The organism is Rhizobium sp. PP-CC-3G-465, from assembly GCF_004343445.1.
In the GTDB taxonomy this organism is placed as follows: domain Bacteria; phylum Pseudomonadota; class Alphaproteobacteria; order Rhizobiales; family Rhizobiaceae; genus Ferranicluibacter; species Ferranicluibacter rubi.
The window spans coordinates 2423351-2479227 of sequence record NZ_SLYH01000001.1; the positions used below are offsets into that span (position 1 = coordinate 2423351).

At 64.3% G+C, this 55877-nt stretch carries 58 protein-coding genes (2 of these 58 running past the window's edge); 30 read left to right on the forward strand and 28 right to left on the reverse strand.

Annotation, left to right across the window (positions count from 1 at the left end; genetic code table 11):
- Nucleotides 1–167: the 5' portion of a GlsB/YeaQ/YmgE family stress response membrane protein gene (locus C8J33_RS11515; RefSeq protein ID WP_062471330.1), read on the reverse strand. It extends 88 nt beyond the left edge of the window; 167 of the gene's 255 nt are visible here — the first part of the coding sequence; the start codon lies at nt 165–167; the stop codon falls past the left edge of the window.
- A 188-nt stretch (nt 168–355) separates the two neighbouring features.
- Here C8J33_RS11515 and mbfA point away from each other — a divergent pair, with 188 nt between their 5' ends.
- Nucleotides 356–1339, forward strand: a complete 984-nt coding sequence (gene mbfA / locus C8J33_RS11520) for an iron exporter MbfA (RefSeq protein WP_132664276.1) — start codon at nt 356–358, stop codon at nt 1337–1339.
- A 13-nt stretch (nt 1340–1352) separates the two neighbouring features.
- On the opposite strand, the gene C8J33_RS11525 is transcribed toward mbfA, so the two are convergent.
- Together C8J33_RS11525 and C8J33_RS11530 are read right to left on the reverse strand one after the other, a co-directional pair.
- Complete coding sequence (locus C8J33_RS11525) at nt 1353–1745, reverse strand: VOC family protein (RefSeq protein ID WP_110800422.1); 393 nt, start codon at nt 1743–1745, stop codon at nt 1353–1355.
- Nucleotides 1742–2362 carry a transglutaminase-like cysteine peptidase gene (locus C8J33_RS11530; protein WP_110800423.1) on the reverse strand — a complete coding sequence of 207 codons (621 nt, stop codon included), beginning with the start codon at nt 2360–2362 and terminating at the stop codon, nt 1742–1744. Before C8J33_RS11530 ends, C8J33_RS11525 begins: the two co-directional genes overlap by 4 nt.
- Nucleotides 2363–2827: 465 nt before the next feature.
- Between C8J33_RS11530 and C8J33_RS11535 the strand changes: the two genes are divergently transcribed.
- The 5 genes from C8J33_RS11535 to C8J33_RS11555 all read left to right on the forward strand — a co-directional run bounded on the left by C8J33_RS11535 (nt 2828) and on the right by C8J33_RS11555 (nt 8223).
- Nucleotides 2828–4177 (forward strand): extracellular solute-binding protein, encoded by a 1350-nt coding sequence (locus C8J33_RS11535; protein WP_132664277.1) that lies wholly within the window; start codon nt 2828–2830, stop codon nt 4175–4177.
- A 78-nt stretch (nt 4178–4255) separates the two neighbouring features.
- Nucleotides 4256–5146, forward strand: coding sequence for a carbohydrate ABC transporter permease (locus tag C8J33_RS11540; protein ID WP_110800425.1), 891 nt, complete (start codon nt 4256–4258; stop codon nt 5144–5146).
- A gap of 7 nt (nt 5147–5153) precedes the next feature.
- The gene (locus C8J33_RS11545; RefSeq protein ID WP_110800426.1) at nt 5154–6041 is read left to right on the forward strand and encodes an ABC transporter permease subunit; all 888 of its coding nucleotides are present in this window, start codon (nt 5154–5156) and stop codon (nt 6039–6041) included.
- Nucleotides 6042–6088: 47 nt separating this feature from the next.
- Nucleotides 6089–7210 (forward strand): sn-glycerol-3-phosphate import ATP-binding protein UgpC, encoded by a 1122-nt coding sequence (locus tag C8J33_RS11550; RefSeq protein ID WP_132664278.1) that lies wholly within the window; start codon nt 6089–6091, stop codon nt 7208–7210.
- Between the two features lie 74 nt (nt 7211–7284).
- Nucleotides 7285–8223, forward strand: coding sequence for a sugar phosphate isomerase/epimerase family protein (locus C8J33_RS11555; RefSeq protein WP_132664279.1), 939 nt, complete (start codon nt 7285–7287; stop codon nt 8221–8223).
- Between the two features lie 25 nt (nt 8224–8248).
- On the opposite strand, the gene C8J33_RS11560 is transcribed toward C8J33_RS11555, so the two are convergent.
- Nucleotides 8249–9049 carry an alpha/beta hydrolase gene (locus C8J33_RS11560; RefSeq protein WP_132664280.1) on the reverse strand — a complete coding sequence of 267 codons (801 nt, stop codon included), beginning with the start codon at nt 9047–9049 and terminating at the stop codon, nt 8249–8251.
- A gap of 234 nt (nt 9050–9283) precedes the next feature.
- On the opposite strand from C8J33_RS11560, the gene infC reads away from it, so the two are divergent.
- Nucleotides 9284–9820, forward strand: coding sequence for a translation initiation factor IF-3 (gene infC / locus C8J33_RS11565; protein WP_110727553.1), 537 nt, complete (start codon nt 9284–9286; stop codon nt 9818–9820).
- A gap of 103 nt (nt 9821–9923) precedes the next feature.
- On the opposite strand, the gene C8J33_RS11570 is transcribed toward infC, so the two are convergent.
- On the reverse strand, nt 9924–11441 hold the full coding sequence (locus tag C8J33_RS11570; RefSeq protein ID WP_165929777.1) for a glycosyltransferase family 39 protein: 1518 nt from the start codon (nt 11439–11441) through the stop codon (nt 9924–9926).
- 1 nt (nt 11442) lies between these two features.
- Entirely contained in the window at nt 11443–12444 is a 1002-nt protein-coding gene (locus C8J33_RS11575) for a glycosyltransferase family 2 protein (protein ID WP_132664282.1), read from the reverse strand.
- 145 nt (nt 12445–12589) lie between these two features.
- On the opposite strand from C8J33_RS11575, the gene C8J33_RS11580 reads away from it, so the two are divergent.
- The 7 genes from C8J33_RS11580 to pheT all read left to right on the forward strand — a co-directional run bounded on the left by C8J33_RS11580 (nt 12590) and on the right by pheT (nt 18586).
- The gene (locus tag C8J33_RS11580) at nt 12590–13513 is read left to right on the forward strand and encodes a lysylphosphatidylglycerol synthase domain-containing protein (protein ID WP_132664283.1); all 924 of its coding nucleotides are present in this window, start codon (nt 12590–12592) and stop codon (nt 13511–13513) included.
- 146 nt (nt 13514–13659) lie between these two features.
- Nucleotides 13660–13863 (forward strand): 50S ribosomal protein L35, encoded by a 204-nt coding sequence (gene rpmI, locus C8J33_RS11585; protein WP_029620731.1) that lies wholly within the window; start codon nt 13660–13662, stop codon nt 13861–13863.
- 37 nt (nt 13864–13900) lie between these two features.
- The gene (rplT, locus tag C8J33_RS11590; protein ID WP_062595423.1) at nt 13901–14305 is read left to right on the forward strand and encodes a 50S ribosomal protein L20; all 405 of its coding nucleotides are present in this window, start codon (nt 13901–13903) and stop codon (nt 14303–14305) included.
- Between the two features lie 103 nt (nt 14306–14408).
- On the forward strand, nt 14409–15494 hold the full coding sequence (gene pheS / locus C8J33_RS11595; protein WP_132664284.1) for a phenylalanine--tRNA ligase subunit alpha: 1086 nt from the start codon (nt 14409–14411) through the stop codon (nt 15492–15494).
- Between the two features lie 37 nt (nt 15495–15531).
- Complete coding sequence (locus tag C8J33_RS11600) at nt 15532–15822, forward strand: BrnT family toxin (RefSeq protein WP_132664285.1); 291 nt, start codon at nt 15532–15534, stop codon at nt 15820–15822.
- Nucleotides 15764–16117, forward strand: a complete 354-nt coding sequence (locus C8J33_RS27515) for a BrnA antitoxin family protein (protein ID WP_132664286.1) — start codon at nt 15764–15766, stop codon at nt 16115–16117. Before C8J33_RS11600 ends, C8J33_RS27515 begins: the two co-directional genes overlap by 59 nt.
- Nucleotides 16118–16153: 36 nt before the next feature.
- Nucleotides 16154–18586 carry a phenylalanine--tRNA ligase subunit beta gene (gene pheT / locus C8J33_RS11610; protein WP_132664287.1) on the forward strand — a complete coding sequence of 811 codons (2433 nt, stop codon included), beginning with the start codon at nt 16154–16156 and terminating at the stop codon, nt 18584–18586.
- 72 nt (nt 18587–18658) lie between these two features.
- Here the strand turns inward: pheT and C8J33_RS11615 are convergent, their stop codons facing one another.
- The 4 genes from C8J33_RS11615 to C8J33_RS11630 all read right to left on the reverse strand — a co-directional run bounded on the left by C8J33_RS11615 (nt 18659) and on the right by C8J33_RS11630 (nt 21909).
- Nucleotides 18659–19696, reverse strand: a complete 1038-nt coding sequence (locus C8J33_RS11615; RefSeq protein ID WP_132664288.1) for a CobW family GTP-binding protein — start codon at nt 19694–19696, stop codon at nt 18659–18661.
- Nucleotides 19693–19989 carry a hypothetical protein gene (locus C8J33_RS11620; protein WP_132664289.1) on the reverse strand — a complete coding sequence of 99 codons (297 nt, stop codon included), beginning with the start codon at nt 19987–19989 and terminating at the stop codon, nt 19693–19695. The genes C8J33_RS11615 and C8J33_RS11620 overlap by 4 nt, the downstream gene beginning before the upstream one ends.
- A gap of 1 nt (nt 19990) precedes the next feature.
- Nucleotides 19991–20890, reverse strand: a complete 900-nt coding sequence (locus C8J33_RS11625; protein ID WP_132445558.1) for a polysaccharide deacetylase family protein — start codon at nt 20888–20890, stop codon at nt 19991–19993.
- 68 nt (nt 20891–20958) lie between these two features.
- Nucleotides 20959–21909 carry an aldo/keto reductase gene (locus C8J33_RS11630; protein ID WP_132664290.1) on the reverse strand — a complete coding sequence of 317 codons (951 nt, stop codon included), beginning with the start codon at nt 21907–21909 and terminating at the stop codon, nt 20959–20961.
- A 228-nt stretch (nt 21910–22137) separates the two neighbouring features.
- On the opposite strand from C8J33_RS11630, the gene C8J33_RS11635 reads away from it, so the two are divergent.
- Nucleotides 22138–23124, forward strand: a complete 987-nt coding sequence (locus C8J33_RS11635) for a Gfo/Idh/MocA family protein (RefSeq protein ID WP_132664291.1) — start codon at nt 22138–22140, stop codon at nt 23122–23124.
- A 64-nt stretch (nt 23125–23188) separates the two neighbouring features.
- Here C8J33_RS11635 and C8J33_RS11640 read toward each other — a convergent pair whose 3' ends face one another.
- Nucleotides 23189–23452: a spike base protein, RCAP_Rcc01079 family gene (locus tag C8J33_RS11640; protein ID WP_132664292.1), complete on the reverse strand. Its 264-nt coding sequence runs from the start codon at nt 23450–23452 to the stop codon at nt 23189–23191.
- 160 nt (nt 23453–23612) lie between these two features.
- Between C8J33_RS11640 and xseA the strand changes: the two genes are divergently transcribed.
- The 4 genes from xseA (at nt 23613) to C8J33_RS11660 (ending at nt 27204) form a co-directional block, all read left to right on the forward strand.
- Nucleotides 23613–25181: an exodeoxyribonuclease VII large subunit gene (gene xseA / locus C8J33_RS11645; protein ID WP_132664293.1), complete on the forward strand. Its 1569-nt coding sequence runs from the start codon at nt 23613–23615 to the stop codon at nt 25179–25181.
- Nucleotides 25182–25252: 71 nt separating this feature from the next.
- The gene (locus tag C8J33_RS11650) at nt 25253–25888 is read left to right on the forward strand and encodes an NAD(P)H-dependent oxidoreductase (RefSeq protein ID WP_132664294.1); all 636 of its coding nucleotides are present in this window, start codon (nt 25253–25255) and stop codon (nt 25886–25888) included.
- 51 nt (nt 25889–25939) lie between these two features.
- Nucleotides 25940–26290 carry a MarR family transcriptional regulator gene (locus C8J33_RS11655; protein WP_110733183.1) on the forward strand — a complete coding sequence of 117 codons (351 nt, stop codon included), beginning with the start codon at nt 25940–25942 and terminating at the stop codon, nt 26288–26290.
- Nucleotides 26291–26337: 47 nt separating this feature from the next.
- A complete protein-coding gene (locus C8J33_RS11660; RefSeq protein WP_132664295.1) occupies nt 26338–27204 on the forward strand; it encodes a C40 family peptidase in 867 nt (288 codons plus the stop codon).
- Between the two features lie 12 nt (nt 27205–27216).
- Here C8J33_RS11660 and C8J33_RS11665 read toward each other — a convergent pair whose 3' ends face one another.
- The 7 genes from C8J33_RS11665 to C8J33_RS11695 form a co-directional block, all read right to left on the reverse strand.
- Nucleotides 27217–28179: a 2-hydroxyacid dehydrogenase gene (locus C8J33_RS11665; RefSeq protein ID WP_132664296.1), complete on the reverse strand. Its 963-nt coding sequence runs from the start codon at nt 28177–28179 to the stop codon at nt 27217–27219.
- Between the two features lie 33 nt (nt 28180–28212).
- A complete protein-coding gene (locus C8J33_RS11670) occupies nt 28213–29841 on the reverse strand; it encodes an ABC transporter ATP-binding protein (protein WP_132664297.1) in 1629 nt (542 codons plus the stop codon).
- Nucleotides 29838–30332: a type II toxin-antitoxin system VapC family toxin gene (locus tag C8J33_RS11675; RefSeq protein ID WP_132664298.1), complete on the reverse strand. Its 495-nt coding sequence runs from the start codon at nt 30330–30332 to the stop codon at nt 29838–29840. Before C8J33_RS11675 ends, C8J33_RS11670 begins: the two co-directional genes overlap by 4 nt.
- On the reverse strand, nt 30329–30619 hold the full coding sequence (locus C8J33_RS11680; protein WP_132664299.1) for a hypothetical protein: 291 nt from the start codon (nt 30617–30619) through the stop codon (nt 30329–30331). The genes C8J33_RS11675 and C8J33_RS11680 overlap by 4 nt, the downstream gene beginning before the upstream one ends.
- Before the next feature lie 70 nt (nt 30620–30689).
- Nucleotides 30690–31832, reverse strand: coding sequence for an ABC transporter permease (locus tag C8J33_RS11685; protein WP_132664300.1), 1143 nt, complete (start codon nt 31830–31832; stop codon nt 30690–30692).
- Nucleotides 31832–32923, reverse strand: coding sequence for a microcin C ABC transporter permease YejB (locus C8J33_RS11690; protein WP_132445522.1), 1092 nt, complete (start codon nt 32921–32923; stop codon nt 31832–31834). The genes C8J33_RS11685 and C8J33_RS11690 overlap by 1 nt, the downstream gene beginning before the upstream one ends.
- Before the next feature lie 172 nt (nt 32924–33095).
- Entirely contained in the window at nt 33096–35003 is a 1908-nt protein-coding gene (locus C8J33_RS11695; protein ID WP_132664301.1) for an extracellular solute-binding protein, read from the reverse strand.
- A gap of 207 nt (nt 35004–35210) precedes the next feature.
- On the opposite strand from C8J33_RS11695, the gene mepA reads away from it, so the two are divergent.
- From mepA to C8J33_RS11725, 6 genes are all read left to right on the forward strand, one after another.
- Nucleotides 35211–36293: a penicillin-insensitive murein endopeptidase gene (gene mepA / locus C8J33_RS11700; protein WP_132664302.1), complete on the forward strand. Its 1083-nt coding sequence runs from the start codon at nt 35211–35213 to the stop codon at nt 36291–36293.
- A 74-nt stretch (nt 36294–36367) separates the two neighbouring features.
- Complete coding sequence (locus C8J33_RS11705) at nt 36368–36748, forward strand: methylglyoxal synthase (RefSeq protein ID WP_110800635.1); 381 nt, start codon at nt 36368–36370, stop codon at nt 36746–36748.
- A 221-nt stretch (nt 36749–36969) separates the two neighbouring features.
- On the forward strand, nt 36970–37995 hold the full coding sequence (locus C8J33_RS11710) for a glucokinase (protein ID WP_132664303.1): 1026 nt from the start codon (nt 36970–36972) through the stop codon (nt 37993–37995).
- Nucleotides 37996–38095: 100 nt separating this feature from the next.
- Nucleotides 38096–39937, forward strand: coding sequence for an ABC transporter ATP-binding protein (locus tag C8J33_RS11715; protein ID WP_132664304.1), 1842 nt, complete (start codon nt 38096–38098; stop codon nt 39935–39937).
- Nucleotides 39938–39961: 24 nt separating this feature from the next.
- A complete protein-coding gene (gene dapB, locus C8J33_RS11720) occupies nt 39962–40783 on the forward strand; it encodes a 4-hydroxy-tetrahydrodipicolinate reductase (RefSeq protein ID WP_132664305.1) in 822 nt (273 codons plus the stop codon).
- A 64-nt stretch (nt 40784–40847) separates the two neighbouring features.
- Entirely contained in the window at nt 40848–41483 is a 636-nt protein-coding gene (locus C8J33_RS11725; RefSeq protein WP_092931408.1) for a 2,3-bisphosphoglycerate-dependent phosphoglycerate mutase, read from the forward strand.
- A gap of 31 nt (nt 41484–41514) precedes the next feature.
- Here the strand turns inward: C8J33_RS11725 and C8J33_RS11730 are convergent, their stop codons facing one another.
- Both C8J33_RS11730 and C8J33_RS11735 read right to left on the reverse strand, forming a co-directional pair.
- The gene (locus C8J33_RS11730; protein WP_132664306.1) at nt 41515–42387 is read right to left on the reverse strand and encodes a methylated-DNA--[protein]-cysteine S-methyltransferase; all 873 of its coding nucleotides are present in this window, start codon (nt 42385–42387) and stop codon (nt 41515–41517) included.
- A gap of 97 nt (nt 42388–42484) precedes the next feature.
- Nucleotides 42485–42985, reverse strand: a complete 501-nt coding sequence (locus C8J33_RS11735) for a DUF2244 domain-containing protein (RefSeq protein WP_132664307.1) — start codon at nt 42983–42985, stop codon at nt 42485–42487.
- Between the two features lie 85 nt (nt 42986–43070).
- On the opposite strand from C8J33_RS11735, the gene nth reads away from it, so the two are divergent.
- Nucleotides 43071–43787 (forward strand): endonuclease III, encoded by a 717-nt coding sequence (nth, locus tag C8J33_RS11740; RefSeq protein WP_422038113.1) that lies wholly within the window; start codon nt 43071–43073, stop codon nt 43785–43787.
- Between the two features lie 3 nt (nt 43788–43790).
- Here nth and C8J33_RS11745 read toward each other — a convergent pair whose 3' ends face one another.
- Nucleotides 43791–45002, reverse strand: coding sequence for an MFS transporter (locus C8J33_RS11745; RefSeq protein WP_132664309.1), 1212 nt, complete (start codon nt 45000–45002; stop codon nt 43791–43793).
- Between the two features lie 249 nt (nt 45003–45251).
- Between C8J33_RS11745 and C8J33_RS11750 the strand changes: the two genes are divergently transcribed.
- Nucleotides 45252–46244 carry an adenosine kinase gene (locus C8J33_RS11750; RefSeq protein WP_110727594.1) on the forward strand — a complete coding sequence of 331 codons (993 nt, stop codon included), beginning with the start codon at nt 45252–45254 and terminating at the stop codon, nt 46242–46244.
- 124 nt (nt 46245–46368) lie between these two features.
- On the opposite strand, the gene C8J33_RS11755 is transcribed toward C8J33_RS11750, so the two are convergent.
- Complete coding sequence (locus tag C8J33_RS11755) at nt 46369–46881, reverse strand: SH3 domain-containing protein (RefSeq protein WP_245507159.1); 513 nt, start codon at nt 46879–46881, stop codon at nt 46369–46371.
- Nucleotides 46882–47226: 345 nt separating this feature from the next.
- On the opposite strand from C8J33_RS11755, the gene C8J33_RS11760 reads away from it, so the two are divergent.
- From C8J33_RS11760 to C8J33_RS11770, 3 genes are all read left to right on the forward strand, one after another.
- Nucleotides 47227–48231 (forward strand): 2-hydroxyacid dehydrogenase, encoded by a 1005-nt coding sequence (locus tag C8J33_RS11760; protein ID WP_132664311.1) that lies wholly within the window; start codon nt 47227–47229, stop codon nt 48229–48231.
- 128 nt (nt 48232–48359) lie between these two features.
- Nucleotides 48360–48620, forward strand: a complete 261-nt coding sequence (locus C8J33_RS11765) for a CopG family ribbon-helix-helix protein (protein ID WP_110800461.1) — start codon at nt 48360–48362, stop codon at nt 48618–48620.
- Entirely contained in the window at nt 48617–48952 is a 336-nt protein-coding gene (locus C8J33_RS11770; RefSeq protein WP_132664312.1) for a type II toxin-antitoxin system RelE/ParE family toxin, read from the forward strand. Before C8J33_RS11765 ends, C8J33_RS11770 begins: the two co-directional genes overlap by 4 nt.
- Before the next feature lie 100 nt (nt 48953–49052).
- On the opposite strand, the gene moeB is transcribed toward C8J33_RS11770, so the two are convergent.
- From moeB to C8J33_RS11800, 6 genes are all read right to left on the reverse strand, one after another.
- Nucleotides 49053–49817 carry a molybdopterin-synthase adenylyltransferase MoeB gene (moeB, locus tag C8J33_RS11775; protein ID WP_132664313.1) on the reverse strand — a complete coding sequence of 255 codons (765 nt, stop codon included), beginning with the start codon at nt 49815–49817 and terminating at the stop codon, nt 49053–49055.
- Between the two features lie 10 nt (nt 49818–49827).
- The gene (gene recF, locus C8J33_RS11780; RefSeq protein WP_110733200.1) at nt 49828–50952 is read right to left on the reverse strand and encodes a DNA replication/repair protein RecF; all 1125 of its coding nucleotides are present in this window, start codon (nt 50950–50952) and stop codon (nt 49828–49830) included.
- A gap of 88 nt (nt 50953–51040) precedes the next feature.
- On the reverse strand, nt 51041–51775 hold the full coding sequence (locus C8J33_RS11785) for a glutathione S-transferase (RefSeq protein ID WP_132664314.1): 735 nt from the start codon (nt 51773–51775) through the stop codon (nt 51041–51043).
- A gap of 148 nt (nt 51776–51923) precedes the next feature.
- Nucleotides 51924–53057, reverse strand: a complete 1134-nt coding sequence (dnaJ, locus tag C8J33_RS11790; protein ID WP_132664315.1) for a molecular chaperone DnaJ — start codon at nt 53055–53057, stop codon at nt 51924–51926.
- Between the two features lie 282 nt (nt 53058–53339).
- Nucleotides 53340–55259 (reverse strand): molecular chaperone DnaK, encoded by a 1920-nt coding sequence (dnaK, locus tag C8J33_RS11795; RefSeq protein WP_110727603.1) that lies wholly within the window; start codon nt 55257–55259, stop codon nt 53340–53342.
- Nucleotides 55260–55491: 232 nt separating this feature from the next.
- A protein-coding gene (locus C8J33_RS11800) for a transglycosylase domain-containing protein (RefSeq protein ID WP_132664316.1) crosses the window boundary here: on the reverse strand, nt 55492–55877 show its end. Its footprint extends 1888 nt past the window's final position; only the last 386 of its 2274 coding nucleotides appear in the window; its start codon lies off the right edge, out of view — the gene reads right to left on this strand; the stop codon is at nt 55492–55494.

Consider the following 55877-nt stretch of genomic DNA (forward strand, 5'->3'; position numbering starts at 1 on the left):
GATACGCCGATAGCGGCCAGGATCGCGTTGAGGACAACGGCACCGATGATGCCGAGGATGATGTTCATGAACACGCCCATATTGGACTTCATGAACTGTTCTGCGAGCCAGCCGGCAAAACCGCCGATGATGATGGCTGCGAGCCAGCCTACGCCGTTTACGTCCATTGTTATTCTCCGTGGGTTCAATGATTTCGAATTGCCCAAGTGAACGTGATGCGTGCGGTTTTGTTCCCTGCCAAGTCCCGCACCGTAAGCTTTGGTTCTGCGCGATCTCTTGGAACGCGTTTGCACATTCGCGCTTGATCTTGTCGGCAAACGGTCTAGTTTAGAATTATTCTAATTCAGGACCGATCATGCTGACGAGCTTCTTCTCCCGTTCCCGCCGCGCCTTCGACAGTTTGAGCGAGCAGGAAATCCTAGCGCTTGCGATCTCTTCCGAAGAGGACGATGCGCGGATCTATCTTGCCTATGCCGATCACCTGCGCGCCGCCTATCCTGCTTCCGCCAAGGTGTTCGAGGACATGGCGACGGTCGAGCATACGCACCGCAACATGCTGATCGACATGCACCGCCGGCGGTTCGGCGAGCGGATCCCGCTCATTCGCCGCGAGCATGTCAGCGGCTTCATCCGACAGAAGCCCGATTGGCTGCAGCGCAGCCTGACGCTCGACCGGATGCGGCGCGAAGCCGAGGCGATGGAACGGCAGGCGCAGAACTTCTATCATGAGGCGGCCAAGCGCGTCGGCGATGCCGAGACGCGAAAACTGCTCGGCGATCTCGCACTGGCCGAAGAGGGTCACGAGGACATCGCCCGCATGCTCGGCGCGCGGCACGCACCCGACGACGTCAAGGCCTCGGAGGACGACACGGCACGACGGCAGTTCGTGCTCACCTATGTCCAGCCTGGGCTCGCGGGCCTGATGGACGGATCCGTCTCGACGCTCGCCCCGATCTTTGCCGCGGCCTTCGCGACGCAGGATACCTGGCAGACCTTCCTCGTCGGCCTCTCGGCTTCCGTCGGCGCCGGCATCTCCATGGGCTTCACGGAAGCGGCGCATGACGACGGCAAGATCTCGGGACGCGGTTCGCCGCTGAAGCGCGGCCTTGCCTGCGGCATCATGACCGCCGTCGGCGGCCTCGGCCACGCTCTGCCCTACCTGATCCCGGATTTCTGGACCGCAACCACACTCGCCGTCGCCGTCGTCTTCATCGAACTCTGGGCCATCGCCTTCATCCAGAACCGCTTCATGGAAACGCCGTTTTTACGCGCGGCTTTCCAGGTCGTGCTGGGCGGCGGGCTGGTTCTGGGAGCGGGTATTCTGATCGGAAACAGTTGAGAACAGGCGTTCTTCAGTCCTTGCAGACGGCTTCGATGCGGTGACCATCGAGGTCGATCACAAATGCCGCGTAGTAGGTTGGTCCATAATGCGCGCGGATGCCGGGGGCGCCGTTATCTTTGCCGCCAAGCGCAAGGGCGGCAGCATAAAACCGATCGACGGCCGCAGGGGTCCCGGCATGAAATGCTAGGTGGAAGCCGGAGCCCGGCGCGCAGTCCTTTCCCGGTCGCAGCTTCAGACAAAGCTTGTCGCCACCGCCTGGAAGGCCGTAGCCGATAGCTTGGTCTTCGCTACCCTGCTCCAGATCCTCCCAGACCCGGGCATAGCCAAGCGGCGTCAGGCACCCGTCATAAAACCGTCCCGCGCTCTCGATGTCAGACACGCCGAGCGACAGGTGATGGATCATCGCCCGACCGAACCCACGACGATTTCGGCACCGTTTTCGATGGTGACCCAACGGCCCGTGTTGAACGAGGCCTGGCGCTTGAGGAAGCGGTAGGGGGTCTTGGTCCAGAGCTTCACGTCGTCGTCGAGATTGTCGAGGACGAAATCGCCCTGGGCGGTGCGCACGGTCAGGACCGCGTGGCCTTCGCCGTCCGGCTTGCGCACGACGGTGATCAGCACGTCGGCCGGCGAGAAGCCCTTTTCCATGAGACGCTTGCGCTTGAGAAGAACGTAATCCTCGCAGTCGCCGGCGGTTTCCGGATAGGCCCAGACCTCGTCCCGGCCGTAAAGCTCGAGATCGGTCATCGGCGTGATCTCGTGGTTGGTGTCGGCGTTGACGGCGCGGATGACGGACCAGCCATAGGCGGTCACGCGGGGTGCGGGCGTCGAGCGGGTGCGGATGTCGCATTCGGCGGCATGCGTCTTGCAGAATTCGTAGTGGCCGATGGGCTGGGACGTGATGGCGCCTGTCTGCATGGACAGTGCGGTCGCCGAGAGCGCCGGTACGGCGGCACCTGCCGATACGAGAAGGCTCGCGAGCGCGAAGACCATTCCCTTGAGCCCCGTCATCTGTGCCATGCACATCCCCTGTGGCGCAGGAAAGCCTTCGCCGCAAAGCATGCGACGTCCGGTCCCCGCTCGAAAAATGACAACAACGCCGGTTTCGCGTCTTGAAGGCTGCGCGCACCGCTCTAATCGTTAACAGAAAGTTAACAGCCTCCTTCCCCCTGCGTCAATCTGAAGATTTGGGGATCGATTCATATGGTTAAAATTGGAGACAATTCGGCATCACCTCCTCCATGCCGTTGAAATAACGCCTCTTTTTGAGGGATTAAGTTCCCATTGGGAAATGGTTAACACTACCTTCCCGCGGTTTTTCGGGCATTTGCCGGTTTCGAGTGCGCTGCACTGCGTCATTTTCGACCGTCATGATTCCGTAAACAAACCGACGCCTGACTGTCATGCCCGGCTGCTAGCAGCGGCGAGGATTTATCCGAGGCCTCGAGCCCGGATAGGCCTTCACGTCCCTGCAAGAGGCACAAAATGAAAATTTCCGTTCTGACATCCGTCCTGGCGGGCCTTCTGGCCGCCACCACCCTCACCGCCACGACCACACCGGCCCATGCGGAAAAGACCAAGTTCGAATTCTGGTACGGCTTGTCGGGCGATCTCGGCGAGCGCGTGCAGGAAGCCTGCTCGAAGTTCAACCAGTCGCAGGGCGACTTCGAGATCGTCTGCACCTCGCAGAACGGCTACGACACCACGCTGCAGAACACGATCGCGGCCTATCGCGCCAAGAAGCAGCCGGCCATCACGCAGATCTACGATGCCGGCACGCTGGACCTGATGCTGTCCAAGGCCTTCATTCCGGCCAAGACGCTGATGGCCGACAACGGCTACACGATCGACTGGAACAACTATTTCGGCGGCATCGCCAATTATTACGCGACCGCTGCCGGCGAGCTGAACTCCTTCCCGTTCAACTCCTCCACCGCGATGTTCTATTATAATGCCGACGCCTTCGCCAAAGCCGGCATCGATTTCAAGCCGGACACCTGGGAGCAGGTCGAAGAGGCCGCGCGCAAGCTGAAGGCTGCCGGCTACGAATGCCCGATGGGCATGAGCTTCGACACCTGGGCGACGATGGAGCAGTTCTCGGCCATCCACAACCTGCCGATCGCGACGCAGGCCAATGGCTACAAGGGTCTCGATGCCGAAGTCGTCTTCAACAAGACCAAGTTCGTCGATCAGGTGAAGTTTCTGAAGAAGCTGGCCGACGAGAAGCTGGTGGTGATCAAGACCAAGCAGCTCGGCATGGACGTCGTCCCGGCCTTCACCTCGCAGACCTGCCAGATGATCCAGACGTCGATCGCCGACCACGGCACGATCGGCAAGACCCTGCCGGAAGGCGTCAAGTGGGACGTCGCCATGCTTCCGGTCTGGAAGGGCACCGAGCGGCAGAACTCGCTCGTCGGCGGCGCTTCGCTCTGGGTCATGGCCGGCCTTCCCGATGCCCAGTACAAGGGTGCCGCAGCCTTCCTCAACTATCTCGGCACGCCGGAGATGGCGCAGTGGTGGTCGACGGTCACGGGCTACATCCCCGTCACCAAGACCGGCTTCGACGCCATGAAGGCCAACGGCTTCTACGACAAGGCGCCCTACAAGGGTCGTGAATTGTCGATCGCCAGCCTCACCTACACGCCGACCTCGGAGAACACCCGCGGCATCCGCCTCGGCGGCTTCACGCAGATCCGCAAGGAAGTCGGTACCGCGCTCGAAGCGATCTTCATGCAGAACGCCGACGTGCAGGCCTCGCTCGACCAGGCTGCCGAGCGCAGCAACACCATCCTGCGCCGCTTCGAAAAGACCTATGCCGGCCAGACGCTGAACTAAGCGCTCCCCACCGTCATCGAGCCTGCCGCGTCCTGCGGCAGGCTTTCCTGCCGTCTGCTTACTTTCAGGTTCCCCATCATGGACAAACGCGCCGTCTTTCGAAGCTGGTGGCTTCCGACCGCCTTCGCCCTGCCGCAGCTCGCGCTGATCGCGCTGTTCTTCTATTGGCCCGCCGTCGCCGTCGTCCGCTGGGCCTTCACGCTGGAGCCGCCCTTCGGCGGGTCTGCCGAATTCGTCGGCCTTGCCAATTTCCGCGACGTGTTCGCCGATCCGCTCTATTGGAACTCGGTCGTCGTCAGCCTCACCTTCGCGCTGGCCGGCACGCTCAGCACCATCTTCATCGGCCTCGTGCTGGCGCTGGCCGTGGACCGGCAGCTGCCTGGCTCGGGCGCGGTGCGCTTTCTCTACATCCTGCCTTACGCGATTGCCGGTCCGGCCGCGGGCATGGCCTTCCGCTTCATCCTGTCGCCCGAACGCGGGCTGATGGCCTCGGTGAATTCCGCCTTTCCCGATTTCTGGAATCCCGCGAAATACGGGAGCCACGCGCTGATCCTCGTTATCGTCGTGTTCGCCTGGAAATGGGCCGGCTACACCTTCATCTTCCTGCTCGCCGGCCTGCAGTCCGTGCCGAAGTCGCTGACCGAAGCGGCCGCGATGGATGGCTCCGGGCCGGTCCGCCGGGCGATCGACATCCAGATCCCGATGCTGGCGCCCACCCTGTTCTTCCTCACCGTCATCATGATGACCGAAGGCTTCGTCGGTGCCGACACCTACGGCATCGTTGCCCGCACGACGGATGGCGGCCCCAACCACGGCACCGACGTCATGGTCTACCGCATCGTCGAGGAAGCCTTCCGCGGCCTCAACTATTCCGGCGCCTCGGCCCAGAGCATCGTGCTCATCGGCCTCATCATGATCTTCACCTTCATCCAGTTCCGCTTCGTCGAGCGGCGCGTGCATTACAAGTGAGACGACCGTGATCCAGCGCACACCCTATGCCGACGCCTTCACCTACGTGCTGATGGCGCTTGGCTTTCTCCTTCTCCTCGGTCCCTTCGCCGTCATCGTCGCCGGCGCCAGCCAGACCGTGCAGCAGGTCAATGCCGTTCCCTTCAACTTCCTGCCGCAGAACCAGCTGATCGTGAATATTACGGCAGCCTGGCAGCGGGCGGATCTCGGCACGGCCATGCTGAACAGCTTCATCATGGCAAGCATCGTCACGTTCGGCAAAGTCGCGCTGTCGGCGCTCACCGCGTTCTCGATCGTGTTCTTCCGCACCCCGCTCAAGCACTTCTTCTTCTGGATCGTGTTCATCACGCTGATGCTTCCCCTCGAAGTGCGCGTGGTCCCGACCTATGCGGTCGCCGCGGACCTGTTCGAGCCGATCCGTCTTCTGATCGCCTGGGTCACCGGCATCACGGTGTCGATCGAATGGAACCTGCTGAACTCCTATGCCGGGCTGACGCTGCCGCTGGTCGCAACAGCCACCGGCACCTTCCTCTACCGCCAGTTCTTCATGACCCTGCCCGACGAACTTGCCGAGGCTGCCCGCATGGACGGGTCGGGGCCGGTTCGCTTCTTCATCGACATGCTCATCCCCCTCTCGCGCACCAACATGCTGGCGCTGACCACCATCATGTTCGTCTACGGCTGGAACCAGTATCTCTGGCCGCTGCTGATGATCACCGATCCCGCCTACAAGACCACCATGATGTCGCTCGTCGCGTTGCTGCCGGCCGAGAACGGCACGCCGGACTGGAACGTCACGCTGGCCGGCTCGCTCATCATCATGCTGCCGCCGCTCCTCGTCGTCGCGGTCCTTCAGCGCTGGTTCGTGCGCGGCCTCGTCTCCAGCGAAAAATGACATTTCGGCGCTGAAAAGCAGCCACTCCAAACAGAAAGGCTTCACCCATGGCTGACATCACCATCCGGGCCGTCCGCAAATCCTACGGCAAGACCGCAACGCTGCACGGCATCGATCTTGCCTTTGCCTCCGGCGAATTCGTCGTCATCCTCGGCCCCTCCGGCTGCGGCAAGTCCACGCTGCTGCGCATGATCGCGGGGCTGGAGGACATCACCGGCGGCGAGATCGAGATCAACGGCCGGGTCGTCAACAAGCTCGAACCCCGCGAGCGCGGCTGCGCCATGGTGTTCCAGAACTACGCGCTCTATCCGCACATGACGGTGGCCGACAATATCGGCTATGCGCTGAAAGTGGCGGGCGTGCCCAAGGCCGAACGCCGCGCGCGCATTGCCGAGACCGCCAAGATCGTCGGGCTAGGCGACTATCTGGAGCGCAAGCCGGCGGCCCTTTCGGGCGGCCAGCGCCAGCGCGTCGCCATGGCCCGCGCGATCATCCGCGAACCCGGGGTCTTCCTGTTCGACGAGCCGCTGTCGAACCTCGACGCCACCCTGCGCGTCACCATGCGGGCCGAAATCCGCAAGCTGCATCAGCGCCTGTCGGCCACCTCCGTCTTCGTCACGCACGACCAGGTGGAGGCGATGACGCTGGCCGACAAGCTCGTCGTCATGAACAAGGGGCATGTGGAGCAGGTCGGCCAGCCGCTCGACATCTATCACCGCCCGGCCAGCACCTTCGTCGCCTCGTTCATCGGCGCGCCGCCGATGAACCTCATGGACGCCCGCATCGACGCATCCGCCACGGTCGCCCGCCATGAGCATCTGGCGATCCCGATCTCCTCCGCCATGGCCGCGGCCCTTGCCGGTCGCGACGTGACGCTCGGCATCCGCCCGGAAGAATGCCGCGTGGTGCCGGCGGGCGAGGGCCTACCGGCGCGGGTCGATTTCGTCGAAGAGCTCGGCTCGGGACGGATCGTCCATGCCGCCTTCGGCAGCCGCATCTTTGCAGCCGCCATCCCGCTTGATATCCGTGTTGCGTCCGGCGACCTGATCGGACTGGCCCTGCCGCCCGCCCAGCTGCACGTCTTCGACCGGGAAACCGGACGTCGCCTCGACGTGACGCATTCGATAGGGCGATACGAGCCTGTCCGCCAGGCTGCGGAAGCCGTTTGACCGATACACATCATCGCGGCGGGTGTCGTCGCGATGGCAGACCGATTTCAACAGACAATGAGGACGATTGATCCATGAGCGACATCATTTCCGCCGTTGGCTTCTGCAACCGCACCGGCAAGGGCGACCTGTCGGTGCTCGACGCCTCGCTGCGCGAGATCGCCGAGACCGGCGCCAATGCCTGCGAGATCGGCATCTATGGCGAGGAGATCATCGCCGGCGGCCGGATCATCGAGGATCGTACCCGGCGGGTCGTCGATATCGTGCGGCCCTACGGCTTCCAGAAACTCTCTTTGCACGGGCAGATCATCTCCAACTTCATGGACCGCCAGCATCTGCACCTGCAGAAAAAGGTGGTTCGGGCGATGCTTGAGCTCTGCGACCGGCTCGGCGCCGGCATTCTCGTGCATCATTCCGGTGCCGCCCTTCTCGGGCCGGATGAGAACGGCGCGGATCTCGACCGGATGGAGCGCGATGCACTGGCCGAAATGGGCGAGATCGCCCGCGGCTACGGCGTGCGCATCGTGCTGGAAAACATCTTCACCACGGAAAGCGGACAATACCGCCAGACGCCGAGCCAGGTGGCCGAGACGGTGCGGGCGATCGGCTCCGACAATGTCGTGGCGCTGATCGACTTCTCGCATGCCTATATCGAATCGACCTTCAAGGGGCTCGATTTCCGCGACGAGCTGCGCGCCATGGCGCCGGTCACCGGACATCTGCACGTCCATGACAGCTTCGGCCTGCCCTCGACGAAGAAGACCTTCTACCATCCGGCGGAAGCCACCGCGCTCGGCATCGGCGACCTGCATCTGCCGATCGGCTGGGGCGATATCGCCTGGGAGGAGATCTTCTCCGAGCTGACCTTCCTGCCCGACACGACGCTGATCATGGAAATCGACTCCGGCCGCTTCCTCGACCAGCAGCCGGCCTGCCTGCAGAAGGCCCGCACGCTTGCGACGCTCGTCAACGACCGCGCAGCGGCCACGGCACGCGAAGCCCTGAGGGCCTGAATGTCGGGGCGGGCCTAGCCCGCCGTCAAGCCGTCGTCAGCCCGTCGATCGCCGCGAGGATCCGCTCGATGTCCTCGGGTCGAGACAGGCGGTGATCGCCGTCGCCGATGAGCGTCATGACGACGTCGTCGGCCGGCAGGTGTTCCATCAGCTTCAGGGCATGGGCAAAGGGCACATCCGGGTCCGCCATGCCCTGGAGAATATGGATCGGGCATCCCGTCTCGATCATGCCGGAGAGAACCACGTTCGCACGCCCGTCCTCGATGAGGGCCGAGGTGAAGACGTTGGCGTCGGGGCCGTAGGGCGTCGGCTCCTCGAAATAGCCGCGCTCGGCAAGCGAGGCCCGCTCGGTGTCCGTCAGGTTCGGCTCGATCAGGTCGACCGTGAAATCCGGTGCCGGTGCGATCAGCACGAGGCCCTGGATGCGCTGCCCATCGCCCCGGGCCCGCAGGGTCTGGACGGCCCGTAGCGCGATCCAGGCGCCCATGGACGAGCCGATGAGGATCATCGGGCCGCGGACGGCGTGGTCGATCACGGCGAGGCTCTCCTCCAGCCAGCGCGAGATGGTGCCATCGCGGAATGCGCCGCCGGACGCGCCGTGGCCGGAGTAATCCAGCCGCAGGCAGGCACAGCCGGTTTCGCGTGCATGACGCTCGATCTCCACCGCCTTGGTGCCGCTCATGTCGGAGCGGTAACCGCCGAGCCAGACGAGGGTCGGCTTCGTCTCTTCCGTGGCGGGTTGGAGGATGTAGGCGATGCGCCGTTCAGCGCCGTCCCTTCCGACATCGAGGGTCTCCGGCTGGACAAGCTGGGGGGTAAGCGACATATCCGTTCCTTCCAAGACGACGTATTCGGGCCAAGGCGACGTATTCGGGCGAAAAGGCGGCCGAAATTCTTCTAAAACAGATTTTGCGGGCGCATGACAGGTGGTGATTTTCTTTCCGACCTGTGGTAGAGACGTCGCCTCAAACGATCCAGACAATCCCGCGGCCAGCGCCGCCTTCGGATCCTGCCTCGTCTAACATCAAAACGTCGTCAACAACTCGAGGAGAGTACGACCATTCGCAGACCTTTCAAAAATGATGCCCCGGTCAAGGACGGCCCCCGTTCCAACAAGGAGATCCGCGTTCCCCGGATCCAGCTGATTGATGCCGAGGGCGGCAACCAGGGCATCGTGCCGACCGACCAGGCACTCCGCATGGCAGAGGAATCCGGCCTCGATCTCGTCGAGATCTCGCCGAACGCCGAACCGCCGGTGTGCAAGATCCTCGATCTTGGCAAGATGAAGTACGCGACCCAGAAGAAAGCCGCCGAAGCCCGCAAGAAGCAGAAGATCATCGAGATCAAGGAGATCAAGATGCGTCCGAACATCGACACCCACGACTACGAGGTGAAGATGCGCGCGATGAACCGCTTCTTCGAGGAAGGCGACAAGGTCAAGGTGACGCTGAAGTTCCGCGGCCGTGAAATGGCGCACCAGGAACTCGGCATGAAGCTTCTGCTTCAGGTCAAGGAAGACACCACGACCATCGCCAAGGTGGAAGCCGAGCCCAAGCTCGAAGGCCGCCAGATGATGATGGTGCTCGCCCCGAGATAACCTCCGGGCGGGACGCGCTGCCGGGAAACGCCCGACCAGCATTCAAAAGCCGTCCGCGACGCTGTCCCGGACGGCTTTTTCATGGGGTTTTCCAGGGGTGCCTTCACCGTGCCGGCGGATACACCCACGCATAGCGGACATGATAGAGATCCCCGGGTCTTCCATAGTGATAGGGCAGCGCGATGTCGTGTGCCTCGATCGGATTGGCGGAGGCGCCGGTGGCAGCGCGGATATAGGCGTCGTGCCAGCCCTGCAACAGCGGCTCCAGCGGCGCATCCGCTTGCCCCTTGTCGCGCCACACCATCAACAAGGGATGCTCGGCATCGAAGGTCACCGGCTGCTGGAAGGCCTCATAGCCCGGGATCATCACGGGAATACCCGGCGCGTTCAGGCGAAGGTTGCCGGCCATCTGCAGTTCGGTGGTTGCGATCAGCGTCGGGCGGTGACGACCGGTCGCCAGGATCGCCTCGATCGCCGGCTGGTAGGGAACGTTGATCTTCTTGTAGTCGCCGGTCAGCCGTGCCGCGGGCACGCGCGCAAAGAGCACCAGGGGAACGACGATCATGACGAGAAGGGCGATCCGCCCGAAATGCCTCGGTGCCGACCCGAGGGGCTGATCCAGAAGGTCGATCTTCAGCGCGAGATAGACCGGCAGCAGGAAGAAGAACGGTGTCAGCCACCGATCCTTGATGTGGGAAGCCCCGCCGATCAGGACGAGCAGCACAAGCGCTGCCACGAGAATCAGAAGCATACGGCCGATCAGCCGCGACCAGGAGCTTTGGGTGCGCCACGCGGCGCGCAACTGCCGGCCGAACACGGCAGCAAACACACCGATCGTAACGACCGAGAACGCGATCAGCGCCTGCGCGAGCGAGATCAGGCCATCGCCGATCTGGTCCAGGCGGCCGTCATCACCGTCCTGCATCAACTTGCCGAGCGTCCGATCCGTCGCCGTCCGGAGATGCTCGATGAACCACAAGCCGTGCGGCGTCACGATCGCGACGGCGATAACGGCCGTCAGAACCAGCCGCATGTCGAAAAGGCGCCGCCGGAAGACGGGATCGAGCAGGACGGCGACGAGAGCCGCGACGGGAAGCAGGACGAAATTGTACTTGGCGATGACGCCGAGCCCGATCGCGAGCCCCGTCAGCGCATAATGGCCGGCCGTCGGCTGCTGCAGGGTGGCGACCAGCGCGTAGACGAAGAGACAGGCGGCAAAGAGCACGGCCACCGTATGCGTCAGGTCGCGTTGCGCCTCGAAGACGATCTGCGGCACGGTGAGGAGCCCGAGCACGGCGATGACGACGAGAACGGGATTGCGGATGATCCGCGCCGCCGTCATGCCCACCAGCCCGTAGCAGGCAAACAGCATCGCATTCTTGAGAAGCGACAGCGCCAGCACGGTATCGCCCAGGAGCTGGACGACGCCATATTGCAGCCAGTTGTAGAACGGCGGCTGGCTGTCATAGCCGACGGCCAGCCACTGCGCGAGAAACAGCTGCTGGCCCTCGTCGAGCTCCAGCGAAGATGGCAGAGCGAGCCGGAGCGCGATGTTGACGAGGAAATAGAGGGCCAGCAGCCCGGTGAGCCACCCGCGACGACGCGACAGTGCTTCGATCACGTCAGTCGTCCCGGCCGTGAACACGGCGCACGATATAGTTGGTTTCCCCGACCTGCATGCGCGCCAGCATCTCCGCCACGATGCCTGTGGTGATCATCTGCACCGCCGCGATGAAGAGCATGACGGCGATGATGAACATCGGTCGTGTGCCGATATCCTGCCCCAGCACGAACTTCGTCCATGCGAGATAGACGAACATCAGGCTGCAGACGGCGCCGAAAACGAGGCCGATGGAGCCGAAGAACTGGGCCGGGCGCTGGCGAAAGCGCATGAAGAAGAGCACCGACAGGAGATCGAGAAAGACGCGGAAGGTGCGCGAGATCCCGTATTTGGATTCGCCGAACTGGCGGGGATAGTGGTTCACCACCATCTCGCCGATGCGCGATGTCGGCACGACGGTCGCGATCCAGGCGGGAATGAAGCGATGCATGCCGCCGAGAATGCGGATCTGCCGGAGAATGTCCGTGCGATAGAGCTTCAGGCCGCAGCCGTAATCATGGATGTGCACGCCGGTGATCTTGCGGATGAGCCGGTTTGCAAACCAGGACGGGATCAGCCGCAGGACGAGCCCATCCTGCCGCGCCTTGCGCCAGCCACAGAGAAGATCGAGACCGCGCTCTTCCAGAACAGTGACCATGCGCGGGATATCGTAAGGGTCGTTCTGAAGGTCGCCGTCGAGCGTGACGAGCAGGCGCCCCCGCGCCACGTCGATGCCCGCCTGCAGGCCCGCCGCCTTGCCGAAATTGCGCTGGAACTCGACGATCCTGAGATCGAGCCCGGGCCGGGCAAATTCCTTGTGCAGATTGACCAGCGTCCCGTCTGTCGAGCCGTCATCGACGATAATCAGCTCCCAGGGCTTGCCGAAATCCCGCATCGCATCGCAGATCTTGTCGAAAAGCGGCGGAATGCTCTCCTCTTCGTTGCAGACCGGAATGAGGATCGAAAGCTCGACCTCGCCTGCGGTCTTGGCACCGCTCTCAGTTACTGACGTGGATTCCCGCACGTGGCGCTCCGGATATATCTGGTTTTCCCCGTGCTTCCGTTATAGCAGGCGCCCGCGGGGAGCAATCCACAGCGCGCGGCGGCATGTTGCCGCAAGAACGGCCTTGGGGGACGAGAGCGTGCAAACGTCAGAAAAATACAACCGAATGCTGATGATCACTCTTGGCGTCGTCGGTCTCTATGCCGCCTTTCTCCAGTGGTTTCTGGGATGGGGCGAGATCCTCTCGCGGTGGCGGACGGTGGGGTCTGGAACGGGCACCGTGGCGCTAGCGCTGCTCGTCGCGACCTATTTCATTCGCACCCACCGCATGCAGGACTATTTTCGCCACGAGACCCATGGCCGCTTTCTCGCGCTTTTCCGGGTGACGCAGATCCACAATCTCCTCAACATCATGATGCCGCTGCGCACCGGCGAGACCAGCTTTCCCCTGTTGATGCGCTCGGAATTCGGCGTGCCGCTGGCGCGCGGTGCCTCGGCGCTCTTCGTCCTGCGCCTGCTCGATCTTCATGCCCTCCTTGCCGCCGGCGGAATGGGACTGGTCGCGACGGCCGAGCGACCCGTCGTCGCGGGGACGCTATGGGCGCTCTTTCTCGTTCTGCCCCTTCTCCTGTTTCCGTTGCGCAAAGGCCTCGCCCGGCGCGCGAAACGGCATCTTCCGGCAAAACTTTCACGGGTAATCGACGAGATCGATGCCGGCATCCCCGCCGATCTCGGCGCTTTCGGCCGCGCCTGGTTCCTCACCGTCTTCAACTGGGGCATCAAGGTGGCCGTGCTCGCCTGGGTTCTCGCGCTGATGGGCGTCTGGCCGCTTTCGGCAAGCGTCGGGGGTGCGCTGGGCGGCGAGATCTCCTCGGTTTTGCCCGTCCACGCGCCCGCAGGGGTGGGCACCTATCCGGCGGGCATTGCGGCCGGTGCCGCCGCGCTCGGCGCATCGCGGACGCCGGATGCGCTGGAGACGCTCGCCAGCGCCAGCGTCAACACGCATCTGCTGATCGTCATCTCCGCCCTCGTCGGCACCGGGCTCTCGCTGATCCTGCCGTTTCTGGCGGGCGGACGCCCCCGCGGATGAGAATCCCATGGCCGGACTGTTGCTCTTTGCCCGTCCTGCGGTTATAAGCCGCCGTCCGAACGGTCCGGCAGGGCATGCCGTGGCCGTTCTTTTACGCTCGAGGCGACCTCGTCAGTCACCTCACATAATCAGAATGGAGTAGCAAAATGCCCAAGATGAAGACGAAGTCCTCTGCCAAGAAGCGGTTCAAGATCACCGCGACCGGCAAGGTTGTAGCAGCTGCCGCCGGCAAGCGCCACGGCATGATCAAGCGGTCCAACAAGTTCATTCGCGACGCCCGCGGCACGATGGTTCTGGCCGAGCCCGATGGCAAGAAGGTCATCAAGAACTACCTGCCCAACGGTCTCTGAGACGTCTGGCACTATTGGATTTTAAGGAGATCATACCATGGCACGTGTAAAGCGCGGCGTAGCCGCTCACGCAAAGCATAAAAAAGTCCTCAAGGCAGCCAAGGGTTTCTACGGCCGCCGCAAGAACACGATCCGCGCAGCCAAGGCTGCCGTCGATCGTTCCAAGCAGTTCGCTTACCGCGACCGCAAGGTCAACAAGCGCAATTTCCGCGCGCTCTGGATCCAGCGTATCAACGCTGCCGTCCGCGAGCATGGCCTGACCTACGGCCGCTTCATCGACGGCCTGAACAAGGCCGGCATCGAAGTCGACCGCAAGGTTCTGTCGGACATGGCCATCCATGAAGCCGCTGCCTTCGGCGCGCTCATCGAAGCCTCGAAGAACGCCCTGTCCTACCTCAAGGACGCCGGCACGAAGAACGAGTTTGAAAGCGCGGTCAAGTAAGCCAGCGCTTCCCTGACGACTGAAGACTTTGGGAAACCCGCGCTGGCAGGCTAGCGCGGGTTTTTCCGTTTTTGAACCGTCCCATCGACAAGGCAGAAGACGAATGAGCGACCTCGACACTTTGCAAAGCACTCTTCTCGGCGAGATCGCCTCTGCCGACAGCGAGGCCGCGATCGAGGCGGTGCGCCTTTCCGCGCTTGGCAAGAAGGGGTCTATTTCCGAGCTGCTGAAGACGCTGGGCACGATGACGCCGGAAGAGCGCCAGACGCGCGGCGCGGCCATCAACGCGCTGAAGGGCGTGATTGGCGAGGCCATTTCGGCCCGCAAGGCGGACCTCAAGGATGCCGCCATCGCCGAGCGTCTCGCGCGCGAAACCGTCGACGTGACCCTGCCCGTGCGCGCCTCCCCCGCCGAGCGCGGCCGCATTCACCCGATCAGCCAGATCACCGACGAGATCACCGCGATCTTCGCCGATATGGGCTTCTCGATCGCCGAAGGTCCGGACATCGAGACGGACTATTACAATTTCACCGCCCTGAATTTCCCAGAAGGCCATCCTGCCCGCGAAATGCACGACACGTTCTTCTTCCCGCCGGACGAAAGCGGTGCGCGCAAGGTGCTGCGCACGCATACCTCGCCCGTGCAGGTGCGCACCATGGAGGCGCAAAAGCCGCCGATCCGGATCATCATTCCCGGCAAGACCTACCGGCAGGATTCCGACGCGACCCATTCCCCGATGTTCCACCAGGTCGAAGGCCTCGTGGTCGACACCAAGGCGAACGTCGCCAACCTGCGCTGGGTTCTGGAAGAGTTCTGCAAGGCCTTCTTCGAGGTCGACAGCGTCACCATGCGCTTCCGCCCCTCGTTCTTCCCCTTCACCGAGCCAAGCTTCGAAGTCGATATCCAGTGCGACCGCTCGTCGGGCCCGATCGTCAAGTTCGGCGAGGGCACCGACTGGATGGAGATCCTCGGCTGCGGCATGGTGCACCCGAACGTGCTGCGCGCCGGCGGTCTCGATCCCGATGTCTACCAGGGTTTCGCCTGGGGCATGGGCCTCGACCGCATCGCCATGCTGAAATACGGCATGCCGGACCTGCGCAACTTCTTCGACGCCGACGTCCGCTGGATGTCCCACTACGGCTTCCGCCCGCTCGACATGCCGACGCTGTTCGGGGGGCTGAGCGCCTGATTTTTTCGTGGCCACAAATTAAGATGCGTGGTAGATCATGGAACTGGAGTGGGACGAGGAAAAGCGACAGAGAACCCTTCGGGAGCGAGGGTTGGATTTTGCCGACGCCGTATACTTCGACCGGGAGAGCATCGTCATCGACCTGGATACGCGGCGTGACTACGGGGAAATCCGATACAATTTGACGGGCTATCTGGATGGCGTTCTCTGCCGACTTTGCTGGACTCCCAGAAATGGCCGGATGCGCATCATTTCGATGAGGAAGATCAATGACCGCGAACGCGAAGTCTACGAAAAAGGAAAGTCCCAAGCTCCCGACGCTGGCTGATGTCGATGCCGGAAGGATCACGCTGGACGCGTATGAATTTGCCCATGGCGAGGACATTCCCGAATTGACCGCTGACATGATGGCTCAAGCGCGCCCGGCATCGGATTTTCCGGAGTTGGCTCATTTCTTCAAGACCCGCGGCGAGCGCGGCCCGCAGAAGGCGCCGGTCAAAGAACGGATCGGGCTCAGGCTCAACCAGGACGTCGTCGAGCACTTTCGCCGAACCGGACCAGGCTGGCAGAGCCGGATCAATGCCGTGCTGGCGGCGCATGTGAAGGCAAATAAGAATTCTTGATATCCGGGCCGGGACCGGCCGCGAAGGAAACATGGCATGAAATTCACCCTCTCCTGGCTCAAGGACCACCTTGATACCGACGCCTCGCTCGACGAGATCTGCACGCGCCTGACGGCGATCGGGCTTGAGGTCGAGGATATCGACGACAAGGCGGCGTTCAAACCCTTCGTCATCGCCAAGGTCCTGTCTGCCGAAAAGCATCCGCAGGCCGACAAGCTCAAGGTGCTGATGGTGGACATCGGTGCCGGGCAGCCTGTGCAGGTCGTCTGCGGCGCGCCGAATGCGCGCGAGGGGCTCATCGGCGCGTTTGCCGCACCGGGCGCCTATGTTCCGGGGATCGACGTGACGCTGTCCGTCGGCAATATTCGCGGCGTGGAAAGCCGGGGCATGATGTGCTCGGAGCGCGAGCTGCAGATGTCCGACAGCCATGACGGCATCATCGACCTGCCGGCGGATGCGCCGGTCGGCACGAGCTTTGCCGCCTATGCCGGGCTCGACGATCCGATCATCGAGATCAACCTGACGCCGAACCGGCCGGATTGCACAAGCATTCACGGCATCGCCCGCGATCTTGCAGCGTCCGGCCTCGGCACGCTGAAAGTGCGGCCGGCGCCCGTGTTTTCGGTTCAGGGCGAGACACCGGTCAAGGTCAGCCTCGACCTCGGCACCGATACGCATCTCTGCCCCGGCTTCTCGCTGCGTCTCGTGCGCGGCGTAAAGAACGGGCCAAGCCCGGCCTGGATGCAGAAGCGGTTGCTGGCCATCGGCCTGCGCCCCATCAACGCGCTGGTCGACATTACCAACTACATGACCTTCGACATGGGCCGGCCGATGCACGTCTTCGATGCCGCCAAGGTGAAGGGCGATCTCACCGTGCGTCGCGCCGTGGACGGCGAGACCATTCTCGCGCTCGACCAGCGGACCTATACGCTGACGCCGAACACGGTCGTCATCGCCGACGAGAACGGTCTGGAATCGATCGGCGGCGTGATGGGCGGCGAGCATTCCGGCTGTGACGAGACCACCACGGACGTGCTGATCGAGTCGGCCCTTTGGGACCCGATGAACATCGCCCGCACCGGCCGCAGCCTCGGGATCATCACCGATGCGCGCTACCGTTTCGAGCGCGGCGTCGATCCGGCCTATATGGTGCCGGGCCTCGACCGCACGACGGACCTCGTGCTGGAACTGTGCGGCGGCACGCCGGCAGAGGCCAATATCGTCGAGGGGCCAAAAACCGCTCCGAATACCATCGATTTCCCGGTGTCCGAGGTCAAGCGCCTGACGGGGCTGGAGGTCGGCGCTGCGGAAAGCGTCGCGATCCTGCGCGGCCTCGGCTTTCCTGTTAAGGACGGTGCGGAAGCCGGGCGCTTCACCGTGACGGTTCCCTCCTGGCGTCCCGATGTGGATGGCAAGGCGGATCTGGTCGAGGAGGTCATGCGCATTCACGGGGTCGATCATATCCGGCCGGTCCCGCTTGAGCGCGATGTCTCGGTCAACACGCGCATCCTCACGACGCTGCAGATCCGCACGCGGCTGGCCAAGCGCGCACTGGCCGCCCGCGGCATGCTGGAGGCCGTCACCTGGTCCTTCATTCCCAAGGCGCAGGCGACCCTTTTTGGCGGCGGTGCTCCGGCGCTGGCCCTGTCGAACCCGATTGCGGCCGATATGTCGGACATGCGGCCCTCGCTGCTGCCCGGCCTGCTGACGGCCGCCCAGCGCAATGCCGACAAGGGCTATGGCGACGTCGCGATCTTCGAGGTGTCCGGCACCTATGAGAACGACCGGCCCGAGGGCCAGCGGCGCGTGGCGGGCGGCATCCGTCGCGGCACGGCGAGCCTTTCCGGTGCCGGCCGCGCCTGGTCGAATGCCAGCCGCGGCGGCGGCAAGCCGGTGGATGTCTACGACGCCAAGGCCGATGCGCTGGCGGTGCTGGAAGCCTGCGGCGTGCCCATGGGCAATGTGCAGATCGAGGCCGGCGCGCCCGGCTGGTTCCATCCGGGCCGCTCGGGCACCATCAAGTACGGCCCGAAGATCACGCTCGGCTATTTCGGCGAGTTCCACCCGAAGACGCTGGAGGCACTGGACGTATCGGGCGCGCTTGCCGGATTCGAAGTGTTCGTGGACGCCCTGCCCGAACCGAAGAAGAAGGCGACCCGTACCAAGCCGGCGCTCGAGCTTTCGCCGTTCCAGGCCGTGAAGCGCGACTTCGCCTTCGTGGTGGATCGCGCGGTCGAAGCGGCCGCCATCGTCAAGGCAGCCTCGGGCGCCGATCGCAAGCTGGTCGCGGGCGTCACCGTCTTCGACGTCTTCGAAGGTGCATCGCTCGGCGAGGCCAAGAAGTCGGTCGCCGTCGAAGTCGTCATCCAGCCGGCCGACCGGACGCTGACGGACGAGGATTTCGAGGCCCTGACTGCCAAGATCGTCGCCAACGTCACGAAGACCACCGGCGGCGTACTGCGCGGATAAGCACAGCGCCAGAGCGCTGACGCCACCACCTAAAGCCTTCGGTGAACCCGGTTCGCCGAAGGCTTTTTCATGTCACAGGCTTGCCGGAATGGCGGTGCGGACTTCGGCTTGCGTACCCACGAAGGCGGCAAAGGAGCGCTGGAGATCGCCCAGATCGCCATCGGTGATGAGCACCAGCAGGCTCGCCTTCTCGCACGGCCATTCGGCCAGATGAAAGGGCGGGTGGATCAGGTGCTGGACGCCGTGCACGACGACGGGGGACGCAGCGCCCTCCACGTCGAGAATCCCCTTCAGCCGCAGGATACGCGTGCCGTGGCGATGGACCAGTAGGGACAGCCACAGTGAAAAGCGGGCCCAGGCGATGGGGCGATCCATCGTCAGCGACAAAGCGCGGATCTCGCCGTGGCGGTTGCGGTCCTCGCTCCCGTGGCGGTGATCGGCATGCCGGGCGGAGGCCACCCATCGCCGCGCTTCCGCTGGCCGGGAAGCGAGATCGTGGATATCCTGCGTCAGCAGAGCGGCGACAGTGCCGCTGTCGTCACCCGATGTCACGACGGCAGCGGGGTTGATCGCCTTCACGGCCATGCGCAGCGCATGGCAATCCTCGGCGGTCGAGAGATCGGTCTTGGTGAGGACGATGCGGTCGGCGAGCGCCACCTGTCGGGCCGCCGCCTCGAAGGTCTGAAGATTGTGCAGGCCGTTCGGCACGTCGATAACGGTGACGACATTGCCGATGGCGAAATGATATTTGAGCATCATGTCGGCCGCGAGCGTCGCGATGATCGGCGCGGGGTCGGCAAGCCCCGTCGTTTCGATCACGAGACGGCGAAAGGGCGGAATGTCGCCTCGGGCGCGGCGCTCGAACAGCGCCAGCACGGCATCCTTCAGATCGCCGCGGACGGTGCAGCAGACGCAGCCGCTTTTCAACAGCACGATATCGCCATCGACCTTCTCCACCAAGAGATGATCGAGGCCGATATCGCCGAACTCGTTGATGATCACGGCGGTGTCGCCAAGGTCTGGCCCCGACAGCAGCCGGTTGAGCAGCGTCGTCTTGCCCGCGCCGAGAAAGCCGGTCAGCACATTCGCGGTGATCAGGTCCCGCGTCATCCCGCGCTTTCCAACCGCGCCATCAGGCCAAGGTCGAGCGGATCGAAGCGGCCGCCGAGGCTGTCGGCCGCCGGCCACAAGGCGCCGAGATGATCGACCACGACGCTCTTCCCCGTCGGCCCGCGCAACACGAAACGATCGGCCCAGACCGACAGCTTCAGGCCACGGGCGCCAAGCACCCGGTTGGCGGCCGCCGCCTGTCGCATGCGCTCCGCAGCTGGCATGACGAGCGCCACGTCGCCGCCCTGGCTCCAGTGGTCGGCATTCGCGAAGGCACCACAGAGGCCGCACATATCAGGGCTTCGGCCGCTCCGCACCAGCGCGCGGGAAGCGCGTGGCGAAATCCTGCGCGATCTCCTCCATCGTCACGAATTTCACGCCTTCATAGCCTTTCAGCGTCTCGAACAGGCGCTCGTGCATCTTCAGCACATGCGGCCGGCCGGAGACGTCGGGGTGAATGGTGATCGGGAAGACGGCGTAGTCGTAATTCTCGTAGACCCATTCGAACTGGTCGAGCCATTGCTGTTCCAGATCGCGCGGGCTGACGAAGCCGTGGCTGTTGGGCGCCGCCTTGATGAACATCATCGGCGGGAGGTCGTCGAGGTTCCAGGATGCCGGGATCTCGATCAGGTCCGTCTCGGGCCCCGCCACATAGGGCTTCATCCAGGTCGAGGGATGCTGCGAATAGTCGATCTTCGTCCATTCGTCGCCAACGGTGACATAATAGGGGAAGTGGTCGTTGTGCATCAGGGAGTGGTCGTAGAGGATACCCTTTTCCTTCAGCAGGGCATTGGTCTTGGAGCCGAATTCCCACCACGGCGCTACATAGCCGCGCGGCGGCCGACCGGAGAGCTGCGTGATCAGATCGACGCATTTGTCGAAGATCGCCTCTTCCTGTTCCGGCGTCATGGCGATCGGGTTTTCGTGGCTGTAGCCATGCATGCCGATCTCGTGGCCGGCGTCGGCAACCGCCTTCATCTCGTCCCAGAAGGTCTCGATGGAGTGGCCGGGAATGAACCAAGTGGTCTTGATGCCCCATTTCTCGAACATCTTCAGCAAGCGAACGCTGCCGACCTTGCCCGCAAAGACGCCACGCGAGATGTCGCAGGGGCTGTCTTCGCCGCCATAGGAGCCGAGCCAGCCAGCGACCGCATCCACATCGATGCCGTAGGAAACGAAGATCTCTTTTGCCATTGCCGTTCCTTATCCGAAGCGCGTCGAAAACGTCAGCTTAGACAGGCACGCCTGCGCGTCAACGCTTTCTATTCACTCGCTTCGTTGAGCCGCTGGCAATCCTCCTCGGAGAGATCGATATCGGCGGATTTCGTCAGGCTCTGCAGCTGTTCGAGGCTCGTCGCGCTCGCGATCGGCGCCGTGACACCGCGGCGGGCCATGATCCAGGCCAGCGCGATTTCGGCCTGCGTCGCCTGCTTCTCCGCCGCGATCTCGTCCAGCGCACCGAGAATGCGCATGCCGCGGCCATCGAGATATTTCTCGACACCCTTGCCGCGCGCCTTGCCCTCAAGGTCCTTGTGCGAGCGGTACTTGCCCGAGAGGAAGCCGGAGGCGAGGCTGAAGTAAGTGATGACGCCGATCTCCTCCGCGATGCAGAGATTGCGAAGCGCGCCGTCGAAGCTCGAGCGGTCGTAGAGATTGTATTCCGGTTGGAGCACGTCGTAGCGCGGCAGGCTATTTTCCGCGGCGACGTCGAGCGACTGGCGCAGCTGGCCCGCATTGAGGTTGGACGCGCCGATCGCGCGGATCTTGCCCTGCTTCACGAGGGCATCATAGGCACCCAGCGTTTCCTCATAGGGCGTCTCGGCATCCGGCCAGTGCGAGAGGTAGAGATCGATATGGTCGGTGTTCAGGCGCAGCAGCGAATCGTCGACGGCCTTGCGGATCCACTTTTCCGAAAGCCCCTTCTGCCCCTCGCCCATGTCGGAGCCGACCTTGGTGATGATGACGATCTCGTCGCGCGGGCGCTTCGTCTGGCGCAGCCATTTTCCGATGATCGTCTCGGACTCGCCGCCCTGATTGCCGGGCACCCAGGCGGAGTAGACGTCGGCCGTGTCGATGGCGTTGAAGCCGGCATCGAAGAAGGCGTCGAGCAGGCGGAAGGACGTCGTCTCGTCCGCGGTCCAGCCGAAGACGTTGCCCCCGAACACCAGCGGCGCGATCGACAGCCCCGTACGGCCCAGATTTCTCTTTTCCATGAAAACTCTCCGGTTTGGTCTCGCATCACGAGGGTTCGGGCCGTGGCCCAGCCTTCGACATAGGGACCCTGACCGCCGCCTGACAGGGTCGGCACGGCAAAAGGTACGATGGGCCATCGGAAAGCGAAACCAGAAACATGGGGGAAGCGCGGACATCCAAGGGGCTTGGCACAGACAGTCCGCCGCTCTCATGGCATAGTCCCGCGCACCATCAGGGAGAGGCATTGCATGTTGAGATTCGGAATTCTGTCGACCGCCAAGATCGGTCGCGATGCGGTCGTTCCCGCCATCCAGGACGCGGAAAACTGCGTCGTCACCGCCATTGCCAGCCGCGACGGCGCTCGCGCCCGCGCCATGGCCGACCGGTTTTCCGTGCCGCACGCCTTTGCAAGCTACGAGGAAATGCTGGCCTCCGACGTGATCGACGCCGTCTACATCCCCCTGCCGACCGCCCAGCATGTGGAGTGGTCGATCCGCGCGGCGGAAGCCGGGAAGCATGTGCTCTGCGAAAAGCCGATCGCCCTTAAGGCGCAGGAAATCGACCGGCTGATCGAGGCGCGCGACCGCACCGGCGTGCTGATCTCGGAAGCCTATATGATCACCTACAGCCCCGTCTGGCACAAGGTCCGGGCGCTGCTCGCCGAAGGCGCGATCGGCCGGCTGCGGCATGTGCAGGGCGCATTCACCTATTTCAATCGCGACCCGGCGAACATGCGCAACATTCCGGAACTCGGCGGTGGCGGCCTTCCGGATATCGGCGTCTACCCGACCATGGCGACGCGGTTCTCGACCGGCGTCGAGCCGCAGCGGGTGCAGGCGACGACGGAACGCGATGCGACCTTCGGCACCGACATCTATTCGAGCGTCCGGGCCGATTTCGGCACGTTCGAGCTGTCCTTCTACATCTCGACCCAGCTTGCAGCACGCCAGGTCATGGTGTTCCACGGCGATGAGGGCGTGATCGAGCTGACCTCGCCCTTCAATGCCGAGCGCTATGGGCGCCAGGAAGTGGTTTTGACCAACCAGAACCACAGCCAGTCGCAGCTTTTCCGCTTCCAGGACACGCGCCAGTACAAGCTTCAGGCCGAAGCCTTTTCGCGCGCGGCCACGGGCGGCAAGGATGACGTGGTGACGCTCGAAAACTCGCGTGCCAACCAGGCCTTCATCGACGCGATCTACCGCGCCAGCGACAAGGACGGCTGGGAAGCCGTCTGAGGAGCATTGTCCGACGCCGAAGCGGGATCGCTTCGGCGTCGGACAATGCGGCAAGAACAAGAGGCTAGACGAGCCCGACGAGGCTTGATGCCGTGGTGCCGGTCGCAAGGATGCGGTCGGCCCGTAGCGGCAGCAGCGTGCCCTGGGGGACGCCGGGCAGCGTGACGAGGGCGCCGGACTGCATGCGCAGCGCGATCGCGCCGCCGGCGCCAACGTAGATCGCCCGCGTCGTCTCGGGCAGGTCGGTGCCATCGGCGGGCGTGATGGTGAAAGCGTGGGTGGCGGGGCTCGAAAGGGAGCCTGCCGTGTGGGCGAAACGGTCGGTCATGGTTCTGTCGTCCTTCTCTCGGTTCACGTTGGTCTTCCGCGGGCAGGATGGCGCAGAACGAGAAGGCGGGGAAAAACGAGGACGATATTCTCCGCCTGAACGCCGCGTCCGGTTATCGGCGCATCTGGTCTTCTGTGCGAGCGCGCGTCACAATGGCGGCATGAGCTCTTCTTTCGATGCCGATTCGCCGTCAAACCTGTGGGAATATTCCGTTTCCGAGCTGTCCGGCTCGATCAAGCGGACGATGGAGCAGACCTTCGATCAGGTTCGCGTGCGCGGCGAAATCTGCGGCTATCGCGGCCCGCACTCCTCGGGCCACGCCTATTTCGGCCTGAAGGACGAACGCGCCCGCATCGATGCCGTCGTCTGGAAGGGCACGATGGGCAAGCTGCGCTTCAAGCCCGAAGAGGGCATGGAGGTGATCGCGGTCGGCAAGATCACGACCTTCCCGGGCTCGTCAAAATACCAGATCATGATCGAGACGCTGGAGCCGGCAGGTGCCGGCGCGCTGATGGCGCTTCTGGAAGAGCGGCGGCGCAAGCTTGCGGCCGAAGGCCTGTTCGAGGAGAGCCGCAAGCAGCTCCTGCCGTTCATGCCGCGCGTCATCGGCGTCGTGACCTCGCCCACCGGCGCCGTCATCCGCGATATTCTGCACCGCATCGCCGATCGCTTCCCCGTGCATGTCGTCGTCTGGCCGGTCAAGGTTCAGGGCGAAGGCTCGGGCGACGAGGTGGCCGCCGCCATTCGCGGCTTCAATGCGCTGGAGGCAGGCGGGCCGATTGCGAAGCCGGACGTGCTGATCGTCGCGCGCGGCGGCGGCAGTCTCGAAGACCTCTGGGGCTTCAACGACGAGGCCGTGGTGCGGGCCGCGGCCGCTTCCGATATCCCGCTGATTTCCGCCGTCGGGCACGAGACGGACTGGACGCTGATCGACCACGCGGCCGACCGGCGCGCACCCACGCCAACCGGTGCTGCGGAAATGGCGGTGCCGGTGCGGGCCGATCTCGAAGCCACGCTCTCCGCGCTGACCGCGCGCCTGCGCGGTGCCGCCGGCCGGCACATGGACAATCGCCGGCAATCGCTGCGGGCGCTTGCGCGCGCGCTGCCCTCGCTCGATCAAGTGCTCGCTCTGCCCCGCCGCCGCTTCGACGAGGCGGCCTCCGGGCTCGTTCGCGGGCTGGTGTCCAACACCGCCGACAAGCGCCGCAGCTTCGAGCGCGTCGGCGCGCATCTTCGCCCCGATATGCTCACCGCCCGGATCAACGACCGCCGCCAGCGGCTTCTTGAACGCATGGTGCGGGCGGAGCGCAATGTCGAACGGCTGATCGCCCGCGCCGGTACGCGCGTCACCTCGGCGGATGCGGCATTGCGCGGCCTGCCCGTGCGGCTGCTCTCGCAGATCCATCGCTCGGCCGACCGGCTGCACGGCCTGTCGGGCCGCGCGGATGCCGCCGTCATCGCCGAGCTGCGCCGCGCCCGCAGTGCCGTTACGGCGCAGGATCGCGTGCTGCAATCGCTGTCCTACCAGAACGTGCTCGCCCGGGGCTACGCGATCGTGCGGGATGCGGACGGCGCACCGGTCAAGGCCGCCGCCGCCCTTTCCGCCGGTCAGAACGTGGCGCTGCAATTTGCCGACGGCACGGTCGGTGCGATCACCACCGAGGGAACGCCGGCGAAGGCCCGCAAACGCGGCAGCGCGGAACCGACCAAGCAGGGCAGTCTTTTTTAAAGCTCGGGACGCGGGTATGGGACCTGAGTTCCCGCAAGCCGATGCGACGACGAACCGTTCAGGGGTATCCGATGCATTTCCTTCTCGTGCTCGCCCATCCGCTGCCGGAGAGCTTCGCTTGCGCCGTGGCCGACACCGCGACACGGGCGCTGGAGGCCAATGGCCACAGCGTCGATCGTCTCGACCTCTATGCGGAGGACTTCGACCCGCGCCTCAGCCGGACGGAGCGAAGCGGCTATTTCGACGATCCCTATGACGCCACCGGCGTCGGTCCGATCGTGGACAGACTGTCTGCGGCCGACGGGCTGATCCTCGTCTTTCCGCAATGGTGGTTCAATTTCCCGGCCATTCTCAAGGGCTTCTTCGACCGTGTCTTCGCGCCGGGCATCGCCTGCACCCATGACGCGGCGGGCGGGCGGATCGTGCGCAAGCTGACCAATATCCGGCTGCTCCATGCCTATACGACCACCGGCTCGCCTTGGTGGATCGCACGCCTCGTCATGGGCGATCCGGTCCGCCGCCTGCTGCGGCGCGGCATCGCGCCGTTCTGTGCCAAGGGCGTGGACTTCCGGATGCTGTCGCTGCACGACATGGACCGGGCGACGGACGCCCGACGCCGCGCCCATCTCGACCGCATCGCGCGGCGCCTGCACCGAATCGGGCCCCTGAACGCGATCGTGAAAGTAAATGCGAGAACGCTTCCGTAACGATTTTCCGGGACAACTTGGATTCTGTCTTCCGAGAAACCCCGAGGGATCATGCCGGTCGAACTGTCCGCAACGCAGGCGCTGACGCTCTGGCACACGGTCTCGCTCGATCAGGTGCGCGTGGAGAGCGGCGACCTGACGCTGCGGCAGATGGCCATTCTGCTCCACATCTACCTCGTGCCGCCGCCGCATACGGTGCGCGGCCTTGCCGCGACGCTGGGCGTGACCAAGCCCGTCATCACGCGGGCGCTGGACACGATGGGCGAGCGCGGGCTGGTGGAGCGGGTGCGCGACGAACGCGACCGGCGCAACGTCGTCATCAAACGCACCGTCACCGGCGCGCTCTATCTTGAAAAGCTTGGCGATCTGATCATTGATCGTGGCCGTAGACTGTCGCTCTGATCCTCTTTCCCAAACCTTCTTTCCAGACCTCCTTTCCTGTGAGCGTAATGACCCATTCCTTCGACCGCAGGCTTCATGCCTTTCGCCCGGATCTTGCGGAGGAGAGCCTGCGCGGCCATGTGGACGCCCTTGCCTATACCGCCGGCTCCTCCGCCGTCTGCTGCGTGCCGGTGATGCCGCTGCGGGCCGAGCCGGATCTTGGCTGCGGCGCCGATACGGAACTGCTGATCGGCGAGACCGTGCGCGTGCTCGACACCTCGCATGGCTGGGCTTGGGTCAAGGCGGACGCGGACAGCTATGTCGGCTATGTCCCGGATTTTGCCGTGGTCAGCATCCAGAAGAGCCCGACGCACATCATCACCGCGCCGCGGACCTTCGTCTATTCCGGTGCGGACCTGCGCTTTCCCACCGTGCAGGCGCTGTCGATGGGCAGCCGCATCACCGCCATCGACGAGCGCGGCACCCGTGGCACGCGCTATTTCCTGCTGGAGAACGGCCAGGCCGTCGTTGCCGGTCACTGCGCGCCGGTCGGCGAGGCGCCGCAGGGCGACTATGTCTCCATCGCGGCACGCTTCATCGAGACGCCCTATCTCTGGGGCGGCCGTTCCGGCTTCGGCATCGATTGTTCTGGCCTCGTGCAACTGTCGCTGATGATGACCGGCGTCGCCGCACCCCGCGACACCGACATGCAGGCCGCATCCCTCGGCCACGAGATCGCCCGCGAGGATCTACGGCGCGGCGACCTCGTCTTCTGGAAGGGTCACGTCGCCATCATGGAAAACCAGGCGACCCTGATCCACGCCAATGGCAACACGATGACGGTGGCGCGCGAAGGGCTGGATGAGGCCGTCGAACGGATCGGCTGGCTCTACGAACAGCCGACCGCCTTCCGCAGGCCCGTCGAACGTCTCTGACGCCAAACCGAATCAATAGCCGGCTGTACGATCCACCAGATGCTCGAAAGGCATGCCCGCTTCGTGGCGCTCGATCTGCGCTTCGACGTGGCGGAACAGCGCGCGGACATCCGACGCCGCGGCGGCATGCGGCGTCACGATGACGTTCGGCAACGTCCATAGCGGGCTATCGGCGTCCAGCGGTTCCGTGGAGAAGACATCGAGCGAGGCGCCGTGCAGCACGCCGGAGCGGATCGCCGCGACGATATCGGCCTCGACCTGGCTGCCGCCCCGCCCGGCATTGATGAACACAGGTGCGCCGAACGGCCCTTTGCGGCTCAGCTTTGCAAACAGCGCCACATCGAACAGGCCGCGCGTCTCCGCCGTCAGCGGCAGGAGGCCGACGAGGATATCGGTGCGCGCGAGGAAGGCGTCGAGACCGCTCCCGTCATAGGTCTCGATCCCCTCGATCGTCTTCGGCCGCCGCGACCAGCCGATGACGGTGAACCCCATCGTCTTCAGCTTGCGCGCCGCATCTTGGCCCAGCACGCCGAGGCCCATCACCCCGACGGTCAGTTCGCGCGCCTCCGGCTGGGGACGTTCGGCCCAGAGGCCCTGCTTTGCCTGCTTTTCATAGGCAACATGCTGGCGCAGATGCAGCAGGCATTGCAGCACCACCCACTCGCTCATGCGGGTTGTGAGCGTCGGATCGACGAAGCGCACCAGCGGCACATCGGGCAATCCCGGCAGCGTCAGCACATGATCGACGCCGGCACCGCCGGAGAAGACGGCTTCAAGGTTCGGCGCACGGTCGAAGAGGTCGGGCTGCGACTTCCAGACGACGGCATAGCGGGCCTGCGAGAGATCGCGCCCGGCCTGGGCGAGATCGGTGCGGTTGATGACGTCGCGCCCGGGAAAGGCATCGGCAAGCGCGGCCTGCACCTCCCCGGCGTTGAACTTCAGGTCGATGACGACGGGAGCGGCAGTGGAGGGCATGATGATATCCGGAGGATCTGATCTGGCGGCCATCTACTGGCGGACGGCGGGAACGGGCACGGCCTCAAGGTCGAAGGCGGCAGCCATGAGGGCCTTGGTATAGTCTTCGCGCGGCGCTGTGAAGATGGCCTCGGCCGGCCCCTTCTCCACGACCTTGCCGAGCCGCATGACGATCATGTCGTTGGCCAGCGCGCGCACGACCTTCAGATCGTGGCTGATGAAGAGGTAGGCGAGGCCGTGGCGGGCCTGCAGGTCGCGCAGGAGATCGACCACCTGCGCCTGCACGCTCATGTCGAGCGCCGAGGTCGGCTCGTCCAGCATGACGAATTGCGGCTTCAGCACCATGGCCCGGGCAATGGCGATACGCTGGCGCTGGCCGCCGGAGAACTCGTGCGGGTAACGCCAGCGCGTGGCCGCGTCGAGGCCCACTTCCTCCAGCGCCGCAGCCACGCGCGCATCGCGCTCCCGTGCCGACAGAGACGGCTCGTGCACCTGCAACCCTTCGCCGATGATGTCGGAGACGGCCATGCGCGGGCTGAGCGAGCCGAAGGGGTCCTGAAAGACGATCTGCATGCGTCGGCGCAGCGGCCGCATCTGGCTGAAGGAATAGCTTTCGATATTCTGGCCCTCGAAGCCGATGCGCCCCTGCGACCCGATGAGCCGGGTCAACGCAAGGCCGAGCGTGGTCTTGCCGGATCCGGACTCGCCGACGACGCCGAGCGTTTGCCCGGCGCGCAGCGTCAAGTCGATGCCATCGACGGCCTTCACGTGATCCACGGTCTTGCGCAGGAAGCCGGCCTTGATCGGAAACCAGACCTTCATATCCTTCGCCTCGATGACGATCGGCTTCGTCTCGTCGGATGCCGGCGGCTTGCCGCGCGGCTCGGAAGCGAGCAGATGACGGGTATAGGCGTGCTGCGGATTGCCGAAGATCTCGGCCGTCGGCCCGGTCTCCACGATCTTTCCCTTCGTCATGACGCAGACGCGGTCGGCGATCTTGCGGACGATGCCGAGGTCATGGGTGATGAACAGCATGGACATGCCATGCTCGTCCTTCAACTGCTTCAGAAGCTCGAGGATCTGCGCCTGCACTGTCACGTCGAGCGCCGTGGTCGGCTCGTCGGCGATCAGCAGTTCCGGCCGGTTGGCGAGCGCCATGGCGATCATCACGCGCTGGCGCTGTCCGCCGGAAAGCTCGTGCGGATAGGCCTTCAGGCGTTTCTCCGGCTCGCGGATACCGACCTGCCGCAGGAGCTCCAGCACGCGCGGCCGCGCCTGCGCCGGCTTGATGCCCTGGTGAAGATCGAGGATCTCGGCGATCTGCCGCTCGATCGAATGGAGCGGATTGAGCGACGTCATCGGCTCCTGGAAGATCATCGTGATGTCGTTGCCGCGCACCTCCCGGAGTTCGGCGTCCCCGATCTTCAGCAGGTCGCGCCCGTTGAACAGGATCTCACCCCCCGGATGGCTGGCGGCGGGATAGGGCAGAAGCTTCAGGATCGAATTGGCTGAGACCGACTTGCCGGACCCGGATTCGCCGACGAGTGCGACGACCTCGCCTTTCGCGATATCGAACGACACCCGATCGACCGCCAGAGACGTCTTGCCGCCCTGGTGGAAAGCCACGGAGAGATCGCGCACGGACAGGAGCGGTTCGGTCATGGGGACAGGGATTCCAGGAGGGTGGTGAGTGTGGGGATGTCGGGGCGGACGATGGCTATCCGGGCCGGTGGTAGCATTCCTGTAGGGAGTGGAAGGGCAGACAGCGATGCGAAATCCCCGTCTGCTGTCATAAAATGCGTGCAGTTCGTTATCTGTGCCGTCGAAAAATGAATCGAATCGGCAATCTTCAGCTTGCTGACGGAACGCAACTCTGCGGCCCGCCAAAGAACTGCGCGGTTGACGGGATAGACATCCAGCCACGTGTCTGTTCGGATAACATCGTCATACCGCCTTACCAGATCATGCATTCCCGTTCGAAACGGCTTCACTAAAAGCTCGGCGAGCGCAAGCTCACTCGTGACCAAAAGCTGGTTGCTACCACGGACGGAAATATCGAACAGAGCGTTCAGAAGGTCGGAACGTACGGAAGCTTCTTCTATCGCGAAAATGAATGAGTTGGTATCGAGATAGATTCTCGGACCACCCGTCATTCATCGTCCCATTCGTCGCGCAAATCGCGGATCCTGCGAACGGCCTCCTCTTCCGTCGTCGTTGTCCCGTATTTGGCTTTGTGAACCCTGATCTTTTCCAGCATCTCGGCTCCGCTGACGGATCTATCGGTCCGCGTTGGGAGAAAAGGCGGATGTGCCGGTTCACTTTCGCTCAGACTTTCTTGGGTCTCGATGACGATGCGAACGTGCACGCTGCCATCAAGGCCGTCACGTAGGTCGTCCGGCAGGAGAGCTGCGGGATAGTATTCACGAACGATTTTATTCACTTCTGCGGCATCCCTGGCTGGTGGCAGATGATAACCTTTATTCTAACAGCCCTGCCGTCTTCTGGCGAGATCACCCAAACGTCTTTCGCGGATCGAACGCGTCGCGCGCAGCTTCGCCGATGAAGATCAGCAGCGACAGCATGACCGACATCACCAGGAAGGCGGTGAGGCCGAGCCAGGGGGCCTGGAGGTTGGACTTGCCCTGCGCGATCAGTTCGCCGAGCGAGGGCGAGCCGGGGGGCATGCCAAAGCCGAGGAAGTCGAGCGAGGTCAGCGTGGTGATGGAGCCTGAGAGGATGAAGGGCAGGAAGGTGAGCGTGGCGACCATCGCGTTCGGCAGGAGATGCCGCCACATGATCGTGGCATTGCCGACGCCGAGCGCCCGGGCGGCACGGACATACTCGAAATTGCGCGCCCGCAGGAATTCCGCCCGCACCACGCCGACGAAGCCGACCCAGGAGAAGAGCAGCATGATGCCGAGCAGCACGAAGAAGCCGGGCGGTAGAATCGCCGCGATGATCAGCAGAATGTAGAGCACCGGCATGGACGACCAGATCTCGATGAAACGCTGCATCAACAGGTCGGTCCACCCGCCGAAATAGCCCTGGATCGCGCCGGCGGTAACGCCGACCACGGCCGACGCGATGGTCAACGCCAGGCCGAAGAGCACCGAAATGCGGAAGCCGTAGATCGTGCGGGCGGCGACGTCGCGCGCCTGGTCGTCGGTGCCGAGCCAGTTGAAATTGCCGAGCGTGCAGCCTCGATCGGCCTCCCCTTGCGCGTAGCCGGAGCAGCGCTCAGCCGCGCTCATCGTCCAGAAGGGGGCCGTGGGTGCGGAATGCGGGATGTTGGAATTGGCGCTGCGGTAGGAATAGCGGATCGGCGGCCAGACCATCCAGCCGTTCGCCTCGATCTCCTCGCGGATGAAGTCCGAGGCGTAGTCGGTCTCGGCCAGAAAGCCGCCGAACCTGTCTTCGGGATAATTGACCAGCACGGGCACCATCAGTTCGCCCTTGTAGGAGACGAGGATCGGCCGGTCGTTGGCGATGAACTCGGCACAGAGGCTGAAGCCGAAAAGCGCGAGGAAGATCCAGAACGACCAGTAGCCGCGCCGGTTGGCCTTGAAATTCTCCCAGCGGCGCTTTGCGACGGGCGACAATCGTCCGGGTTTCGCAACGGCGACAACAGCCGGGTTCGCGGTGATGTCCGTCATCAGACGTCCCTCCGCTCGAAGTCGATGCGCGGATCGACCCAGGTGTAGATGAGGTCCGACAGCAGGCTGACGACAAGCCCCATCAGCGAGAAGATGAACAGCGTGCCGAAGACGATCGGATAGTCGCGCTTGACGACGGCGTCGTAGCCGAGACGGCCGAGGCCATCGAGCGAGAAGATGTATTCGGTCAGGAGCGAGCCCGTGAAGAAGGCGGAGATAAAGGCGGCGGGAAAGCCGGCGATGATGATCAGCATGGCGTTGCGGAAGACATGGCGATAGAGCACCTGCCGCTCCGCCAGCCCTTTGGCGCGAGCGGTGACGACATATTGCTTGCGGATCTCGTCGATGAAGGAATTCTTGGTCAGCAGCGTCGTGGTGGCGAAGGCTGAGAGCAGCAGCGTGATCAGCGGCAGCGTCATGTGCCAGAGATAGTCGAGGATCTTCTGCCACCAGGTCAGCTGGCTGAAATTGTCCGAGACGAGGCCGCGCAGCGGGAACCAGTCGAGGAAGGACCCGCCGGCAAAGAGCACGATCAGCAGGATGCCGAACAAAAAGCCCGGCACGGCATAGCCGACGATGACGATGCCGGAGGTCCAGACATCGAAGCGCGACCCGTCCGACACCGCCTTCTTGATGCCGAGCGGAATGGAGATCGCGTAGGAGAGGACGAGGATCCACAGGCCGAGCGAGATCGACACCGGCATCTTGTCGAGGATGAGATCGATCACGGACGTATTGCGGAAGAAGCTCTCGCCGAAATCGAAGCGCGCATAGTTCCACATCATCGTCAGGAAGCGCTCCAGCGGCGGCTTGTCGAAGCCGAACTGCTTTTCGAGCTTGGCGATGAAGTCGGGATCGAGCCCCTGCGCGCCGCGATAGCTGCCGCCGCTCTGGTCGCCGCCGGAGGCACCCGCGAGATCGCCACCGCCGCCCGACAGGCGGTCACCGCCCTGGTTCGGCCCGGTGAGGTCGGCGATGACCTGCTCGACCGGACCGCCGGGCGCGAACTGGACGACGGCAAAGGAGATGGCCATGATGCCGATGATCGTCGGGATCATCAGGAACAGACGGCGCAGAATATAGCCGCCCATCAGATCCGCGCCCCGACCAGGACTCTGGCCCGGACTCTGGTCATGATGACGCCGCTACGGCCCCTCTTATCGTTCAACCCGGTTTTCCGATGTCCGATCAATGCGCTGACGTTCCCGTTCGTGATTCGCGGTCTGCCTTATGAAAAGCAGGCCAGTCTGACGTGCAAGGCTTTCATGGAGCTTTCGCGGCGGCCGACCACCAGATCGCGGGAAAGCCGACGGCATATTCCGGCAGATTTTCGGGATGCGTGAGATCTCGTGCGTAGGCGATCCGCATGTCGCGCGACGCATAGGTCGGAATGACGATCTGCTTGGCCAGCAGCACCCGGTCGAGCGCCTTCGTTGCGGCAACGAGGTCGTCGCGATCCTTCGCGAAGATCACCTTGCGGATCAGCGCATCGACACCGGGATCGGCAAGACCGGAATAATTCGCCGATCCTTCGCGCGTGGCGGCGGTCGTTCCCCAGAATTCCGTCTGCTCGTTGCCCGGGTTGAGGGTCTGTGCCCAGCCCAGGTAGATGGCGTCGAAGTCCTTCGACCGCCAGCGATTGGTGTATTGGGAGCTATCGACGGTGCGAACCCGTGCCTCGATCCCGATCTTTCGCAGGTTCTGGCTGAAGGGCAAGGCGACCCGTTCGATCGTCGTGCCGTCGAGCAGGATCTCGAATGTCAGCGGCTTGCCCGTCTTGGTCTCGATCATCCGGTTGCTCTTCAGCTCAAAGCCCGCTTCCTTCAGAAGGCCGATCGCCTTGCGCAGATTGTCCCGCAGCTTGGCGGGATCGCCGCCAACGGGATTCGTGTAGGGCTTGGTGAAAACGGTCGGCGGAACCTTGTCCTTCAGCTCCGTCAGGATCTCCAGCTCACGCCCTTCCGGAAGTCCTGATGACGCCAGTTCGGTCGGGAAGAAGAAGCTGTCGATGCGATTATACTCGTTGTAGAAGATCGTCCGCTTCAACTCCTCGAAATCGAAGGCGTAGTTGAGCGCCTCCCGCACCCTGACGTCCTTGAACGGTTCGCGCCGCAGGTTGAGAACGAACCCCACCATGACGCCGCTGTCCCGGCTGTCGTTCTCCAGCCGCTCGAGCTTGATCCGGCCGTCCTTGACCGCGGGAAAATCGTAGGATGTCGCCCAGCGGCGCGCGGAGTTCTCCCACCGGTAGTTCGCATTGCCCGAGCGAAAGGCCTCGAATGCGACGTCGAGGTCTGCAAAGTATGTGAAACTGATGGTTCCGAAGTTGTTCTGCCCCACATTGACGTTCAGGTTCCGGCCCCAGTAGTCGTCCCGCCGTTCGTAACGGACGGTCGAACCGGCTTTCATGGACGTCATCTTGTAGGGGCCGGAGCCCATGGGCATTTCGAGCGTCGTGCGCGCGATATCGCGTGGCCGCCCTTCCACGTCCTTTCCTTCCCACCAGTGTTTGGGCACGATGAGGAGGCTGCCGGCCACCTTCGGCAATTCCCGGTTTCCAACCTCGTCGAAGGAGAAGGTCACCTCCCGTTCGCCCGTCTTCTCCACCTTGGTGATATGGCCATAATAGGATGCTGCCTTGGGATCGAGCTCCTTGGCCTTGTCGAAACTGAAGATCACGTCCTCCGGCGTCACCGGCGTGCCGTCCGCCCATGTCGCTTCCGGCCGGAGACGGAATTTCGCCCAGGCAAAATCATCGGGAAAGGCGACGGCCTCGGCCAGCAGGCCGTAATCCGTGAGAACCTCGTCCATGGAGGGCTTCATCAGCGTTTCGAACACCAGGCCGACGGACATGCCGGAGGCGCTGGAAACGGGACCGACCACGCCTGCGGCCATCTCGCCTTTGGCCAGCACCGGGTTGAACGTGTCGAACGTGCCCATGGTGGCCAGCCGGACCTCGCCCCCCTTCGGCGCCTGCGCGTTCACATAGTCGAACTGCTTGAACCCTTGCGGATATTTCAGTTCGCCGACGGTCGACATGCCGTGGCGCCATTGGGGGTCCTGCGCCTGCACGGGACTTAAGAAGACGCAAGGAGCGAGGAAGGCGGCGGCGATGAGGCCTAGGGTGCCAAAGGTCAGTGCCGGTGTCGTCCTGCTCGTCTTCTGCCGCATGCGGTTCGTCTCCATGGTCGCGTTCGAAGCACACAATAGGCGAAATGCGGCCGATTGACAGGCGCGGCTCCGGGCAGGGCCTGAAATCCGCCTTCACATCGGCTTGACCGCAAGTCTGACACAAAGACCGTGTGAGAAAGATCCCTCTCTACGACCCCAAGCCTGAATACGCCCAAGCCCGATCATGACAGCACCGGACCGACCCGCATGACATCGTTTCTCGCAAGATCTTCGACCGGATGGGCGACCAGAGCGTTCATCGCGGCCGCTCTCATCCTGCCGCTCGGCCTCCAGCCCGCCCTTTCGGCAGAGCCGCAGCCGGCCAAGCAGCTGTTCGGCGGCATGACGCTTCCCAGCAGGACGGCGCCCGCCTCCTTCGGCTCCTACGCCAAGGGGTGCCTGTCCGGCGCAGTCGCGCTGCCGGCCGACGGGCCGACCTGGCAGGCCATGCGCCTCTCGCGCAACCGGCGCTGGGGTAATCCGCACATGATCATGTTTCTCGAGCGCTTCTCGCGCGATGCGGCCGAGATCGGCTGGGGATCGGGCATCCTGCTCGGCGATATCTCCCAGCCCCGCGGCGGGCCGATGCTGACCGGCCATGCCTCCCACCAGATCGGGCTCGATGCGGACATCTGGTTCCAGCCGAAGCCCGCGCGGGCGATGAGCGTGGCGGAACGCGAACAGAAGCCGTTCGTGTCCATGCTCGACAAGACCAAGTTCCTCACCGTCAACCCGGAGCGCTGGACGCCGACCCACGCGCGGCTGCTGATGCGGGCCGCGAGCGAACCGGAGGTCGACCGGGTGTTCGTCAACCCGGCGATCAAGAAGAAGCTGTGCGAGACCTGGACCGGCGACCGGACGGCGATGGGCAAGATCCGGCCGATCTACGGCCACGACGAGCATTTCCATATCCGCATCAAGTGCCCGGCCGATTCGCCCGGCTGCAAGCCGCAGGCGGCCGTGGCGCCCGGCGACGGCTGCGACAAATCGCTTGCCTGGTGGTTCACCCAGGAGCCCTGGGCGAAGCCCAAGCCCAACCCGGATGCAAAGCCGGTCAAGCCGCGCTTCGTCATGCTGTCCGATCTGCCGCAGGCCTGCAGCGGTGTGCTGGCCGCGCCATCCGCGTCGGAAGCCGCATCGACCTTCGGTGGCGCAGTTCCCGTCTCTGCGCCGGCGCCGGCCTCGGCCTTCGCCCCCGCCGCGCCCGACGCCATCATGCCACCCACCACGATTGACGATCCGTCCGTTCCCGTGCCCACGCGCCGTCCGGTTGCCGGCGGGGTACAGTGACGCGTCCGCACTTTCCTCTTGAATCGATTTAGGTTCCGGGAAATATGAGCGAAGAGGATGATGCGGAGGACGCAATGACGGCTCGCAAATGCATGGCGCTGATCGCGCATGACCTGAAGAAGCAGGACATGGCGGAATTCGCCAAGGCCCACGAGAGCGTGCTGGCGGACTGGCGGATCGTCGCCACCGGCACCACGGGCGGTCGCGTGCAGGAGGCCTGCCCCGGCCTCGACGTAACGCGGCTGAAAAGCGGGCCGCTCGGCGGCGACCAGCAGATCGGCGCGCTGATCGCCACCGGCGATGTCGATCTCCTCATCTTCTTCATCGATCCGCTGACGGCGCTGCCGCACGATGTCGATGTAAAGGCCCTGACGCGGCTGGCGACTGTCTACGACATTCCCATGGCGCTGAACCGCGCGACGGCCGAGCGCCTGGTGGATTTCCGGCCGCTCTGAGCACCGGGCGCCGTTACAGTTTGTCAGGGATAAGTGGAATCCGGTTATCCCGAAGAGACAAACGACGACAAAGGAATCGAGAGTCTGGCTGGTTCAGAATGAACCTGACAGACTCTCGTCTCGACTTTTGCACTGGAGCGATTCGGCAAAACATGCGAAGCGCTTTCCGCCCGCTGATCCCGGTCGCCCGATACCATTAGCCCGATCCCTCAGGAGGTTTCATGTCCGCGTCTGCAGAAACGGTTCCCGGTCTCGCCTTTCCCATCCTGATCGGCGATATCGGCGGCACCAATGCCCGTTTCGCGCTGCTGAACGACGAGATCTCGGAGCCGGTGGTGTTTCCCGTGGTGCCGACCGGGGGCTATCCGAGCATTCAGGCAGCCCTGGAAACCAGCATTCTCCAGCAAGCAACCGTTCGTCCGCGCTCGGCCATCATCGCGGTTGCAGCCCCGGTCAAGGGCGACGAGATCCCGCTGACCAATGCCGGCTGGGTCATCACGCCGGCCGACATGATCGCGACGCTCGGCCTGTCGGACGTCATCGTTCTCAACGATTTCGAGGCGCAGGCGCTGGCGGTGGCCGCCATTGCCAAGACCGACTGCGCGCAGATCGGCACCGGCGAGCCGCTGGAAAGCGCCTCCTGCGCCGTTCTTGGCCCCGGCACGGGCCTCGGCGTGGCCGGTCTTCTGCACACGCACGCCACTTACTTCCCGGTGCCCGGCGAGGGCGGCCATGTGGATATCGGCCCGCGCACGCCGCGCGATACCGCCATCTGGCCGCATCTGGAGACGATCGAGGGCCGGATTTCGGCCGAGCAGCTGCTCTGCGGCCGCGGCATCGTCAATATCTACCAGGCGCTCTGCCACACCGACGGGCTGACGCCCGAACACACCGACCCGGCCGAGGTGACGTCGGCTGCCCTTGCCGGCACCGACGCGGCCTGCATTGAGACGCTGTCGCTCTTTGCCGGCTATCTCGGCCGGGTGGCGGGCGACATGGCGCTGATCTTCATGGCGCGGGGTGGCGTCTATCTCGCCGGCGGCATATCGCAGAAGATCCTGCCGGCGTTGCAGCAGCCGGAATTCCGCGCCGCCTTCGAGGACAAGGCGCCGCATTCGGCGCTGATGCGCTCGATCCCGACCTATGTGGTCACCCATCCTTTCGCAGCCCTTGCCGGCCTTGCGGCCTTTGCGCAGACCCCGGCCCGCTTCGGCGTGGCCACCACCGGGCGTCACTGGAAGGCCTGACCGGAACCGAAAAGGGCCGAGACTCGCCAAACGGCTCCGGAGGCACTATAGAGCGCGGCGCAAGCATCCGATAAGGACCGCCCGGTCAGGGAAAGAGCTTTTGAAAGATCAGAAGAAGAAGCACACGCCAGTGGACGCCGAGACGATCACCAGCGTGCTCAAGCGGGTCGCACGGGAGAACGGGCGGGCACATATCAAGGGCTATCTGTTCGCCATCGCCTGCCTCGCGCTGGTCGCAGCCTCCACGGCGTTCACGGCCTGGATCATGGAAGCCGTGGTCAACGAGGCCTTCGCCAACAAGCGCGCCGACATGGTGCTCATCATCTGCGCCGCCATCTTCGTCGCCTTCGTCGTGCGCGGCTTCGCCACCTACGGGCAGGCGGTTGCTTTGTCGAAGATCGGCAACAATATCGTCGCCAGCTATCAGCGCCGGCTGTATTCGCATCTGATGGCACTCAGCGTCGGCTATTTCACCGATGCCCGCTCGGCCCGCATTTCCGCCAAGATCAGCCAGAACGTGTCGGGCATCCGCGACGTGCTCAACATGACGGTCACCTCGATCGCGCGCGATCTGCTGACGCTGATCGCGCTGATCGGCGTCATGCTCGGCAAGGACTGGGTGCTGACGATCATCGTCTTCCTCATCGCGCCGCCGCTGCTGATCGGCCTTCGCTACGTGTCGCGCCGGCTGCGCAACGCGACGCGCGAATCGGTCGAGATCAACAGCCACGTGCTCGGCGCCATGCAGGAGACGATCCAGGGGATCACGATCGTCAAGGCCTTCACCATGGAGGAGCAGCTGAAGGGCAAGGTCGAGGCGATCATCCAGCGGGCGGAAAACCGCGCGAACCGCATCGCCCGCCTCTCCGAGCGCACAGCGCCGATGACCGAGACCTTTGCGGGCTTCGCGATCGCCAGCGTTCTCGGCTATGCCGCGTTCCGCTCGATCTACGACAATGTGCCACCCGGCGCCTTCTTCTCCTTCGTCACCGCCCTGCTGATGGCCTACGATCCGGCCCGTCGGCTGGCGCGCCTGCAGGTGTCGCTGGAGCGTGCCGCCGTCAACGCGCGGATGATCTACGAGGTGCTCGACACGGTGCCGCACCAGCGCGACCAGCCGGATGCGAAGGCGCTGGAAGTGTCCTCTGCGACGATCACCTTCAACAATGTCCATTTCGCCTATGGCAATGGCGACGCGATCCTGAAGGGCGTCAGCTTCGTTGCCGAAGGCGGCAAGACCACCGCGCTGGTCGGCCCCTCCGGCGCCGGCAAATCGACCGTCATCAGCCTCATTCCGCGCTTTTACGATCCCTCCGTCGGCGAGATCCTGATCGACGGTCAGGACATCGCCCACATCACCAAGCTGTCGCTGCGCAACGGCCTCGCCTATGTCTCGCAGCAGCCTTATCTCTTCGAAGGCTCGATCGGCGACAACATCCGCTACGGCCGGCCGGAGGCGACCGACGAAGAGGTGTACGAGGCGGCACGGCTCGCCTATGCGCACGACTTCATTCTCGCCCAGCCGCAGGGCTACGACACGCCGGTCGGCGAAAACGGCGTGACCCTGTCGGGCGGCCAGCGCCAGCGGCTCTCCATCGCCCGCGCGCTCGTGCGGCGCGCGCCCATCCTGCTTCTGGACGAGGCGACGTCCTCGCTTGACACCGAATCGGAATCCGCCGTTCAGAAGGCGCTGGACCATGCCATGGACGGCCGGACCGTCGTGGTGATCGCGCACCGGCTCTCCACCATCGTCAATGCCGACAAGATCATCGTCATGCGCGATGGCCTAGTGGTCGAGGAAGGCTCGCATACGGAGCTTGCGGATCGCAAGGACGGGCTTTACGCTCGCCTTCACAATCTCCAGGGCAGCCAGCCGGCCGCCACCATCGAAGATCTGGTCGCCGGCGAAGATCTGGTCGACAGCACGGAAAAGACGCCATGAGCCTTACGATATGAGCCCCACCGCATGAGCAATCCGGATATGAAACTCGTCGTCGTGGGCGCGGCGGGCCGCATGGGCCAGACGCTGATCCGCACGATCCACGCCATGCCGGGCGTCACCCTGTCGGCCGCCGTCGAGCGCTCCGGCTCGGCCTTTATCGGGCGGGATGCCGGCGAAATCGCGGGCCTCGGACCGACCGGTATCCTCGTCACGGACGATCCGCTGCGCGCCTTCGTCGAGGCCGAAGGCGTCCTCGATTTCACGGCACCAGCTGCCAGCGTCGAGTTTTCCGGGCTCGCCGCACAGGCCCGCATCGTCCACGTCGTCGGCACGACCGGATGCTCGCCCGCCGACGAAGCGCGGTTCGAGGCGGCTGCCCGGCACGCGCGCGTGGTCAAATCCGGCAATATGAGCCTCGGCGTCAATCTGCTCGGCGTTCTCGTGCAACAGGCCGCCCGTGCCCTGCCCGCCGCCGGATGGGATCTCGAGATCCTCGAAATGCACCACAAGCACAAAGTGGACGCGCCGTCCGGCACGGCGCTGCTTCTGGGCGAAGCGGCCGCGCGCGGCCGCGGCGTCGACCTTCAAAGCCAGTCCGTGCGCGTGCGCGACGGCCATACCGGGCCGCGGCCCGAGGGCACAATCGGCTTTGCGACACTGCGCGGCGGCTCGGTCATCGGCGAACACTCGGTCATCCTCGCCGGCGAAGGCGAGAGCGTGACGCTGTCTCATTCCGCGACCGACCGCTCGATCTTCGCACGCGGCGCCGTGACGGCAGCCCTCTGGGCGCGGTCGCAGAAGCCCGGTTACTATTCCATGCTGGACGTGCTGGGGCTGACGGCCTGAGCCTTTCGCCTCCCTTCGTCTGCCCTTTTGCCCGACTGAAACACACAATGAGGAATGAACGATCATGAGCGGCACTCTTGTCCTGGTGCGTCACGGCCAGAGCGAATGGAACCTGAAGAACCTCTTCACCGGCTGGAAGGACCCCGACCTGACCCCGCTCGGGATCGAGGAAGCCGAAACCGGCGGCAAGGCGCTCGCCGCCACCGGCCTCAAATACGACATCGCCTTCACCTCCGACCTGACGCGCGCGCAGAAGACGCTGAAGATCATTCTCGACGCCGTCGGCCAGCCCGAGCTTGAGACGATCCGCGATCAGGCGCTCAACGAGCGCGACTATGGCGACCTCTCCGGCCTCAACAAAGACGATGCGCGCGCCAAGTGGGGCGAGGAGCAGGTGCATATCTGGCGCCGCTCCTACGACGTGCCCCCTCCGGGCGGCGAAAGCCTGCGCGACACGGGCGCTCGCGTCTGGCCCTACTACCTCACCGAAATCCTGCCGCGCGTGCTCAAGGGCCAGACGGTCCTCGTCGCCGCCCACGGCAATTCGTTGCGCGCACTGGTCATGGTGCTCGACCGCCTGACCAAGGAAGAGATCCTGAAGCTCAACCTCGCAACCGGCGTCCCCATGGTCTACACGCTCAACGCCGATTCGACCGTCGCGTCGAAAGAGGTTCTGGGCGACATGTCCGGCGCGCACTGACGCCCGCCTGAAAAATGCTGGCGGGGATGGATCAGACCTTCCCCGCCTCCCAGCCGAGCATGGCGCGCTTGCGCGTCAGGCCCCAGTGGTAGCCGGTGAGCGCGCCACTCTTTCCGAGGGCGCGGTGGCAGGGGACGACGAAGGAGATGGGGTTGCGGCCGATGGCGGCGCCCACGGCCCGTGACGCCTTGGGCTGGCCGATGCGGCCGGCGATCGCCGAATAGGTTTCGGCCCGTCCCATGGGAATGTCGAGCAGAGCCTGCCAGACCCGCACCTGAAAATCCGAGCCGATCAGCACGACCCGCAGCGGCTGCTCGGCCTCCCAGCGCTCGGCCTCGAAAATGCGCGCGGCATAAGGTGTCGTGGCCACGATGTCCTCGACATAGGTCGCGTTCGGCCAGCGCCCGGCCATGTCGGCAAAACTTTCCCGCTCCTGCCCCGCATCGTTAAAGGCGAGACCGGCAAGACCGCGCTCCGTGACCATGATCAGCGCCGTGCCGAAGGGCGACGGGTGGAAGCCGTAGCGGATGGTCAGGCCCCCGCCCCGCAGCTTCCATTCGCCGGGCGACATCGCCTCATGCGTCACGAACAGGTCGTGCAGGCGCCCCGGGCCGGACAGTCCGAGTTCAAAGCTTGCCTCCAGAAGCGGCAGGCCTTCCTGGCCCAGCAGGCGCTTGGCATGGTCGAGCGTCACGGCCTGCAGGAAGGCTTTCGGCGAGAGGCCCGCCCAGCGGGTAAACGTGCGCTGGAGATGCGTCGGCGATTGTCCGAGCCGCGCGGCGATGTCTTCGAGACCCGGCTGATCGCGGTAATCGTCGGTCAGCAGCTCCACCACGCGGCAGACGGTTTCGTAGTCGGTGCCCTCGGGCGTGATCTCCGTCGTCAGGCGCGGCATGATCGTCATCCTCGTCTCCTTCTTCGCCCTTTGATCGGCGGCGCGCACGAAAGCGCTTGGCCGAGATCATCACATCCAGGCCGCTGCCGCCACCCGATTTCCGATCTCATCCCCGCCGCTTCACCGTCGCCAGTGCGCCGGAAAAGGCGGTGGCGAAGGTCTCACGGTCGTCGCGATTGAGGAAGGAGCCGATATCGGTCGCGCGCACCCGATCGCGGACATGCATGGAGACGATGCCGATCTCGTCGTGACGGGCGACATCGAAGCGGGTCCAGAACGGGTTGAACCGGTGTTCGGTCATGCGGCCGCTGGCGGTGAACTTGCGCACCGCGACATCGTCCCTGGAAATGCTGACCTCCTCGCGCATTCGGGCCGAGCGGTTGTTGAGCCAGAAGGCGCCGAAGAGGCCCACAAAATCCAGCCCGAAGAAGAACACGACGGGCCACGCACCGATGACGAGGAACACGAAGACATGGACAAGGCTCATCAGCGCGGCGATGAGGAAGACGACGCGCAAGCCCTTGGTGCCGAGCGAGCGATAGGGTGTCAGCTCGGCGGCGAAAACCGGCTTGTCAGCAGTGCGCATGTCGGCGTTGCCATCGTTCATGGCACGCCAGTATAGAGAAGACATGAAAGAGCCGAAACCGAAATCCGTAAAGCTTGCGGCCCTCCAGCCAGCGTCAAAGCCGCGCATGTCCAAAGCGACGGCAAAGCCGCGCAAGCCGAAGAGTGCCTATTCCACCGAGGAGGTCGAGGAAATCTTCCGCCGCTTCTCCGTGCAGCGGCCGGAGCCGAAGGGCGAGCTGAACTACGTCAACCCGTTCACGCTGGTCGTCGCGGTGGCGCTGTCGGCACAGGCGACGGATGTGGGGGTCAACAAGGCGACGAAGGCGCTCTTTGCCATCGCGGATACGCCGGAGAAGATGCTGGCGCTCGGCGAGGATGCGGTGCGCGAGCATATCCGCACCATCGGGCTCTATCGCAACAAGGCGAAGAACGTCATCGCGCTCAGCCGCATGCTGGTCGAGGATTTCGACGGGGAGGTGCCGCGCGACCGGGACGAACTGGTGAAACTGCCCGGCGTCGGGCGCAAGACTGCCAATGTCGTGCTCTCCATGGCCTTCGGTCAGGCGACGATCGCGGTGGACACGCACATCTTCCGCATCGCCAACCGCATCGGCCTTGCGCCCGGCAAGACGCCGGATCAGGTGGAGGATCACCTCGTCCGGGTCATCCCCAACCATTACCTCTACCACGCGCATCACTGGCTGATCCTGCACGGGCGCTACACCTGCAAGGCGCGCCGTCCCGAATGCGAGCACTGTATCATCGCGGATCTCTGCAAGGCGGCGGAGAAGACGAACACCATCCCGGCGCCGCTGGTCGCGCTGCCGCCGCAGGTGTTCTGACTCTTAGCGCCGCTCGGTGAGGCTGTAGAGCAGGGCTGCGGCCGGCAGGGCGAAGCCGAGGAGCGAGGCGCCCCACCAGCCGTAATGCGCGTAGAGCCAGGCACCGGCTGCCGAGCCCACCGCGCCGCCGAGGAACGACGTCGCCATGTAGAGGCCGTTCAGCCGGCTGCGATGCGCGTCGCCAAGCACGTAGATCGCCCGCTGCCCGAGCACGAGGGTCGTGGACACCGCGAAATCGAGACCGAAGGCAGCAAGCGTCAGCACGACGAGCGCGACCGTCGAGCCTTGCGGGGCGAGATGCGTGACGAGGAAGGCACAGGCACCGCCGACCAGCGCGATGCGGGTCGCCGCAAAGCTCAAGCCCCTGTCGGCAAGGCGCCCGGCAATGGGGGCTGCCAGCGCGCCGGCCGCACCCGCAAGCGCGAACAAGGCGATGCCGACCTGCGATAGGCCGAAGGCCGGGCTTGCCAGCAGCAGCGGCGTCACCGTCCAGAAGACGCTGAAGGCCGCGAACATGCAGCCCTGATAGGCCGCACGACGGCGCAGCACGGGTTGCGTCGCAAACAGCCGCGGCAGCGAGCCGATCAGCGCGCCGTAGCCAAGCCGGGACGCCGGCATGCGGCGCGGCAGGACGCGGGCGAGAAAGACCGCAAGGCCGGTCATTGCAAGCGCCGAGAGCACGAAGACCATGTGCCACGGCAGGAAGGCCGCAATGAAGCTCGAGACCGGGCGGGCGAGCATGATGCCGACCATCAGGCCGCTCATGACGTTGCCGACCGCGCGTCCGCGCTCTGCCGCCGGCACCATCTGCGCCGCATAGGGAACGATGATCTGCACGGCCACGCAGCAGAGCCCGATGGCGAAGGCTGCCGCCAGAAAGGCCGCAGCCTGCGTCAACAGGCCGGCCGACAGCACGGCGAGGATCGACAGGCCGAGCATCATGAGGATCAGCTTGCGGTTTTCGAAGAGATCGCCCAGCGGCACGATCAGCAACAGCCCGAGGCCATAGCCGAGCTGCGTCAGCATGACGATCAGCCCTGCCGCGTCCGGCGACAGGCCGAGCGAGGCACCGATGGGCCCGACGAGCGGCTGGGCGTAATAGAGGTTCGCGACGATGAGGCCACAGGCCGCCGCGAGAACGAGGTTCAGGCGCGCCGAAAGTCCGGTCGCCTCCGGTTCTCCCGTCACGTCTGGCTCCGATATCGTGGCCGTCATGAACGCTCTCCGTTTTCCCAGGCGCATTTTGAAAAGGCCCTTCTCCCGAGAGCCTGCTCCCGCGACCCAAAGGTGGCATCCCGCGGGAGGCAAGCGATCGATATGCCACGCCTGCCCTACCGTCCGCAACGCGGCATTTGCACGCGGAAAGCACCGCGCATGCGACAGCGAAGGCCGATAAGATCTTCCAAAGCGCGAGAATTCGCGTAAGACCGAACCCCGGCCACAGAGTTTTTCCAGGCGGGGTTCATGACCACATTCGACGTCCTCACGATCGGCAATGCCATTGTCGATATTATCGCACGCTGCGAAGAGCGGTTTCTGACCGACAACGGCATCATCAAGAGCGCGATGAACCTCATCGATGCCGAGCGCGCCGAGCTTCTCTATTCGCGCATGGGCCCGGCGCTCGAAGCCTCCGGCGGCAGCGCCGGCAATACGGCAGCCGGCATTGCGAGCCTTGGCGGCAAGGCTGCCTATTTCGGCAAGATCGCCAACGACCAGCTGGGCGAGATCTTCACCCACGACATCCAGGCGCAGGGCGTGCATTTCCGCACGCAGCCGCTCGACACCTTTCCGCCGACGGCACGCTCGATGATCTTCGTGACCGAGGATGGCGAGCGCTCCATGAACACCTATCTCGGCGCCTGCGTCGAGCTCGGCCCGGAAGACGTCGAACCGGATGTCGTCGCCAATGCCGCCGTCACCTATTTCGAGGGCTATCTCTGGGATCCGCCGCGCGCCAAGGAAGCCATCCGCGACGCGGCGCGCATCGCGCATGCGAACGGCCGGGAGGTCTCCATGACCCTGTCCGACAGTTTTTGCGTCAACCGTTACCGCGCCGAATTCCTGGAGCTGATGACGAGCGGCACGGTGGATATCGTGTTCGCCAACCGGGCCGAGGCGCTGGCGCTCTACGAGACGGAGGATTTCTCCGACGCGCTGAGCCGGCTCTCGCGGGACTGCCGCCTGGCGGCGGTGACGATGAGCGAGGAAGGCTCGATCATTGTGCGGGGCGAGGAGCGGATCAAGATCGAGGCGACCAAGGTCTCGCGCGTCGTGGATACGACGGGTGCCGGCGATCTCTATGCCGCGGGCTTCCTGTTCGGCTACACCGCGGGCAAGCCGCTCGACATCTGCGGCAAGCTCGGGAGCCTTGCCGCCGGCATCGTGATCGAGCAGATCGGCCCCCGCCCGATGCTGTCGCTGAAGGACGCGGCCGCCAAAGCGGGCCTGCTGTAGCGGTTGAGAACACTCCGGCGGGTGATACGGCTTCCGGTTGATCAGACCGGAAACCGTATTCCGGCCAGAGATTTTCGATGGTTCTTGTTTCCTGTTCGCGGAACGCGATCAGCCGGAAACCGTATTACTTGAACGCCTCGCCGGGGTAGGCGCCCCAGATCTCGGTCTGGACGATCCAGCCTTCCGCCCCTTGCGCTTCGGCCTTGCACCATTCGCCGGTGCACTGGCCGATGTGCAGCATCACGCCCGGCTCGATGCGGGCGACGATGTTGGCGTTCGATTGCGGCTCGCGGCGCATGTTGACCAGCACGCCCTGCCCCTTGCCGCGCATCCACGGGGCGGCAAGCGCCGTGCGGGCGCCGGAAAGAAGCGCCTGATTGACCCAGCCTTCGGTGCCGTCGGCATCGCGCACGCGCCGCCAGTTGTCGTATTCCTGGATGATCTCGACCGGCACGCCGGTTTTCAGGTAGCGCCACGAGACGGCATAATCGACGCTCGGGCCGACGCGCAGGTTGACGCTCTTCGATTTCAGGCTGACGAAACGCGGCAGCGGCAGGCCGCTCGCCCCCTTGGCCGCCTGCGCCCATGCCGGGTCGGCGACACCGGATATGGTGAAGGCCGCAAGGAGCGCGGCCATGAGGCCACGCCTCGCATTCACACTGAACTGCGCGATCACACTGAGATGGAACTGGCGCATGGCGAAATCCGTTTTCCGAACCGGTCGAACAAGGTGCGCATCGTCAGCGGAGCGCCCGGAGGCCGAAGCGCCGCGCGTCGGTAATGACGCGCGAAGGTCGCTCCGAGACGTCAAGCCTGCACGGTATCGAGAACCTCCGGTCATCCCGGTCGCTTCGAGGGCAGGCTGTGTTGGTCTTCCCGTGCGTCTCTGCTAGATAACGCTCTGGGATACGATCCATCATCTTGGTTAAGAAGCCGTCAACGCGATGGTCCGCCTGGCGCGGATCGGGGGAGAGATTTGACGATGACGCAGAGACAGAAGCCGACGGTCTACATCACCCGCAAGCTGCCCGACATCGTCGAGACCCGCATGCGCGAGCTCTTCGATGCGGAACTCAACATCGACGACACCCCGCGCAGCCATGACGAGCTGGCCGCCGCCATGGCCCATGCCGACGTGCTGGTGCCCACCGTCACCGACCGGATCGACGCTGGCCTGATCGAGCAGGCGGGACCACGGCTCAAGCTGATCGCGAGCTTTTCCAACGGCGTCGACAATATCGACGTGGACGCCGCCGCGCGCCGCGGCATCACGGTGACGAACACGCCTGCCGTGCTCACCGAGGACACGGCCGACATGACGCTGGCGCTCATTCTCGCCGTGCCCCGGCGGCTCGTGGAAGGTGCTGCCATTCTCGCCGACCGCCGCCACGACTGGGCCGGCTGGTCGCCCAACTGGATGCTCGGACGGCGGATTTCCGGCAAGCGCATCGGCATCGTCGGCATGGGCCGCATCGGCACCGCCGTCGCCCGCCGCGCCAAGGCCTTCGGTCTCTCCATCCACTATCACAACCGGCACCGCGTCAGCGCGGAGACCGAGGCATCGCTGGAAGCGACCTACTGGGACAGCCTCGACCAGATGCTCGCCCGCGTCGATTTCGTGTCGGTCAACTGCCCCTCGACGCCCGCGACCTACCACCTTCTCTCGGCCCGCCGTCTGCAGCTTATGCAGCCGACGAGCTACCTCGTCAACACCGCCCGCGGCGGCATCGTGGACGAGACCGCGCTCATCAAGTGCCTGCGCGAGGGCCGCATCGCCGGTGCCGGGCTCGACGTCTACGAGAACGAGCCGGCCATCAACCCCAAACTCGTGAAGCTCGCCTCCGAAGGCAAGGTCGTGCTGCTGCCGCACATGGGCTCGGCGACGCTCGAAAGCCGTGTCGACATGGGCGAAAAGGTCATCATCAACATCCGCACCTTCTTCGACGGCCACCGCCCGCCGGACCGGGTGCTGCCGGGGCGTAATTGAGCCGTCATTTGGGGTTTACGCCACGGCGTCGATCAAGTGGCTGCACGCTCCCGACATGCGTCAAGCACGTTGACGCCGGATCGAAATGTCTTACACTGTCTTACGTTTTGTGAAGCGGGAGACGCCCTATGACCAAGTCGCAAGGATCGGAATCCGTCACTCTCCGCGTGCCCTCGGATATCCTCGCAAGCATCGAGGCCATCGCGGAAGCAACGGACCGTTCGAGAAGTTACATCATCGTCCGCGCCCTGAAGACGTATCTCCTCAATGAGGGGGCGGATGTCCTGTCTGGAATTCGGGGACGGGACCAGATTGCGGCTGGCGAATTCGAGGACATCGACGATCTCATCGCCGATTTGGATAAGATCGTCGCTGGCCAGGCGGCATGACGCGAGTCAAGGTTTCGAGGGAGGCCGCGACCTTCGTCAGGAACGAGGTTGGCTATCTTCGTCGCCGCAACATACAGGCCGCTCAGCGTTTCTCAGAGACCGTCCGGCGTGCGAGAGATGTTTTGAGGACGTTCGACGAAGCCGGAAACGTCACGCACGGACTTCAGATCCGTGGCGGGCTGACCCTCGTCGTCGATACCTATCTTTTCGATTACATACGCGAAGACGGCGTTGTTAACATCATAGCCGTTCGACATGGCCGGATGCTTCAGCTCACACCGATCGTCGAGGACGACATCACCGACGGCCTTGCCATGGACGAGTCCTTTTGAATCTCCTCCCATAACGTCAAATGGAAAGACGTTCTGCTTCGGCCATCTTGCACACCTCTGCCATCATGCGCAGTACCATGGACGCGAAGGCAGAGCGCGCTCAAAGATCCGCCCGGCGGCGCTTGTAGCGGATGGTTTCGAAACGGGCTGCCAGCGCGTCGTAGAGCAGCAGGCGGCCAACCAGGGGGTCTCCGGCGCCCGTCACCAGCTTGACCACCTCCATGGCCTGCAGCGTGCCGATGACGCCGGTCAGTGCGCCGACGATGCCGGCTTGCGCGCAGGAGGGCACCGTGCCGGGTGGTGGCGGCTCGGGAAAGAGATCGCGGTAGCGCGGCGCGGGCCTGCCCGCCGCGTATGATGTCCACGGCATGAGGACCGTCAGCGACCCGTCGAAACGGCCGACCGCGCCGGTGACGAGGGGGATGCGCAGGGTCTCGGCCGTTTCGGCTAGGAGATAGCGCGTGTCGAAATTGTCGGAGCCATCGACCACGATATCGTAGCCGGCGAGCGTCTCGGAAACGGTGTCGGGCGTCAGCCGGAACGGCAGCGGGCGAACGGTCACGTGCGGGTTCAGCCGGGCCACCGTGTCCCGCGCGCTGTCCACCTTGCTCGTGCCGATGGCGGCGGTCTGGTGGACCACCTGCCGCTGGAGGTTGGAAAGCGACACCACATCGTCATCGACGATGCCGAGCGTGCCGATGCCGGCGGCGGCGAGATAGAGGATGACCGGCGCGCCGAGGCCGCCCGCGCCGACCACCAGCACACGGGCCGCCTTCAGCGCCTGCTGCCCCTGCCCGCCGATTTCCGGCAGCAGGATGTGGCGGGAATAACGGTCGATCTCTTGCGGTGTCAGTGCTTCGGCCATGCCCCGACACTCACTCGAAAACCTGCCCGTTGGCAACCGTCAAGAACTGCGCGCGGTCGCCCAGCGCTGAAAACATGGCGCGATCGGTGCCGGTCATGAAGGCCTGCCCGCCGAGATCGTCGACGATATCGAACAGCGCCGCGCGGCGGCCGGCATCGAGATGCGCGGCGATTTCATCCAGCAGCAGCACCGGTGCGTGCCCGGTGAGGTCGGCCACGAGCCTTGCATGCGCCAGCACGAGGCCGACGAGCAGCGCCTTCTGCTCGCCCGTCGAGCAGCGCTCGGCTTCGATGTTCTTGGCCCGATGGCGAATGAGAAGATCGCTCCGGTGCGGGCCTTCGAGCGTGCGCCCTGCGGCTCCGTCGCGCCAGCGGCCGGTGCGCAGACGCTCCAGATAATCTTCCTCCAGATCGAAGGCCGGGCGGTGCCACTCGCCGTCGAGGAAGCCGGACAGAGCGAGATCCGCCTTCGGAAACGTCCCGTCATCCGGGCTGCGGTCGATGAGGGCTGCCAGCAGGCCGAGCATCTCGTTGCGGGCGAGCGCCATGGCGATGCCGAGTTCGGCCAGCTGGCGCTCCAGCCCGGTCAGCCAAACCGGATCGGCCCCGTGCTCCGACAAAAGCTTGTTGCGGCTGCGCATGGCGCGCTCGAAATCGGTCGCCCGTCGTCCGTGGTCCGGATCGAGCGAGAGGACAAGCCGGTCGAGGAAGCGCCGTCGATCTCCCGAAGCCCCGGTGAACAGCCCGTCCATGGCGGGCGTCAGCCAGAGCACGCGCAGATGGTCGAGAAGCTCGTCGATCGCCTTGGCATTGGTGCCGTTGAGGCGCAGGCGGCGCGCCTGCCCTTCCTCGGTGCCGAAGGTTCCCGTGCCGATCTCGACATCCCCCTGCATGCCCTCAATGGCGGCAAAGATCGAGAAGCCCGCATCCGCGCCCACCCGCGGCACGTCGGCATAGGCCGCGCGGCGCAGGCCCCGCCCCGGCGACAGGAAGGAGACGGCTTCCATGAGATTGGTCTTGCCCGCGCCGTTCTCGCCCGTCAGCACGACATGGCGTGCGTCGAGATCGAGCGAAAGCACCGCGTAATTGCGGAAATCGCCGAGCTTCAGACGGGACAGGGAGACTTTTTGCGGCATGCCGACCGGCTCTAAGCCCTCTTGCGATGTCTGACAAGCATCGTGGCTGACACCGTGACTGGCACCGTGGCTGGCACCATCGGTTTGCTCATTCCTCGTCACCGGTCTCGATGCCGTCGAGCTCGGGATAGTGGCGGAAGATGCAGGATTCGTTGAAAGGGATACGACGGTCGGAGGCGCGGTAGGCGGCGATGTTCGGCAGGCTTGCCACATGGGCGCGCAGCGCATCGAGATGCGGCCAGCGGGCGCCATAGGCCGTCATGGCTTTCGGGAAGGCATAGTGCAGGCCTTCCAGCAGATGATGCAGCGACAGGTCGCCGTAAGAGAGCGCATTGCCGATGACATGCTGCGGCCCTGCCGGATTGGCGGACAGCATGCGCTCGAAGTAGCCGAGAAATTTCGGGATGCGCGCCTTGCGGAAATCGGCGGCGCGGCGCCTCGCCTCCGGCTTCTGGTCCTCGTAATAGAGGCCGGTCGCCACCGGGTGATGCGTGTCGTGCGCCTCGGCCACCATGTCGGCGATCGTCATCTGCAAACCATTCAGGCGATGACGCTCGCCCTCGCTTTCCGGCGCAAGGCCGAGGCGGGGTCCGAGATAGAAGAGGATATTGGCGGTCTGCGAGACGATCAGGTCGCCGTCTTTCAGGAACGGCGGCGCAAACGGCGCGTCCGTACGATCGTCCTCCATGATCTCCAGCATCCGGTCGGTGCCGTCTTGCCGGCGGGCAACGTCGATATAGTCGGCCCCCGCCTGCTCCAGCGCCAGCCGCACGAACTCGCCGCGACCGGGAAGTCCGTCCCAGTAATAGAGCGCATAGGTCATGGCGGGCATCCTCTCTTGAAACGGACCGATCGTCTTCGTCAGGCTCCAAGAGATGGGGCGGATCGAAGCCATGGCAATGACGTCCGTCCTCATGAAAAAGGCCGGAAACATTCCTGCTTCCGGCCTCGTCGATGCGTGTCCGTCCGAATCAGCCCTCGAAGAACTCCTTCATCCGGGCGAAGAAGCCGGCGGATTCGGGGTTGTTGTCCTTCGACGAGATCTCGGCGAATTCCTCGAGCAGCTCGCGCTGGCGCTTTGTCAGCTTCTGCGGCGTTTCGATGCCGATCTGGATGTAGAGGTCGCCCACCTGCGTCGAGCGCAGCACCGGCATGCCCTTGCCCTTCAGGCGGAACTGCTTGCCGGCCTGCGTGCCCTCGGGAACGGTGACGCGCGACTTTGTGCCGTCGAGCGTCTGCACGTCGAACTTGCCGCCGAGCGTCGCCGTCGTCATCGAGATCGGCACGCTGCAATAGAGATCCGCGCCGTCACGCTGATAGAACTCATGCGGCTTGACCGAGAGGAAGATGTAGAGATCGCCCGAGGGACCGCCGCGAAGACCGGCCTCGCCCTCGCCCGACAGGCGGATGCGGGTGCCGTCCTCGATGCCGGCGGGGATGTTGACCGACAGCGAACGCTCTTCGGTGACGCGGCCCTGGCCGTGGCACTTGGTGCAGGGATCGGGAATGATGGTGCCTCGGCCCTGGCAGGTCGGGCAGGTCCGCTCGATCGAGAAGAAGCCTTGCGCGGCGCGCACGCGGCCAGAGCCCTGGCAGGTGCCGCAGGTCGTCGGCTTCGTTCCGGGCTTGGCGCCCGAGCCGGAACAGACGTCGCAGGTGATCGAGGTGGGGACGCAGATCTGCGCGGTCTTGCCGGCATAGGCCTCCTCCAGCGTGATCTCCATGTTGTAGCGGAGATCGGCGCCGCGTTCGCGGCCGCCGGACGAGCGCTGGCGCTGGCGTCCGCCGCCCATCATCTCGCCGAAAATATCCTCGAAGATATCCGAGAAGCCCGCAGCACCACCGCCCATGCCGGCACCGCCACCGCCGCCCATGCCGCCCTGCTCGAAGGCGGCGTGGCCGTAACGGTCGTAGGCTGCCCGCTTCTGCGGGTCCTTCAGCGTCTCATAGGCCTGGTTGATTTCCTTGAAGGTCTTTTCGGATTCCGCATCGCCCGGGTTCTTGTCCGGGTGGTATTTCATCGCCAGCTTGCGGAAAGCGCTTTTCAGCTCCTTCTCGTCGGCCGTCTTTGCAACACCGAGTGTTTCGTAAAGATCACGTTTCATGTGGTCGCGCGTATCCCGTTGAACCGCGGCGACAGGACCGGCCGTCGGTCGTCGCCAGATTTCATTGAGCCAGATTTCGTATCGCCGAATGCCCTTGACAAGGATTTAGGAAATCCTGTCGTCCGATACCATAGCGAATCTGCGCCGGTTCCGGCTTTTTCGACGAAATGAAGGCAAGATCCATGCCTGCATAGACTTTAGACTCTTACGAAAAAGGCCCGGAACGTTCGCTCCGGGCCCTGTCTTATGGAGTGAGGTCTCGTGGCATGAGGCCTTGATGCCTTACGCGGACTTCTTGCGGTCGTCTTCGTCGCTGACGTCTTCGTAGTCGGCATCGACGACGTTGTCGCGAGCAGCGTCCGCTGCGGCATCCGAATGGGCCGCATCCGTCTGCTGCGACTCATACATCGCCTGACCAAGCTTCATGGAGGCTTCCAGAAGCGTCTGGGTCTTCGCCTTGATGTCCTCGGCGTCCGGCTCGGAAGCCTCGACCGACGTCTTCAGCGCGGCGATCGCGTCGGAGATGGCGGTGCGGTCGGCTTCGGTGACCTTGTCGCCATATTCCTTCAGCGACTTCTCGGACGAGTGGATCAGGCTTTCGGCCTGGTTCTTCGCCTCGACGCCGTCACGACGCTTCTTGTCGTTCTCGGCATTGGCCTCGGCATCCTTGACCATCTTCTCGATGTCGGCGTCGGACAGACCACCCGATGCCTGGATGCGGATCTGGTGCTCCTTGCCGGTGCCCTTGTCCTTGGCCGAGACGTTAACGATCCCGTTGGCATCGATGTCGAAGGTGACTTCGATCTGCGGGATGCCGCGCGGTGCCGGGGGAATGCCGACGAGGTCGAACTGGCCGAGCAGCTTGTTGTCCTGGGCCATTTCGCGCTCGCCCTGGCTGACGCGGATGGTCACGGCCGACTGGCTGTCTTCCGCCGTCGAGAAGGTCTGGCTCTTCTTCGTCGGGATCGTCGTGTTGCGTTCGATCAGACGGGTGAAGACGCCACCGAGCGTTTCGATGCCGAGCGACAGCGGGGTCACGTCGAGGAGCAGGACGTCCTTGACGTCGCCCTGGAGAACGCCGGCCTGGATGGCGGCGCCGAGAGCGACGACTTCATCCGGGTTGACGCCCTTGTGCGGCTCCTTGCCGAACAGCTGCTTGACGACTTCCTGCACCTTCGGCATGCGGCTCATGCCGCCGACGAGCACGACTTCGTCGATCTCGGACGCCGATACGCCGGCATCCTTGAGCGCTGCCTTGCAGGGCGCGATCGTGCGCTGGACGAGATCGTCCACCAGCGCTTCGAACTTCGCACGGGTCAGCTTCAGCGTCAGGTGCTTCGGGCCGGAAGCGTCTGCCGTGATGAAGGGCAGGTTGATTTCCGTCTGCTGCGACGAGGACAGTTCGATCTTGGCCTTTTCGGCCGCTTCCTTGAGGCGCTGCAGAGCGAGCTTGTCGTTCTTCAGGTCGATGCCCTGGTCCTTCTTGAATTCGCCGGCGAGATATTCGACGAGACGCATGTCGAAGTCTTCACCACCGAGGAAGGTGTCGCCATTGGTCGACTTCACTTCGAAGACGCCGTCGCCGATTTCCAGAACCGAGACGTCGAACGTGCCGCCGCCAAGGTCGTAGACGGCGATCGTCTTGCCTTCGGTCTTGTCGAGGCCGTAGGCGAGCGCTGCTGCCGTCGGCTCGTTGATGATACGCAGCACGTCGAGACCGGCGATGCGGCCTGCATCCTTGGTGGCCTGACGCTGGGCGTCGTTGAAGTAGGCGGGAACGGTGATGACGGCCTGCGTGACCTTTTCGCCGAGGTAGGATTCAGCGGTTTCCTTCATCTTCTGAAGGATCATGGCCGAGACCTGCGACGGGGACTGGTTCTTGCCACCGGCCTTGACCCAGGCGTCGCCATTGTCGCCCTTGACGATCTCGAACGGCACGAGGGCCTTGTCCTTGGTCACGGTCGGGTCTTCGTAGCGGCGGCCGATGAGGCGCTTCACGGCGAAGAGGGTGTTTTCCGGATTGGTGACGGCCTGACGCTTGGCCGGCTGGCCGACGAGGCGTTCGCCATCATCCGAGAAGGCGACCATGGACGGCGTCGTGCGCGCGCCTTCCGCATTTTCGATGACCTTCGCGTCCTTGCCGTCCATGACGGCGACGCAGGAGTTGGTCGTTCCCAGATCGATACCGATTACTTTTGCCATGTCGTTCTCTCCTTGCAGCGGACTGTCTGAACCCGGTCAGGCATTCGTGCGACAGCCCCTAGGGATGCTCTTCATCGTTTGGTGCCGAGGCCCGGAAGCCTTGGACGTGCGGCGTATATAAGGACGGGTTTTTTGCTGTGCAAGGCGTCGCAAGCCCTGAAGACGGTGAAAAGAAATGCGGAGACGAAAGAGTTTAGACCGCTTTTCCGAACCGCATGCATCCGCGACGCCGTCAACCCCCGGTCAGGATATCGAACAGGGTCGTACGGCGCGTCTGCGGTGTCCCGCTGGTGGTCTGCCCGACATCGGCCGGCGGCACCAGACCGCCTTCCGCGGCATCCACCGAGCCGCCCTGCCCCCGGGGTATGTCGGACGGCGGCATTTCGGCATCGGCCACCGGCGCATCCGGGTAGACGTCCGTCGGCTTCTCGCCGAAAGCTCCGGAGATGACGTCGCCGATGGTGCGCTGGATGCCGGGATCGTCGAAGGACGGCTGTATGCCCTTGGTGCCGAAAATCGGCGAGGGCGTCAGGCCTTCGTGCGCTTCGGTCATATAGGTATGCCAGGCCTTCGCCGGCAAACCTCCGCCCGTTACCTTCTTCATCGAGGTACCGTCGT

Coding starts and splice junctions, on each gene's coding strand:
- mbfA (WP_132664276.1), top strand. CDS start 356: ATGCTGACGAGCTTCTTCTCCCGTTCCCGCCGCGCCTTCGACAGTTTG.
- C8J33_RS11525 (WP_110800422.1), bottom strand. CDS start 1,745: ATGATCCATCACCTGTCGCTCGGCGTGTCTGACATCGAGAGCGCGGGA.
- C8J33_RS11530 (WP_110800423.1), bottom strand. CDS start 2,362: ATGGCACAGATGACGGGGCTCAAGGGAATGGTCTTCGCGCTCGCGAGC.
- C8J33_RS11535 (WP_132664277.1), top strand. CDS start 2,828: ATGAAAATTTCCGTTCTGACATCCGTCCTGGCGGGCCTTCTGGCCGCC.
- C8J33_RS11540 (WP_110800425.1), top strand. CDS start 4,256: ATGGACAAACGCGCCGTCTTTCGAAGCTGGTGGCTTCCGACCGCCTTC.
- C8J33_RS11550 (WP_132664278.1), top strand. CDS start 6,089: ATGGCTGACATCACCATCCGGGCCGTCCGCAAATCCTACGGCAAGACC.
- C8J33_RS11555 (WP_132664279.1), top strand. CDS start 7,285: ATGAGCGACATCATTTCCGCCGTTGGCTTCTGCAACCGCACCGGCAAG.
- C8J33_RS11560 (WP_132664280.1), bottom strand. CDS start 9,049: ATGTCGCTTACCCCCCAGCTTGTCCAGCCGGAGACCCTCGATGTCGGA.
- C8J33_RS11580 (WP_132664283.1), top strand. CDS start 12,590: ATGCTGATGATCACTCTTGGCGTCGTCGGTCTCTATGCCGCCTTTCTC.
- rpmI (WP_029620731.1), top strand. CDS start 13,660: ATGCCCAAGATGAAGACGAAGTCCTCTGCCAAGAAGCGGTTCAAGATC.
- rplT (WP_062595423.1), top strand. CDS start 13,901: ATGGCACGTGTAAAGCGCGGCGTAGCCGCTCACGCAAAGCATAAAAAA.
- pheS (WP_132664284.1), top strand. CDS start 14,409: ATGAGCGACCTCGACACTTTGCAAAGCACTCTTCTCGGCGAGATCGCC.
- C8J33_RS11600 (WP_132664285.1), top strand. CDS start 15,532: ATGGAACTGGAGTGGGACGAGGAAAAGCGACAGAGAACCCTTCGGGAG.
- C8J33_RS27515 (WP_132664286.1), top strand. CDS start 15,764: ATGACCGCGAACGCGAAGTCTACGAAAAAGGAAAGTCCCAAGCTCCCG.
- pheT (WP_132664287.1), top strand. CDS start 16,154: ATGAAATTCACCCTCTCCTGGCTCAAGGACCACCTTGATACCGACGCC.
- C8J33_RS11615 (WP_132664288.1), bottom strand. CDS start 19,696: ATGACGCGGGACCTGATCACCGCGAATGTGCTGACCGGCTTTCTCGGC.
- C8J33_RS11620 (WP_132664289.1), bottom strand. CDS start 19,989: ATGTGCGGCCTCTGTGGTGCCTTCGCGAATGCCGACCACTGGAGCCAG.
- C8J33_RS11625 (WP_132445558.1), bottom strand. CDS start 20,890: ATGGCAAAAGAGATCTTCGTTTCCTACGGCATCGATGTGGATGCGGTC.
- C8J33_RS11630 (WP_132664290.1), bottom strand. CDS start 21,909: ATGGAAAAGAGAAATCTGGGCCGTACGGGGCTGTCGATCGCGCCGCTG.
- C8J33_RS11635 (WP_132664291.1), top strand. CDS start 22,138: ATGTTGAGATTCGGAATTCTGTCGACCGCCAAGATCGGTCGCGATGCG.
- C8J33_RS11640 (WP_132664292.1), bottom strand. CDS start 23,452: ATGACCGACCGTTTCGCCCACACGGCAGGCTCCCTTTCGAGCCCCGCC.
- xseA (WP_132664293.1), top strand. CDS start 23,613: ATGAGCTCTTCTTTCGATGCCGATTCGCCGTCAAACCTGTGGGAATAT.
- C8J33_RS11650 (WP_132664294.1), top strand. CDS start 25,253: ATGCATTTCCTTCTCGTGCTCGCCCATCCGCTGCCGGAGAGCTTCGCT.
- C8J33_RS11655 (WP_110733183.1), top strand. CDS start 25,940: ATGCCGGTCGAACTGTCCGCAACGCAGGCGCTGACGCTCTGGCACACG.
- C8J33_RS11660 (WP_132664295.1), top strand. CDS start 26,338: ATGACCCATTCCTTCGACCGCAGGCTTCATGCCTTTCGCCCGGATCTT.
- C8J33_RS11665 (WP_132664296.1), bottom strand. CDS start 28,179: ATGCCCTCCACTGCCGCTCCCGTCGTCATCGACCTGAAGTTCAACGCC.
- C8J33_RS11670 (WP_132664297.1), bottom strand. CDS start 29,841: ATGACCGAACCGCTCCTGTCCGTGCGCGATCTCTCCGTGGCTTTCCAC.
- C8J33_RS11675 (WP_132664298.1), bottom strand. CDS start 30,332: ATGACGGGTGGTCCGAGAATCTATCTCGATACCAACTCATTCATTTTC.
- C8J33_RS11685 (WP_132664300.1), bottom strand. CDS start 31,832: ATGACGGACATCACCGCGAACCCGGCTGTTGTCGCCGTTGCGAAACCC.
- C8J33_RS11690 (WP_132445522.1), bottom strand. CDS start 32,923: ATGGGCGGCTATATTCTGCGCCGTCTGTTCCTGATGATCCCGACGATC.
- C8J33_RS11695 (WP_132664301.1), bottom strand. CDS start 35,003: ATGCGGCAGAAGACGAGCAGGACGACACCGGCACTGACCTTTGGCACC.
- mepA (WP_132664302.1), top strand. CDS start 35,211: ATGACATCGTTTCTCGCAAGATCTTCGACCGGATGGGCGACCAGAGCG.
- C8J33_RS11705 (WP_110800635.1), top strand. CDS start 36,368: ATGACGGCTCGCAAATGCATGGCGCTGATCGCGCATGACCTGAAGAAG.
- C8J33_RS11710 (WP_132664303.1), top strand. CDS start 36,970: ATGTCCGCGTCTGCAGAAACGGTTCCCGGTCTCGCCTTTCCCATCCTG.
- dapB (WP_132664305.1), top strand. CDS start 39,962: ATGAGCAATCCGGATATGAAACTCGTCGTCGTGGGCGCGGCGGGCCGC.
- C8J33_RS11725 (WP_092931408.1), top strand. CDS start 40,848: ATGAGCGGCACTCTTGTCCTGGTGCGTCACGGCCAGAGCGAATGGAAC.
- C8J33_RS11730 (WP_132664306.1), bottom strand. CDS start 42,387: ATGACGATCATGCCGCGCCTGACGACGGAGATCACGCCCGAGGGCACC.
- C8J33_RS11735 (WP_132664307.1), bottom strand. CDS start 42,985: ATGAACGATGGCAACGCCGACATGCGCACTGCTGACAAGCCGGTTTTC.
- nth (WP_422038113.1), top strand. CDS start 43,071: ATGTCCAAAGCGACGGCAAAGCCGCGCAAGCCGAAGAGTGCCTATTCC.
- C8J33_RS11745 (WP_132664309.1), bottom strand. CDS start 45,002: ATGACGGCCACGATATCGGAGCCAGACGTGACGGGAGAACCGGAGGCG.
- C8J33_RS11750 (WP_110727594.1), top strand. CDS start 45,252: ATGACCACATTCGACGTCCTCACGATCGGCAATGCCATTGTCGATATT.
- C8J33_RS11755 (WP_245507159.1), bottom strand. CDS start 46,881: ATGGCCGCGCTCCTTGCGGCCTTCACCATATCCGGTGTCGCCGACCCG.
- C8J33_RS11760 (WP_132664311.1), top strand. CDS start 47,227: ATGACGCAGAGACAGAAGCCGACGGTCTACATCACCCGCAAGCTGCCC.
- C8J33_RS11765 (WP_110800461.1), top strand. CDS start 48,360: ATGACCAAGTCGCAAGGATCGGAATCCGTCACTCTCCGCGTGCCCTCG.
- C8J33_RS11770 (WP_132664312.1), top strand. CDS start 48,617: ATGACGCGAGTCAAGGTTTCGAGGGAGGCCGCGACCTTCGTCAGGAAC.
- moeB (WP_132664313.1), bottom strand. CDS start 49,817: ATGGCCGAAGCACTGACACCGCAAGAGATCGACCGTTATTCCCGCCAC.
- recF (WP_110733200.1), bottom strand. CDS start 50,952: ATGCCGCAAAAAGTCTCCCTGTCCCGTCTGAAGCTCGGCGATTTCCGC.
- C8J33_RS11785 (WP_132664314.1), bottom strand. CDS start 51,775: ATGACCTATGCGCTCTATTACTGGGACGGACTTCCCGGTCGCGGCGAG.
- dnaJ (WP_132664315.1), bottom strand. CDS start 53,057: ATGAAACGTGATCTTTACGAAACACTCGGTGTTGCAAAGACGGCCGAC.
- dnaK (WP_110727603.1), bottom strand. CDS start 55,259: ATGGCAAAAGTAATCGGTATCGATCTGGGAACGACCAACTCCTGCGTC.